The organism is Acidianus ambivalens (genome assembly GCF_009729015.1).
GTDB lineage: Archaea > Thermoproteota > Thermoprotei_A > Sulfolobales > Sulfolobaceae > Acidianus > Acidianus ambivalens.
In genome coordinates this window covers 1,733,985-1,791,305 of sequence record NZ_CP045482.1, presented here as the reverse complement: position 1 = coordinate 1,791,305, position 57,321 = coordinate 1,733,985, and the positions used below count along the sequence as shown (strand labels likewise).

Genomic DNA, 57,321 nt, shown 5'->3' with positions numbered 1-57,321 from the left:
GATTACCTTGACATGAAAGGCCTTAAAGTATATTCCTCAGTTGTAGGAAATCAAATAATTTTGTCAAATAGCCAGTGGAATTCAAAGATAAATCTTCATCCCTTTTTCTTTAGGTACCGAGACGTTAGGAAAATCTTATATAAACTTAATCCTTACTTCAGTGAGCAAGCATCTCATTTCCTTAAAATATTTTCCTCAAGTAAGGAAGCTAAGGAATGTAAAACTTTAGAGGAATTAATAGACTTACTGGACGATTCTGAGTTTGATAAGTTTAAATTACACAAGAGTACAAGGGAAAATATTCTAAGGGGATTATACTTACTTAGAGAAACCGAATTGTTTGACTTAAAAGCTCAAAGAGACCTTTTAGTTAATGTAGTGAAAAATTCTGGAAATTTAATAATTTTTGATATTTATAACGGAGAGCTTGATGATCTTTCTCAGAAAATACTGACTTACTACTTCCTAGATAGATTATTCGCATTTAGGGAAAGGCAAATGAGGGAAGGCAATATTAAAGGAAGATTTCTAATAATTATAGATGAAGCTCATAGATTCTTCCCATCGAGTAAAGGTGGTGAGGAAGATACTAATTACGTAAAGAGAGTTGCAGGAAAAATAGCCACAATGATGAGGTTAGGAAGAAGGAGGAAAATAGGATTCATATTTTCTACTCACAATCCTTCTGATTTAAGCGATATAATTGTTCAATTAGCTAATACAAAGTTTATTTTCCGTATAAGCAAAGAAATTGCAGAACAGCTGGGTTTAACGCCCACAGAGGCTAAAATGCTTAGTTGGGAAAGAAACGGTGTTGCTTATTTAATTTCACCTTGGTTGAGACAAGGGAAAGTAAAAATTAAAGTTCCTGTTCCACCACCTATAGGACATTATGACTTGTCAAAGACGTGATAAAAATGATTAAAGAAGAACTTCTTTCGTATATAAAAGAAGGTAGAAAGGAGGATTTTCTTAAGAAGGTATTATCAATATTGCCTCCATCGGACGACGTTAGTATTTCTTTAGGCAAAATGGGCCTTTATGAATACGTCATTGATAGGAATGGCTTTAGTTTAATTCAAACTGCTGAAGACGAATATTTGCCTTATCTTTCTTCAAATGAAAAAAGGATAGAATTTCGCCAAATACCTAAGACGTTAATAGAGAAAATGGATTACGTGAAAGTCCTAGAACAACTAAAATCTATTTTAGAGCAGTTTGGAGGAAGAGATAAAAAGTACTCTTCCTTAGCTAAGGAAGTAGGTGAATTAATTGAAGCTCTCAGAAACTAAGGTAAGGACTCAGAATATTGTACATTACGAGCAATCAAATTTCATGGGAAGACTACATGGAGGCGACATGTTGAAATTTCTAGTAGACACTGGAATGCTTTCTGCAATAAAAGTTGCAAAGGCTACTAGCGTAATAGCTTCTTTAGACAATGTAGTGTTTAAAAAAGGAGCTAATCTAGGTGATATAATTGAAGTAGAAGCTTACGTAGTATATGTTGGAAATACGTCAATGGAAGTTGAAATGTCAGCATATAGAGGGGATGAGAAAATAGTTACTGCAACTGGAGTTTACGTTAAAATAGACGAGAATTTTAGACCACAAAAAGTTGGTGAAGTAATAGAATACGATAATGAGGAAGAGAAGGCTATAATTGAGAGGGCAATGAAGAGAAGGCAGAATAGGATAAGAAGTATGAAAAGTAATGAAGATCAAACAAAAGGTTTAAGGTTTAGGATAACAAACGCTGTGTATATATCGCCTGACCTAACTTATGATGGTAAAATAATATCTGCAGGCAAACTTCTTAAAATGATGGATGACTTAGGTGGTTCTTTGGCTTTAAAATTCATAGGCTATAAAGGATATGACAAGTACTCTGACACCGTGGTTACTGTTGCAATATCTAATATGAGCTTTTATTCTCCAATAAAGCTCGGGGATATAATAGAAATTAACGCAGGTTTAACTTATGTAGGAAGGACGTCACTTGACGTTTTAATCAATGTTTTCAAAAACGGTAAAGAAAAAGTTACAGAGGCTTACTTCTCATATGTAAGGGTTGATAATGAGGGTAGACCCAAGGAAATGCCTAGATATTATCCAGAAACTGAAGTAGAGAAAAATCTGTGGCAGGAGGCTATAAAGAGGAGGAATTTGCAAATCAAGGAGAAAAATCTTTAATTTAACCTAAGTCTTTTCTCATGATGAATTATTTCTCCTTAGCAGTGATGATTATAACATATTCTTTAATAGCTACTAGAGGTCTTACTAAAATACCGCCATGGGCTTCAATGTTTTTTGGAGGAGTCTTAATGATAATACTAGGAGTATTAACTCCTGAAAAGGCTCTATCAGCAATTAACCTTGACGTAATCCTTTTCCTAATAACTATTTTTACGTTTGCCTCTGCTTTAGAAGTTTCTGGCTTTCTTAAATATGTTGCATATGCTATAATTTCCAAGTTTAAAAGACCAGATAAGGTGCTCTTTAGTGTCTTAGTTACTTCTGGTCTGCTCTCTAATTTGGTTACAAACGACGGATTATCAGCGAGTTGGACTCCAGTAATTTTGGAAATGAAAAAGGAAATGAAAATAGATGAAAAGCCTTTCCTTTATGCCTTAGCTTTTGGTGTAACCATAGGAAGCGTTATGTTTCCTACTGGGAATCCTCAAAATCTTTTAATAGCTCTAGATTCTGGGATAAAGAATCCGTTTCTCGTGTTTATAGAGTATTTATCAATTCCTACTCTACTTAATCTTGTATTAACTTACCCAATCTTAAGGCTGATGTTTAGAAAATATTTGCCTAATCTTACGTTTAATCCTGATAAAATAGAGATAGAAAATAAAAGGTTAGCTTATTTATCCTTTATTCTTCTTTTAGTAACTATAGTTCTATTCTTCACATTAAGCTACGTCGGTATAGATATACTTCTAGGCTCTCTTACTACATCTTCAATTTTACTTTTAATATCTCCAGAGAGAAGAGATATTGTAAGAAGAATTGATTGGAGTACCATAATTTTCTTCATAGGTTTATTTATATTTACGGAGGGAATACTCTGCGGAGGCGTAATTGCAGAAATGTCAAAATTTTTACCGCCTCCAACTTCAATTCTTCTCATATTTATATCTTCAATTCTTTTAAGCCAAATTTTATCTAACGTTCCCCTTGTTGCAATTTATATTCCAATATTGTTTGAGTATCATTCAACCTCAATTGCTGATTGGCTAGCGCTAGCTGCAGGGAGTACAATAGCTGGAAATCTTACTTTAATAGGTGCTGCAAGTAATATAATAATTTCAGAAGCGTCAGAAAATAGAGGAGGAAAAGGATTTGGATTTTTCGAATTTATAGCTTACTCATTACCAGTACTTTTATTGAATTCCTTCATCCTTTATTTATTTCTTTTGTTGGAAGCTCCTTGATACTGCAAGTAATTGCATTTCATTAGTTCCTTCGGCTATTTCCATTATTTTCGCATCTCTATATAATCTCTCGACTTTAGAACCCCTATTTAATCCGTGACCTCCGAAAATATGTAAAGCAGTCCTAGTAGTTTCAGCAGCAGTAACTGCAGCAAAGTATTTAGCCATTGATGCCTCAGTTAATGCCTCAACTCCTTTATCCAAGAGTGATGCAGCTCTCCAAGTTAAAAGTCTCGCGGCCTCAACTTTTATATAGGCATCGGCTAAGTTAAAGCCAATCCACTCTTGTTCTATTAGTGCTTTACCGAACTGTTTTCTGGTAGCTGCTCTATTAATGGCCTCTTCTACTGCACCTCTAGCAATTCCAACTGCTATTCCTGCATAACCATTTCTGCTTATCATCAACGCTTTTATAGCTCCTCTAAACGCATCTCCTTCCTTCCCTATTATTGAATCCTTGGGAATTCTAACGTTGTTGAATTTAACATAAGATACTCCTGCACCTCTAATACCCATTAAATCTAACTTATGAATTTCTATTCCAGGCAATTTGGAGTCTATTAGGAGTAATGAGATTCCGTTCTTATCTCCAGGGTTACCGCTAGTTCTGGCTAAAACAACCATTTTTGTGGAAAATGATGCAGCGCTTGTAAATATTTTCTCTCCGTTAAGCACTAATTCATCTCCATCTGGCTTTGCTGTAGTTTGAAGTGCTCCTAGATCTGAACCTGCAGCGGGTTCAGTTAAGGCTACAGCATAGATCTCTTTTGCTTTTACACCTCTTTCAATCCAATCTTTAGCAGAGTCTCCTCCTACTGACACAAGTAATTGCAACGCATTAAGCTGAGTATGAAGGCTGTGGGAAGCCCCTCCACTTTCGCTTCCTAATTCCTCAGTAGCAATTGCGAAAGCAATTTCTCCTAGACCTAAACCACCATATTTCGTTGGGATTTTCATACCTAGTAAGTCCATTTCTCCGAAGTCCTTGACTATTTTATCACCACCGTCATTAGTTTCGTCCATCTTCTTTGCGTAATCTTTTACAACTTTTTGCGTATAGTCCCTTACTTTATTTCTATACTCTTCTAATTCTTTTGAAAGTTCAAACATAAATCTCGTTATATAAAGAGTATAAGCAATATAAAATCTTATCTTATGGAAGTAATAATTCCTTATTACAATTTTTATTTAGGATAGCTCGAGGATAGATTTAAAATCTGCGATAGCATAAATGATCACAAGGGGTATCTAGCCCTAGACAGCCCCGCAGAGGGTAAGGATGAAGAGGGTTTCCTGCCGTGTTAATTTATTTTCTTCAAATTGTTTTAACATCAATAATGCTTATCCACGTTTCTATCTTGGATTTAAAATATAGAGAAGTGGACTTCAAAACGTGGTTAATTTACCTTCCTTTGGTAGTATTCTTTATTTTTTACGTGCACAAGATTGATCTATTCCTTTATTCCTATTCTCTAGGAGTTTCTGTTTTTGTCCTTTATATGTTTTATAAACTTTCCCTCATGGGAGGAGCTGATTTAATGGCTATTTTAATTATAGGTTTATCGAATCCATCAGTTTATCCATTATTTTTCCCAACTTTTTCAGAGTTAGGAATGGAGCCCCTAGTTGTTATTCTCTATTCTTCAATCTCCGTCTTCCTAGTTAGTTTATATAATTTAGCAAAATATTTTAAATACACGAAGGGAATGCCGTTTAGCAAGAGAATAATCTTGGCTTTAAGCGCTAAAAGAATAAAAGTTAAAGATTTTCTTAACTCTAGTTTTCTTTTTCCTCTAACTCAAGTTGATGATAACGGTAATGTAACTCTTAGGAGCACTTTCTCAATAGAAGAGGATGATAAGGAATGGAAGCAAAAGTTCAGAAAATTAGTTGAGGAAAGGAAGATTAGCGAAGATTCATACATTTGGGTTGCGTGGGGTGTTCCAGTTCTACCTTTCATGTTTATAGGCTATTTATTGAGTCTCGTCCTGGGTTTTCCATTTACATGAGAACTAATAAACCTCAAAACTAATTTTTACTTGGGTTGTATGTATCTAGAATAAAAATTATAGCAGAGAGTTCTAACGAGCTTGCAAAAAAGGTCAGGAACAGCTTAGATGAGTTAGGATATTTTATAGTAGATACTCATGAGGAAGTACAAGTCTATTTTTATCCAATAGAGGAAATTATTTATAGTGTAAAGAAGTTCTCCACTAAAACTCCAGTAATAATAGGTGTAACTGATGACGGAAGCTACGTTATTCCCTTGTTCAAAGAAAAATGTGGTGGTTCCTTTATAGCAGGAATGATAGCTGACCTTTTAGGCTCTCAGTTGATTTTAACTTCAAGAACTTCTCAACAAGGCGTCTATAGCATTCAAGAATTTGCCTGGATTAATGGTTTAGAAATAATAAATAGAGAGAAAATTGATGAACTAGAGAAAAAACTACTAAATTCAGGAAAACTTAAGGTCTATTCTAATATAGATATTCATACTGTTGAAGGATACGAATTGACAAGAAAAGAAGAAGATGCTGATATTGTGATTAAAACAGACACTGAGGAAGAAGATAAGGAAATTAACAGTAAAAAGATAATAATGAAGCCTTTATCTTTGGTAATAGCTTTATCATATTCTAAGGACACTCCTAAGGAAGCCATTTATTATTCAATAATTTCCACGTTGAAATCTATAAATATCCTTAGGAATACTGTAAACTTTATAATTACTTCAGAGTCTAAAAACGGAGATAAGAAAATCCAAGACATAGCAAAGTCCTTCAATTCTACGGTTATATACGTTAAGGAGAAGCAACCCTGCGAGCCATCTCTAGATTTTGTTAATGCTAGAGTGATATTAAAGAAAACTAGGAGAGCTTACGGAGTACTAACATGCTTAGGGGTAAAATAAAAAATAAATTAAATGGAAAAGAAAAAGAAGAAGAGAATATGAAAATTTATAATCCAGTACTTGACGATTACGTAGAAATTAAGAGGCCTTTAAAAAACATAGTAAGTCTCGATCCTGCTACTACTGAAACATTGTTTTTCTTAGGTTTAGGAGATAAAATTATAGCTACCGATGCTTTTAGTTACAGGCCTGAAGAGGCAAGAAAATTGCCTAAAATAGGCAGTTATACACACGTTAAGTTGGACTTTTTAGAGGAAAACAAGCCGGATTTAATATTCTCTACTATGGGTGCCCAGAAGGATCTAACTAAAAAATTGATCAACATGGGCTTTACAGTTTATCCTATGCAAGTAGCAACTAGCGTAAGTAAGATCATAGATAACGTAATAATTATAGCCGAAGTAGTGGACAGAAAAAATGAAGGAAGAGAGCTGGTAAATAAATTAAGGAAAAAAATTACAGAGAATTATAACCCTGGAAATACAAAAGTTTACGTAGAATTCGATTTAGGAGGACCTATAACTATGGGTTTTCCTAGCCACGTTAGTGATGCGATTTCTATAGTTGGAGGAAAAAACATTTTCGATGATAAAGACGAGGCGTATTTTATTCCTGACGATAAAGAAATCTTGAGTAGAAACCCTGACTTATTTATCTATGAACCAAAAAGGCTTACAGACTACGAGAAGGAAAGATTTCTAAAAAAGATGGAAGAAAGAGGCTTGCAAAAATTTAGGGATAGACTAGTATTCACTAAAGGCGATTATTTAGCTCACATGGGGCCCAGTTTTATTCTAGATTCAATACCTTGGTTAAGGTCACTTCTTACGTCTTCTAATAGATAATAGCTCGTAAATAAGAGAAATGAACGCTAAAGCTATTCCACCCACGGCTACTATTTCCATTATCGTAGTTATTATTCCAAGACCATTGTAAAAGCTGGTAATAAAATCTGCGTTGAAAATTCCGTAAGTATATGTAACATTCTGAGGAGTGTTTTCGTCATTTATAATTACCATTTCATAACATCCTGGCGATAAAATTAAGCTAACCATACCCTGTTTATTACAAACTATATGCAAAAAATTAGTACCATTACGTATTGATATATTTGCATTACCAGATTTTATAAAAGCTATAATGGAATTATTCTCTTTAGTAATGTTAAATGTTAAAACTATCTTACCTGCATTCCCGGGAACAGTAACCGTTGAATAATGTTTAACATACTGATTGTTGACTATTGAATAATTTGGGAAATATAATGGTAAGAGTAGTAATCCAGCTAATCCTATTAGAAAAATTATAACACCTACGAGGATTACCTTAAAATTCATAGCGTGTTATTCTATAATCAAGTTTTTATAACTATTCTAAACATTAAGCATATGGCTGATCAAGAAATTAGTTGAGGTATTGGACACAACATTAAGAGATGGAGCACAAACTACTTCTGTATCTTTCACGTTAAATGATAAAATAAGGATAGCACTAGCTTTAGATGACCTAGGAGTACATTATATTGAAGGAGGATGGCCTGGGTCAAACCCTAAAGATGAGGAATTCTTCAAGGAAATAAGTAAATATTCACTAAAGGCTAAAGTTGCGGCATTCGGTAGCACTAAGAAAAAAGGAGTAAAAGCTGAGGAGGATAAGAACTTAAATGCAATAATAGACTCCGGAGTAAGGGTTGCAGTACTTTTCGGCAAATCCTGGACACTCCACGTTACTCATGTTTTAAAGGTAAGTAAAGAAGAAAACCTAGAGTTAGTGTATGATAGTATAAGGTACTTAAGAGATCATGGATTGGAAGTAATTTTTGATGCAGAGCATTTCTACCAAGGTTATAAAGAAGATGAAGAGTATGCCCTTGAAGTAATAAAAACTGCCGAAGAAGCTGGAGCTTCTGTAATAGCCCTTGCAGATACTAACGGAGGTACATTACCTCATGAAATTTACGAAATTACGTCAAGGGTAGTAAAAGAGCTGAAGGTAAAAGTAGGGCTTCACATGCATAACGATTCTGGCTGTGCTGTTGCAAATACTTTAATGGGAGTTCTTGCAGGGGCTAGGCACGTACAAGGTACAATAAACGGCTTAGGAGAGAGGACTGGTAACGCTGATCTAATTCAAGTAATTCCGAATCTGCAACTTAAAATGGGTTTTAGAGTAATTCCAGATTTAACGAAATTAAAAGGAGTATCTAGATTGGTTTACGAACTTTCTGGACTGCATCCTAATCCATATCAACCATTCGTTGGAGATAATGCGTTCTCTCATAAGGCAGGAGTTCACGCTGACGCAGTAATAAAAGTTCCTAGAGCTTATGAACATATTGATCCTACGTTAGTAGGTAACCAAAGAAGGATAGTGATTTCTGAATTAGCAGGCTCTTCCAACTTACTAAACTATCTAGAAAAAATAGGAATAAAAGTAGATAAAAAAGACGAGAGATTAAGAAAAGCATTACAAAAAATTAAGGAAATGGAAAATAAGGGTTACAGCTTCGATTTAGCTCCGGCCTCAGCAGTACTTCAGATTTTGAAAGAACTCGGAATTTACACAAAGTTCATTGACTTACAATATTGGAAAGTTATAAACGAAAGCGGGAACTTATCACTTGCTGTAGTTAAAGTAAATTCCCAATTACAGGCATCAGAAGGCGTAGGGCCCGTTCACGCTTTGGACATGGCAGTAAGAAATGCCTTACAAAAGGTTTATCCAGAGCTTTCACGCGTGAAGTTAATAGATTATAGAGTAGTACTACCCGGAGAAATAAAGAACACTGAAAGCTTAGTTAGAGTAACTATAGAATTTACTGACGGTAAAGATAATTGGAGGACAGAAGGAGTTTCAACTAGCGTAATAGAGGCATCAGTTATAGCTTTAATAGACGGTCTAGATTACTATCTCCAGGTTAGCAAGAAGTTAAAAACCGAAATCCTCAATTAATAGTGTGAACTGGGATCCTGGAGCAGCTTCGGTAAATAAAGGAAAGTTTTACACTTTAATGAGGTTTCTTAGGATAGAGCAAACTCTATTTAGCTTACCAATGGCTTATTTAGGGGCTTTCGTGGCAATAAGAGGAATACCTCCAATCCAAACTCTTTTCCTCATTTTCTCAGCCCTCTTTTTCTTAAGGATTGCTGGGATGACTAATGATAATTTAGCTGATAGGGAAATTGACGCTAAAAACCCTAGGACTAGGACTAGGCCTTTAGTTACTGGAGCAATAAAGGTATGGGAAGCTAAAGCTCTGATAATAATAGGATTAGCGGGCTTTTTCATTTCAGCATACTTCGTTAATATTTGGGCTTTTGTTCTTTCTCCTATAGTAGCATTAATAGTAATGACTTATCCTTACATGAAAAGGTATACAGCCTTTGCTAATTATCATCTTGCTTCAATACAAGGCTTAGCAGTATTTAGCGGTGCAGTAGCAAGTGCTGGACTTTATTATCATTCATTATATTGCGTTCTAAAAGCTGTACCTTGGCCATTCGTAATTGCTACAATATTCTGGGCTTTAGGCTTTGATTTATATAACCACATTCCTGATGCAGAATTTGATAAACAAATGGGTTTGCACAGCTTCGCTGTTTTGCTTGGTGACTTTGCATTAAAGTTTGCAGGATTAAATCAGCTCGCTTCACTCATTTTGGACTTTTTAGCAGACTTTATGTATAATTTAGGCCCAATAGCTTATGCATCAACTATTGCTCACGGATTAATAATGGCATATGCCTACTTCTTAGCTAATAAAGGAAACTTTGGTTCTGCGTTCTATTATAATATTTACTCTTCAATAGTTCTCGGTTTAGGGATAGACATAGACGTCCTTTTAGGCATACCTAAATTTTTTTAGATTAACTATATAGATTAATCTTGGGTCGGGTAGGGTGGGGAGTCCCGCCGCCTCCTGTTCCCGCATGGCGTAAAGCGGGCACCAGTAACTCCTATTCCACGACACGTGGCAGTCTACGGGCCGAGCCGAACAATGAAGGCCGCCCAGTAGGGCTGGCGGCTATGGTCTCCTCCTCTGGAGGGAGGAGGGGAACCATACTTGCCGGGGGAATCTGCTAGATCCGGAAGGGGGCAGCAGTACCCGGACGTCAGCGCTTACTGGTCACCGGCTAGAGGTAGGCTCGGGGTAAACCCTAGGCTGTCGGCGGTCGTGGAATAGGGGGTCCGACCCATGAAGAGATGGAGGGCTACTGAAAAATGATGTTTTTGCTAGACACTGATATAGCCAAAATTTTACTATTGATTGGATTATAACTCAAAGTACTTCAAGTCAGCAGCGCAAGGATTCTTCACCGTTCATAAAAGCGCGGCGTCATCACTAAATACTTATAGATTAAGGTAAGATTTAAATGCTAATATCCTATGTTGGTACTCTTTAATTCTTGCAGTCTAGAATTGAAAGCTTTCATCTAAAGAGCCCAAGTCCATCATATATTACGATCTTATCTTCCAACATCTTTTCTACAATTTTATCTTTTAATTCATCCTTGGATAGAACTATTATATCTGCTGAAAATCCTCTCTTTAGTTTATAAATCTCGTAAGCCTCTTCCGTTTTATCCTCAACTCTTTCTAGGAAGATCATAAAATCATAATCGCTGGAAGGCCAGTAATCTCCTCTAGCCCTACTACCGAATAATACTATGGTAACTTTACCTGAATATTTTTCTTTTATCTTCTCCACAAAATTTTCAACTACTTTCTCCACAAGATATTAAAGCTCTTAAAGGAAAAAGGCGTTGTGGTAGAAAAGTTTTGGTTTAACAAGAGTGACGAATTTTATTCTATAGCTAAAGAAATGGCTGAGAGAGGATACTATTGGTTTTCATGCTTTGCTTCTCAACAAAGTGTGGAATTTCTATTAAAAGGAATAGAAATGAAATACACTGGATCTCATACTTTCACTCAAGACCTTAGTGAACTTTTGCAAAAAGTAGAGAAAATTCTAGGAGTAAAGGCAACAGAAGAAGTTTATCAAGCTTGTGATTTTTAACTCCACACTACACTATTTCTAGATATTCCATGGTGACAAGTTACGATAAAAGGAAAGCTTTAGAGTGCATCAAGATGAGCGAAATTGTAAGGAATTGGGTTAATTCTCAAATAAAGCCTTAATATGCACTCTTTGGAAAATTTCATATGGCTCAAGCAGAATTCGTATTTGAGGAGACTGTAAGAATTTACGACACCGATACTCAAGGAATAGCTCATTATGCTTCTTATTATCGGTTTTTCACTAATGCTATAGAAAAATATATGCAGGAAAAGTTGGGATAAAATATCCTATAGTGAACGACGACCTTTGGTTCGTAATAGTTGAATCTCACGCTGTATATAAGAGACCCCTAAGGTTGGGAGATAGGATTTCAGTAGTTCTTTCACCAAAGGCGATCTCTAAGAAGATTATACGCTTTGATATGAATATCTTTAAGGACGGAGAAAAGACTACAGAAGGTTACGTAGTTCAAGCCTCAATAAATCCTAAGACTTGGAAGGCTATAGAGTTGCCGGACGAATTAATTGCAAGGATAACTACAATTTAGAGAATTTAACATATTGAACATATTTTCTATAAAAATTTCCGTAATATAGTGAAATTTCTCCAACTTTCTTATTACCTTTCTTTACATCGTAAGTAAGCTTATTTAAGCCCTTATCGTAAGAGAGGGTAGGTCCTTCAACCTTATATCCTTCTGCAGAAGCCTTAGTAATAATTTCGTCTAATTCAGAAAAGAATTCTTCTCTTGTACAATCAATTTCCTTTCCTTGTTGAAGGAGTTCTGAAATTGAGGAATTATTTAGTATTTCCTTTAACATAAGAGTAAATAGCTCAGAAAATTAAAAAGAGAGTTATTTTCTACTCCATATCGTTCTCCCATTTCTCCTTATTTCAAGTACTCTGTGAATTGGTATTACCGTTTCTCCATCAGTCAAATAAATATAATAATTATCAACTCTTTCAATCTTATCAAAAGGAATTTCAGCATTAACGAGAAACCTATCAGAGATTACTAGAGTAAACTCTGAAACCTTGTCCTTGTATTTCCATAATACCATGTTTATTGCATCTTTAATTCTAGTCAATGAAACATAAGTTATAAGAATAGCAAATAAATGTTGTCTAGAGTTACGCATATGCTAGATGGCTATCTCTTAGTTAAGATTAAAAATTAATAATGTACATATAATAAAAACGGGTAACTAATATAGTCGTAGAATAATTATTAAAGGTTTCTCATATGATTAATTCTTAATGTATGAGATATTAGACTATAAGATAGATCCCAAATCTTACGTTTATGTAAAAGTAATGGAAGGGCTTATGGAGAGTAAGCTCGCTTTAGAGATGTTGAGAAAAGGAATGATTACTAATGCTTCCTCAAAAGCTTTCATAGCAGTTAAAGCAATAATCAGCGCTCTAGTAGTAAAAAATTTTGATAATATCTTAAAATCTAAATCTGAGAAGGAAAAAAGATTGGTATGAGAGAGTAGGCTAATCTGCTCCTACAACCGGTCTTATAGGAATTTCGTACGATCTAGCAAAGCTAGGTTATGATGTTCAGTTAATAGTTAAAACCGCATTACTTCTTCATTCATTTTCCTATAACGGTTTTGATCCTAATTTTGTAAATTATAAAGATAAGGACGAAGTAGAGAAGGATATAATTATGGTGATAGAATTTATAAAAAATAAAGTTAAGAAGTTTTTCGAAGATATTTGGGACGAGAAGTTAGAAAGTAGATTGAAAGAGATTAGCTAACCGGAGTATTTACTACTTGTTATGCAGTTAAGTCCTATAATAGAAAGATTGTTAGCTAACAAATGATTTGTACTTAAGATATTGATAGCTACATACAGATGAACCAAATCATAAATAATTCATAGAATAGAAAGACAAAATTAAGCTTTATTATTAAGTTGAGAAGTTTATTGGCTTTTTCTTAATGTATAGAAGAAATTGGTATCTAATTCGAAGTACTTATACTCATTACTTAACAATTTTTTGAGATTTAATAAGAATATATTCTATAAGCACATTATTATAATAGCCTCTGTGATAAGTTTATATGCATGAAGGCCGGGTTAGTTAAGGAAGACGGCAAGAGTTATGCTTATATCGAGTTTGAGAACGAGGGGGAGATAGATAAGTTCTTTGATGAGGTCGAAAAGAACGCTAATCTTTCCTTCTTATGAGACCCAATCTTCCAAATAAAAACTATACAATTTTTTAAATCTATGCTGTAAAGGATTCTTATATTCCTCGTAACTTCTATAGATACCATTTGATTCCCGAAGATATCTATACCTAATTTTTCTCTAGCGTAAGTTAAAGGATCCTTGATTAGAATTTTTAAAGTCTTTCTAATACTATTTCTAACTTTACGGTTAGGAAACCCTTTAGCTAATATAATTCCGAAAATCTTCAGTGCTCATTTTCTTGCTGGAACTTCTCATAATTCTTAAACTTCGCTTCTAGCAAATCACGACAAAAGATATAGAAAATGTATTTAAAAATCTTTCTCTTTTCGTATATTATCCCATTAGGAATAAGAGTTGTAATAATGATAATAGTGGTAGTAGTAATGATAACTATGTAGTTGTATTGCTGCAAACAGCATTATAACTCCCAACAATATTGCTAATCCGTTGACAATGGGATTATCATAAGAGAAGTGGGCTAAGGCGATCCTCCTCCACCTTCCGTTAACTTTGTGGTAAATTCCCCTCTCCGTGAATACGTCTAGGAGCATGTGAGAAGGGCCTACCATAACCCCGTCCAGGATGATTATTAAGATAAGTTCGGTAGGTGAATAAAATAGGAAATACGAAGCGAGGACTATCGGTAATGAAGTTAATAACCCCCAACCAATGCTTCTTGGTAGTGTGTGAGTTCTGGGCGTTCTTGAGATGTATTTTCCCCTTATTTCGTGGCCCAGATAATCAATAACGTTGTTCGCGGTTACGGAAATAATCCCGGAGATTATTATAACTTCAAGGACGTCACTCAGGAGAAGGGAGTCAAGCAATGATAGCAAGCCTAAAGAAAACACGTAATGTGTTCTTAACTTCATCACAATAATTATACTTATTAATATTTGAACTTTGCCAAGTAACATTTATAAGTAATAAAACTATATAGCATACCGTGACCTACTGGCTAATACCGATTCAAGAGGACATGTGGGATACTATTCGTTACGAAGGAGTTTACGGTTATAAGCAAGACTTAAGCCAATATATAGCCAAGGGAGATTATTTAATAATTTACGTAAGCAAATATTACGCTAAAGTTTACGGAGGAAAAATAGTAGGCATAGTAAAAGTTTTGACAGAATGGTACCACGATGAGACTCCAATTTTCCCAGAAGAGAAGGTGAGGAATAGAGCACTCTTTCCTTATAGAGTTAGGGTAGAGCCAGTAATAACTGGAGTCTGCGATTTCAAGTCAATACTTGATAAGATAGTTTTCATAGAGGATAAGGCACAACTAGCCAAGTATCTTAGGAATGCTCCAGCAAATTTAAAGAGACCTATACCAGAACAGGATGCAAAACTGATTGAAGAATGCCTTAATGGTCATATCTAGTAAGCCTTTAGAGTCCTAATAAATGTAATTATCATTTTTTGTTTTTATTAACTTTCTATTCATTCTCTAATATACATAATCTATATAGCACTATATAGTTTATCGTATGTATATAGGTAATATATATAACCTAGCTATCCTATAGTAGCTTGAGGTTTAATGAATCGATCGCCTTTCAGCAGCATTGACAGCTTGAAACTAACTTTCAATCACATAAAAATTTGGTATACTTCAGGAATGGGATTTTTTACAGATGCGTATGATTTATTTATTATAGGCGCAATAATAGATATTTTCGAGGCGTACAAGTTACCGGGCTTTCAATTAAATTCTTTTTATGAGGGAGTCTTAGCTTCTTCAGCAATAATAACTGCCGTATTAGGTCAAATAGTATTCGGAATTCTAGGAGATAAAATAGGCAGGAAAAAAGTTTACGGAGTAGAGGCAAGCTTACTATCAGCAGGAGCTTTCCTTAGCGCCTTTTCTCCTAATCTATTATGGTTAATAATATTTAGAATGATCATGGGCGTTGGAATTGGCGGGGATTATCCCATCTCCGCTACAATAATGAGCGAATACGCTAACGTTAAAGATAGAGGGAAACTTATTGCATTAGTCTTTGCTAACCAAGGAATAGGAACATTGGTTGCAGTAGCAGTAGGAGCAATCTCTGCCTACACTTTGCCTCCTGACATTGCATGGAGAGTTATGGCAGGAATTGGTGCAATTCCTGCAGCAACTGTAATATACTTAAGGAGGAAGGTTCCTGAAACTCCTAGGTACGCTGCCTTAGTAAAAGGAGATTTGAAAGAAGCTGAAAAGAGCGCTTCATTTTTGGGCGCGAAGTTAAATTTAAGTAAAATAGAAGTTAGAAAGATGTCCTTCTCTGAGTTTTTGAGCAAGTATTGGAAACTATTAATAGGAACTGCAGGGACGTGGTTAATACTCGATATGGCATATTACGGAACAGGAGTTTATTCTGGCCCTATAGTTTCATCAATTCTAGGTAAGCCCTCAAGCGTAGGTCAAGAAATAGTATTTGCAGGTATTCCTTTCATGGTAGGTTTCTTTGGGTACTTTACTGCAGTAGCTTTAATGGACAAGTTGGGTAGGAAAGTTATACAAACTCAAGGTTTCATAATGATGGCTTTAATTTACGTTGTAGTTAGCTCCATTATGATAGTAACTAACAATAAAGTTACAGGATTCCTAATTTCGTCAAGCGAGGCCTTAGCAATTTACGCAATGAGCTTCTTCTTCATTGATTTTGGGCCAAATACTACAACTTTCGTTATTCCTGCGGAGGTTTATCCCACATCTTATAGGACTACTGGTCACGGTATTTCTGCGGCAGCAGGTAAGGTTGGTGCAGCGGTATCCACTTACTTATTCCCTACTTTGCTAGCGACAATAGGTCTTAAGGAACTTTTGGTCATGCTGTCATTACTCAGTATACTTGGTGCAGCAATAACTATCGTGTTTATAAAGGAGCCTAAAATGAAGAGCTTGGAAGAAATAACTGAAGAATTAAAAGGAGAGAAAGAAGAAGTAAAGGCTTAATTTTTGCGTTCTATTTCTTATTTAAGGTGAAATTTTGCAATATCAAATTATAGGCGACGATATACAATACGTTAAGGTTTTCTTAAATCCTGGAGAGAAAATTTATGCCGACGCAGGGCATATAATGTCCAAGAGCTCTTCTGTAACTATTCAAGCAAAAATGAGAGGAGGAATTCTTTCTGCAATAAAAAGGGAATTAACAGGAGCAACGTTTTTCGTAACTGAGCTTATGGGTCCTGGGGAAGTAGATATTGCAGGCGTTTTTCCAGGGAAAATAGTGCCAATACAACTTAATGGCAAAGGAATTCTTGCAGAATCTCATTCATTTTTATTCGCAGAAGATTCTGTCAATTACGACGCTAAGCTTGCTCCTTTAGCTCCGGCAATTTTAGGAGGAGAAGGACTATTTCTTGCTTCATTTAACGGCGTAGGCCAAGTTTTCCTGCATGCTTATGGCGGATTGTATGAAATCAATTTAATGCCTGGGCAAAGCATAGACATAGAGGCATCTCATTTACTTGCGTTAGAAGAAGGTATGCAATTCACTGTTACTAGAGTTGGAGGATTTAAAACAATGCTATTTGGAGGAGAAGGTTTATATTTCGTTAGAGTTGTAGGACCAGGAAAGGTTTGGATTCACTCTATTACTGCACAGCAGATGGCTTCCGCGTTAATGCCCTTCCTCCCTGGAGGTCAGAAAGGAGGTCTACCGTTCTAAATAGAGCTATATAGCTAATAGTAGGATATATTTATTTTTCCGCTTTAGTATATAGCCACATGCCTTACGCAATATCAGTAGATTTGGGCGAAACGCTTGTAGGTTTTAGGCCTAGGTCTTATGAATATATGCTAGGAATACTTAAGGATTACGGGTACAAAATAGATGAAAGGGCTTTCTTTAGGGCTTTAGCCAAAGTCCTAGGGAAGAGCAACTTTGCCAATGAAGAAGGATTAAATCCCCTTAACCTCCACGAGCTATTTTATGAACTAGGTATCCATCCTTGTAGGAAAATAATGGAGGAAATTGCTAACAGGGATAAGTACCAAGATTATTTCCTTTACGAGGACGCTATTGACTTTCTTAAGGAAGTCAAAAAGAAGTATAAAATTGTTATAATTTTAAATTCTACTAAGAGAATATATAAAATTGTAAAAGAATTTGAACTAGATAAATACGTAGACAAAGTAATAGCTTCTTGTGATATTGGAATAGTTAAACCAAATCCTAGAATATTTGCTTATGCTAAAAGATATGTAGGAGATATTCTTTTGCATGTGGTGACATTTACGAACTTGACGTAATAGGAGCTAAGAGAGCGTTTATTGATGCCATACTTTTGGATAGGTTTAACTTTTATCCTGAGATAAAAATGAAGGCTAAGACCCTTTACGACGTGTTAAGATACATGGAAATTAAAGGTATGCTTTAAACGCCATAAATCTTTGCAGCATTGCCTTCCGCAATCATTTTTATTATCGTCAAGGAATCCTTCTCGTCAATAATTTCCTCATTTTCCATCTCTTCTATGATTGATATTATATATTTTCTAAATAATTTTGCAGAAACCCAAGCTATTTCTGGAATTTCAAAGGCATCAGAGCCATACATTACTTTATTCGCTGGAGCTATTTGTAATACCTCTCTTAAAACATCTCTTCCTGCAGTCGTAGCAAAGGGAAAGATTTGGGATACGTCTAAATATACTGAAGGAAATAAGTAACTCATCCATGCACTTTCTCTATGAAATGGAAATCCTGCGTGAACTAAAACTATTTTTCCTTCATATTTTCTAACCAAGTCTGTTAAGTACGAAGGTCTTGAAAGCTCAAGCTTAATATCCCTATCCCCTGCCCCTGTATGAACTTGAAACGGAACGTTCAATTCTTTCGCTATCTCCATGGTTTTACAGAATAAGTAATCTCTAAATCCCTTTGCTTTTCTTCCGAACCATTCTCTTTCTTCATCTAGAAAGTCTTTTCTTGCAAGGTTCTCGTCGCAGATAATCTTTAATCCAGTCCTGTAAGCAATTATTGACTTAAAGCCTGCGTAGTTTTCTTCCTTTATTTTGCTCCTCAAAGTTTCTTCAAAAACCTCTACAGCTTTTTCAAAGGGAAGTGAGAAGAGATTTTCGTTTATTATACTCTCTATTCTAAAAAGTAGTCTATACTTTACTGGTATTTCTTGTTCTTTTTTACCGAATCCCTCATCGATAACGAATGCTCTTATTTTAGCATCTTCCATTAAAAATTTTACATAATTGACTGGATCGTCTTTTATTCTTCTATTCCTCTCATCTATAAAATTCTCTCCAAGTAATTTTTTCATATAATTTCTTAGCATTAGATAAAAAGGCCTCCAAGAGTTCATTGAAATTATTCTTTCAGATAAGGAAGGTAGTTCTTCTTCCCTCCAGGATTCTGAAGAAGCCATCATGAATTGTTTTTCGTCCATAATCTTTGCTGAGAACCAATGAGAGTGAGAATCTACTATTTCAAAGTTTTCTATAGACTTCATATTCCCAGTCCGTTACATAGCTCTCATATTCTTCTACTTCTGCAGTCTTTACTTTTATGAATTCGTCGATTATCTTATTTCCTATTTTCTCCTTTAAGATTGAATCCTTATTTAACTCGTTTAGTGCTTCTCTTAAGTTTCTAGGTAAATCCTCTATATCTTTCCTATAGTAAGCATTCTCATTAACCGGAGAAGGAGGCTTTAATCCCCTTTCTATTCCGTCCATTCCTGCTTGTATTATAGCTGTCAATAGTAAATAAGGATTAGTAGAAGGATCTGGAACTCTATATTCAATTCTCCTGTCAATCATGGACATACCGGGGTATGGCATTGGAATTCTTAACATGGACGATTTGTTATTGTAACCATAGGCAATCTTCGTTGGAGCCCAAGACCCTGGAACTAACCTTTTATAAGAATTTATGGTCGGTGCGGCAATTGCAGTTAAGGCTTTGGCATGTTCAATGATTCCTGCTATAAAACTGTAAGCTATTTCACTTAAACCAAGCTTATCTTTATCATCAAAAAATAGGTTAGAATTTCCTTTCCAAATACTTAGATTTAAGTGAAGCCCAGAACCGGCAAGTTTGTTAAAAGGTTTAGGCATAAAGTTTGCTTCTATACCGTGTTTTGTAGCTACTTGCCTAGCTATTTCCTTAAAAATTATAACTTCGTCCGCACTTCTTAAAGAATCCTTATGAATTATGTCAAATTCGTATTGACCCGGACCGTATTCTTTAATTATCCTAAGAATATCTATTCCATTATCGTCAAGCAATTTTGCAATTTCTGAAATTACGGGATTATTGTAAAAAGCAGAGGGATCAAAACACCTCGCGTCATCATAAGGTTTTTTATCTTTTACCAAGTAAAATTCAATCTCAAAGGAGGATTTAAACTCGTATCCATACTCTTCTCTAATTTTATCAAGCGTGGATTTTAGAGCCGACCTTACGTCGTATTCCCAAGGTTTTCCATTAGAGTAAAGATTACAGATTACCATTGCAGAAGGTGGGAAAATTGATAATGTTGAGAGATCCGGAACTAAGAATACATCTTCATCCTCTGGACCGAAGGAACCGTAAGGGGATAAAGTATCCATAGGCGTAAAGCTGAACATTGCCTTAGTTAGTCCTATTCCTGATTTAACCATTTCGTCTACGTGATCTACGTAAGCCCCTTTTGCCCTTATATAACCGTCTAACCCAACCCAAGTAAATCTTAATATATCTATTCCTTTCTCTTTTAATTCCTGTCCTACTTGCATAAAATAATTTATTTCTACAAGGTAATATGCTTTCATTCATAGTTATCTGTTCTAGAAATTAACTTTTGCTGTTACATATTATTTAGAACGAATTTATTATATCACATTCATTAAAACCTCTCCACATGAATATAGAGGAAATTGCAGAAAAACTTTTGAAAGATAGCGAGAGTATAGAGAATGACGTAATAACGATTAGAAGAATATTACACGAGAATCCCGAATTGCCGTTTCAGGAGACTAATACGTCAAGGCTTATAGAAGAAAAGCTAAGGTCTTTAGGAATACAGACAAGGAGACTTTCTACTACAGTAATAGGTTTAATTGATAGTGGAAAACCTGGAAAAACTGTAGCATTAAGGGTTCAGATAAGTGCATTGCCTATAACTGAAAAGACAAATTTACAATTCTCTTCGAAAAGTCCCGGCATTATGCACGCTTGTGGCCACGACGCTAACGTTGCTATGCTTTTGGGAGCTGCACAACTGCTAGTAAAGAATAAGGATTTATTATCTGGGAAAGTTAAGCTCATTTTTCAAGCTGGGGAAGAGGAAGATTTAGGAGCTAAAGAGGTTATTTCTAATCACGAATTGGATGATGTAGATTACGTATTCGGTTTACACGTATCGCCTTTTATTCCTTCGGGATTTTTTGCTACTAGGAAAGGAGCTTTAATGCCCTCATCTTCAAATTTTAAAATAAGAGTTAAGGGATTAGGAGGTCACGTATCTTCTCCTCATACAACTTTAGACCCGATTTTTATTTCTGCACAAATAGTTAACCTTTTACACGGATTAACTTCCAGAATTGTTAACCCATTGGACGGGTTTACTCTTTCAATTACTTCTATACATTCTGGGACTAAAAGCAACATTATACCGGATGAAGCAGTAATGGAAGGTACAATAAGAGGTTTTGACGTTTTTACTATCGAGAAAGTTAAATCGAAAATAAAAAGCTTAGTAGACTCTCTCTGTAAAAGCTTTAATGCAGATTGTGAAGTTGTCTTCAGTGACAATTGTCCTCCTCTTATAAATTATCCAGAGATAACTTCTATGGCTATGGATATCCTTAACAACTTAAGAAGGCCAATAGTTGAAATTGAACCGGTTATGTTGGCTGACGATTTTTCACGTTATCTTCAACTAAAGCCTGGCTGTTATATCTTCATAGGTACTAGAAATCTGGAAAAAGGATGTATTTATCCTACGCATAGTCCAATGTTTAAACTAGATGAGAATATTCTAAAATATGGCTCTGCGGCTCTAGCTTTGTTGGCAATTTCATTCTCTAAAGAGGAAAATATAGCTAAAATGGTAGAGGAAAGAAATAAATATTATGGGAAAAATTAAACCTTTTATATCTACCGGCCTTTTAAGGTTATTTAGTAAAAGAAATCTTCCGGTGATTGCAGGGCATAAGTTGCTTTATTCGTGCAATCTAAAATGCAAAATGTGTCCTTTTTGGAGAAGAAAAGATTAGAAATTACTAACACTGGAAGAAGAGAAAATGATGTTAAGGAAGCTCTCGGAACTTGGAGTTATTTTTATGGGTTTTGAAGGAGGAGAACCACTTTTAAGAAAGGATTTACCAGAAATTCTGAAAGAATCTCATGAAAGGTTTCATACCTCGCTGGTTACTAACGGTTTACTACTGAAAGCAAGGTTTAACGAAATAAAGAAATACTTGGATTACCTTTTCGTATCTCTCGATGGAATTGGAGAAACTCATGACGAAATAAGAGGTGTTAAAGGCTCTTTCAATAAGGCTTTAGAAGGCATAAAAATTGCAAAAGATGAAGTACCTTTAGCAATTTCTACAACTTTAACTAGAGAAAATCTTGATGAAGCGGAAAAAATTGTTAATTTAGCTGAGGAATTAGATGTTTTAGTCAATTTCCAAGTTGCATATGATTATTCTACAGCGGATAAAATGAGTCCGGAGAAAGAGAAATTAAGGAAAGTCCTAGATAGGCTTCTTTATTTGAAGAAAGAAGGTAAACCAATAATGAATACGAAAGAGTATTTTGAAGCTATACTTAATTCATGGTATAAAGGTATTCCTTGGACCTGCAAACCTTGGCTTACCATTAACATAGATCCGCAAGGCAGGGTAGTTTTACCCTGCTATGTCCTTAACGAGTACACTGGTAGTAAAAGAATTTGGGAAATAGATATTAAATCACTCTGGGAAAGCTATGACTGGAAAAAAATACGAAAGTTGTAATAAATGTGCGCTATCTTGTTATTTAGAACCTTCAATATTTACGTGGAGTAATTTCTCGATAGTGAAGGAAAGAATAATAGATGGAATGATATCTATCATTTCAACTTCGCTAGGAATATAATTACTAAAGAAGTGTAGTCTTTGTTTTAAATATTAGTTAAAGGATTACCTCATCTATATAGATTCTATAACTAATGTATGCAAATATAGTCCTATTGATTTTATGTCGAGAATGTTTAAAAAATGACATAACTACATAGGCATATGAAGTTAAGTGATGTATTCAAACCGTTGGATGATAAAAAATTCGACATGTTCCACATAAAGAGCTTGCTAACGACAGGGATGGGAGTTTTTACTGACGGCTACGATTTATCCTCAATAGGAATTGTAATAGGTGCAGTGTTAGCTAGTTTCGGACTGCACAACAAAACGCCAGAATATAATTATTGGGAAGCATGGGTTTCCATCTTCAGCACTAATAGGTGCGGCTATAGGAGCAATAATATTCGGAATTTTAGCCAATAAAGGAAGAAAAACATTTTACGGAATAGATGTCGCATTATTAAGTATAGGTGCAGTTTTACAAGCTTTCGTTTCTTCTCCTCTTGAATTAGTTTTAGTTAGGGGCTTATTAGGTCTTGGAGTTGGTGCTGATTATGTATTATCTCCGATGATAATGGCTGAACACGCTAATGCTAAGGACAGAGGTAAAATTATAGCCTTAGGCTTTGGTTTAATGTGGGGCTTTGGTGCTACTGTTGCTGCAGGGACTTACCTTGTATTAACCAGCCTCGGATATTCATTAGATACTGTATGGAGAGTAGTACTAGCTGCAGGAGCAATTCCGGCAGCCTCAGTAATTTACTTAAGAAGGAAAATACCTGAGACCTCTAGGTACTTGGCGAGAATAAAAGGAGATATGAAAGCCTTTGAAAACGTGGTTAAACAAGTTGCAGGAAAAGAGGTTAGAGTTAATGAAAATTTAAAGGATACAAATTCATTTTCTGAATACTTTAAAAATCAATGGAAGATTTTCTTAGCCGCTTCTTCACTGTGGTTCTTGTTCGACCTCTCGGCATATACTGGAATATTATTTGGCCCAACGGCAATAGCCAAAAGCGTTGGGATAAACAATCCTGCAGTTTTCTCATTTATAACAGAGTTCGGCTTCACTGTACCGGGCGGATTATTAGCCTTAGCTACAATTGACAGAGTAGGAAGAAGGCCAATGCAAATAATCGGCTTTATTGGAATGGCTGGTTCGTTAATGTCATTCTCGTTCTTTAGACCCTTATTGTCTGCTTTTCTAGCATTAATAGTTTACGGAATGTATGATTTCTTCATGCAGGCAGGGCCGGGTTCAATCAGTGCTGCAGGAATGCTTGGAGTTGAATTAGCCCCTACTTATACCTTAACGTACTGATTCTCAATTGAGGATTCTTCTAGAGGTTTCCCTTTAGTTTCCGGTATGAAGAAGTACGTTATTGCTGCCGCAAGGAAAGTTAATAAGCTAAGTATTAATGTTAATCCATCTACTCTTACTGAAGGTAATATAATTGTTTGGAACAATAAGTCCAGCAGTTGTTGCGCCTATTCTACCTGACGCAACAGTAATTGATTGTACAGTACCTCTAACCTAAATTTTTTAAATGCCAAGTCTTCTTCTTCATATGGATTTCTACTTATCAAACATCTCTCAAGTTCCTAAGGAGAACGTTCCAATAAAAGGTACTAAAGGAGCTAAAATACAATGGTTAATAACAAAAAACGAGGGCGCGCATTACGCGGTAAGGAAATTCTCTTTAGAGAAGATGGGGGTAATACCAATGCATGCACACAAGTACCAAGAGACTGTTATAATAACTAAGGGAAAATGTAAAGTTTGCGTCGCAGATAAGGAATTTGAGCTGAAGGAAGGGGATTACATTTTTATCGATAGCCAAGTTAAGCATGCAATTATGGCTGAAGACGAATTAGAGTTTTTCTGCGTAATAGATTACGTTGATGATATGAGTATAAAGACCTTAAATGAGGACTGCCCTTAGCTCTTTGAGATTATGCTTAAATTCCTTGCTTGACAGTAAGTAATAATGATAACTTTAATAATTGTGAGGCATGGAGAAGCTGAGCCTCAGATAGATGGGAAAGACGATAAAGATAGAAAATTAATTAAGAAAGGCTTAAAGCAAATGAAAAGAGTAGCCAATTTCTTGGATGATCTTGATTATACTTTTGATAGAGTTTTGACTAGCCCTTACATCAGGGCTTATCAATCAGCTGAAGCTATACTTGACGAATTAGGGGTTGACGATAAAAAAATTGAAACTTTTAACGAGCTTTCACCAGAAAAAGAGCCTTCTGCGTTCATTGAGAAACTTAAGGAAATGGATAATACAACATTACTAGTCGTTGGGCATGAGCCTTATTTATCTTCATTAATTAGAGCAATGACTGGAGGTAATGTAGAACTTAAGAAGGGGGGAGTTGCAATCGTTGATTATAATCCAGTTGAAGGCAAAGGAGTTTTAAAAATGCTTTTAACTCAAAAGGTGTTAAAGCTGATTTGAATGCTTTCTGCGGTAATAGATGCAGGATACAACTCATTCAGACTTTCAATTTATGATGTTTTTCAGAATAATACTTTCAGACTTTTAGGTTCATTGAAGTATTTTGTAAGGATTGGCGAAGGTATTAAGGAAGGAAGTAAAATTTCTGACGATAAGATTAAGACTGCAGAACAAGCTTTTATTGCATTTAAAAACCTTATAAACGTTAAGGGCGTAAAGAACGTCAAAGCCGTAGGAACGAGCGCTTTCAGATATGCATTAAATGGGAAGGAAGTTTCTGATAAGTTATCTGAAATACTTGGTGAAGATTTAAGGATAATTTCTGGAGAAGAAGAAGGAAGATTTTCGGCAACAGGAGTTATTAATACTTTACCATTTATAGAGGATGCAATAATCTTTGAAATAGGCGGTGGTTCATTAGAAATAGCTAAGGTAGAGGCTGGAAATATTACTAAAGTATATCAATTACCTATAGGAGCACTAAAATTGGCTACTTACTCAGAAAAGGAAATAAGAAAGATAGTTTCAGATGAAATCTCAACAATTTCTATAACTCCTTCAAAACTTGTTATTGGTTCAGGAGGAAATATGAGGGCTTTAGCTAAATTAGATGAAAAAATTTCAGGTTTTCCTTCCGACTCTATTCATGGATACGTAGTACCTTCTTCGCAAATTAGTAAATACGCAAAAGTACTCTTTTCATTAGATATAGAAGAAAGATCCGCATTGCCCGGGATTAGTAAGGAGAGGGCTTATACTATTCATTCTGGCGCTGTGATTATTGACGAGCTTTTACAGCATTTTAATTCGGACAAAGTAATGGTTTCCGCTTTTGGAATGAGAGAAGGAGTATTGACAGATGGAGTAAAACTTGATAGAAACAAATGGTTAGAAGCAATAGCTTTTTATCATTATCTCGATCCTCCGTGGGATGTATTTTACGATGCAGAAAAAAAGGTAAAAGGAGAAATGGGATTTTACGTCGGTTCAGCGGCATTTATTTCTTCAGTGTTTAAAATGTCAGAATACCTTAATCCTTATGATGCCTGCTATAGAATGACTAGGACAGCTATAATACCAGGTTTTACTCAGAAGGAAATATTAACTATAGGATTGATATGTAAAGCTGCAAAGGGTAAAATTAAGAAGAAGAATATTAAATCAGTGGGTTTAGATTTTAAAAAGAAAGAGTTATATGAATATGGTAAAATAGTTAAAGAAATAGTAGAAACTTATCCTCTAGGTATTAGGTGGAGTGGTTGAAGGGTATATTAATAGCCTTTGAAGGTATAGACGGCTCAGGTAAATCGAGTCAAGCTAGTTTATTAAAGGATTGGATAGAAATGAAAAGAGACGCATATTTAACCGAATGGAACTCCTCAGAGTGGATTCACGACATTATAAAAGAGGCTAAGAAAAAGAACTTGTTAACTCCTATTACCTTCAGCCTAATTCATGCTACAGATTTTACTGATAGGTATGAAAGGTTCATATTACCAATGTTAAAAACTGGTTTTGTAGTAATAAGTGACAGATATATTTATACCGCCTACGCTAGAGACAGCGTTAGGGGAGTAGATATTGAATGGGTTAAGAAACTTTACTCCTTTGCAGTTAAACCAGACGTTACTTTCTATATAAGAGTTTCAGCAGAAGTTGCTTTAGAAAGGATAAAGAAGGCTAGGAGGAATATAAAACCCCAAGAGGCAGGCTATGACGTTTTCCCCAACTTACCTCCAGAAGAGGGATTCTTAAAATATCAAACAATGATCCTAAATGCTTATGATAAAATAGCTAAGGAGGAAAATTTTGTCATAATAGATGGTAATAAAACTCCCAGGGAAATTCAGATGGAAATTAGAAAAGTATTAGGTGAAATCCTTGATAATAGCCTTTGAAGGAATAGAAGGCTCAGGAAGGACAGCTCATTTAGATGCAGTAAAGAGATATCTAGAGAAGGAAGGTTATGGAGTACTCACTTTCGGAATACAAATGTCAAAGTTGATAGGAGAAAGAATAGCTCAAGTTAAAAAGGAAATAGTCTTCGAGAGAAGGACGCTCTTCATGGCTTACGTTACAGATTTGGCGGATCAAATAGAGAACGTGGTTAAGCCAGCAATAGACTCAGGATTCATTGCATTAGCAGACGGTTATGTTCTAACCTTGATGGCTTACGGACTTGCTAGGGGATTAGAAAAAGAGTGGATGACTGAAGTGCTAAGCATATTTCCTAAACCTTCGCTTTCCTTCTCTCTTATTTCAACTCCGGAAGAAATAATGAAGAGAATAATAAAGAAAAGGGGTTATTTAGATCCGTTAAGTGCAGGAATTGATATTTGCGTAAAAGAGGACGTTTTTAGCGCTTATAACGAATATATAGAGAGATTCCAAAAATATCTTGTAGAATTATCTATCACTTCTAAAGTAATAAATACTGCAAGGGATTTTAGTGAAGTAAATAAGGAGATAGTGAGTGAAATTGAAAAACTTGAGGCCTGAAGACTACGCTAATAAAAACTTAAGAGATGCCTTATCGATATCCGGAATTTCAAAAGAGGGCATTCACGATAGGAGGGTTAAACTAAGGAAATATTTTGATGTGCTATATTCGCTATATCCAGTTTATGAAAATCCAGATTGCCTAGTGAAAGCAAAGGATCTAATTCATAAGTTAGGAGTAATAAGAGATATGGACGTAATATGCTATCAACCTAATAGGGATAAACTAGCAGAGAGAGTTTCAAAGAAAATTCGCTTAATGGAGAACTGTTTTCTGCCCAAAGTTTATGGCAGTAGACTTTTAGTTTTTAACAGAATTCTCTCACTTCAGAAGAAAATAGAGAAAATAGAAGATTTTCATGAGCTGAGAAAAATAGTTAGAACTACTAGAAACCTTGTGGAATCCTTAGGATATAAAAATAAAGAACTATCTAGTTTAGCTAAGGAAATGGGAGACTTAAGGGATGAAATTCTTAAAATAGAGTGTGAAGGTAGAAAGGTTAGCATTGACGTTGAGAATTATAAGAAAAGGGCAAATGAAATTATTGTGACATTTATCATTTACCAGGACGAGTTTCATCATTTCTCACTACAGCAATAGCTCTGATAGGCGATCCGTCAACTCCTTTAATAGGTAAAGGTAATGAGATAAAGTCCACTACCTTTCCTTTTATCTTTTCAAGATTTGAAGAGAGATTTTCGACTATGAGAATTTCGTTAGATAATAATATTCTATGAACCTTGGAATTTCCTATGCTTGGGGAATCTATCCCGACAAGCTTGTAACCCTTCCTTACAATGAGCTTAGCAAACTCCTCGTTAATAGTTGCGTAATTATCCATTGTCCATCCATTTTTCCAGAGTTTACTACTTCCCGTGTATATAAGTAGGATATCTACTGAAGAGGGCAATTCTAAAGAATGAATATCTTTACCTTCAGCGTCAAGGACGTAAGCCTTTCCGGAGAACCTTGTTAAATCTATTTCATCCAGTTTTTTACCATCTCTTATGAAATGAAAAGGAACATCAACGTGAGTTCCAGTATGAGTTGAAAGAAGCAAGGAATGTATAACATAATCTTCTTTTTCAATCTTCTCTATTTTAGGTTGAGGATCTCCTGGGAAATATGGCATCCCGTTTTCTATTGGCACGGATAAGTCAATTATCACGATGAAATAAAACATGGAGAAAATTTAAAGTCATATTTTCATTTTCCATGTATCACTCTTTGTATAAGCTAAGGCAACTCCAGCTATTGTAATAACTCCTATAATAGGCACGGCAAAAAACTCAGTAGCATATAAAGTTCCGGCAAGGCTTCCATATCCAAGCCTAAAGCCTGCAGTAATGAATTCGTCTATTCCTAGAACGCTGGCCATTAATTCTTGCCTCGCCATCCTCATCGCTTTTATCCAGATTATTTCAGTTAAAGAGTCTCCAATTCCTACGCTTCCAGTACTTAAGCCTATTAACCAAGGATTCTTTAATGCCAACACTATAAATACAAGGAAATACATGGCAAAACTCGTTACGACTAATTTTGTTACATTGTTAAATTTTGTCATCATCCAAGGTCCTATGAGCCAGGATAAGTAAAACCCTAGTTGTGCTAGAGTGTATTGAATTGTGTTACCGTGAAGTATTTGAATTATGGCAGCAGAATACAAATAAACCATTCCTAAAGCCCCTTGGCTAATTGCAGTAGTCATTGATATAAAGAAAATTTCCTTTCTTCTGTATTCTTTTAATGCTTCTCTAAACTTAACCTTTTTACCTCCTTTGCCTCCTAGAGGCAATGTAGAAATTAGTTCAAAACCTATTGTTGCTAAAATTATTCCCGGGATAACTGTCCACCCGCTGTAAAATGCATAAAGCAAAGGCCAAATTACTATTGATAATATAGTTGAGCTCTCCTTAACTGCTCTATTATAAAACATTACCTTCTTCATTTTATCTTCTGGTAAATTTTGAATGAAACTAGGTGTTATCGTATTAGTAGTTACTATCGTAAGACCGGTTCTAACAACGTATAAAATTACTGCAAGGACAGGGTTAAACGATATTATTATGAAATATACTATAAAAATTGGTAAAATTCTGTGTATAGTTCCAGAAATTACGAATAATTTCTTCCTATCATATTTATCTGCTATATATCCAGTAAAACTAGAGAGCAATAAAGTACCTATAGGCTTTGCAGAGGCTACGGGGATATAAAGTACTGGATTCTTTAATGCTAAGTAAAGAATCCATAATAGTGTCATGTCTATTAAATTTAAACCGAAAGCTGAGAATCCATTATTTATTATAAAAATCTTATTAAATCTATCCACAAGAAGACAAAACTCGAGGTTTTTTATAAGGAATCTTGCGAAATTGCAGAAAATTGTTTAATTATGCTAGGCATAAATTTTACAGTTAACTATTCATGGACAAAGTTTACTTTACATGTTCAAAATATTTTACCGTAAATTTTGCTGTATTATAGACTCCCATAAATAAGAATAAAAACGGAGTATCAGAAAAGGGTCTGCCTTTTTGCACTAAAAATATTTTTAAGATTTTCTACTAGGTAATACTGTGATAGAGGAAAAACTAAAGGAAGTTTACGGCATAGATAAATATGGTAAAAACGTTCCAGAATGGGCTGAGAAGATAAAATATGAATTTGTGGACGAAGTAATGCAGGATAAACTAAGAGAAGCTAAAATTTGGATAAATGAACTGTACAAAGTCTTTGAAGAATTACAGGAGAGGCTAAAAGTAAAGGGAATGTTGTTCAGCAGGGAAATGAAGAGCTTCCTAGACGATCCTAGAAGGCATTTAGTCAAGAAGCTATTTATTTATTACCACGATTTAATTAGAGGAAAACTTTCGGTAGAGGATTTTATAGTAAAAGGGAAACAAGCTATAGTCAGTTCTTTCAATTCTAACATGAGGTCTATATATCAATCGTGGGGCTTGGCTTCAATAGTTCTACTTCTGGCAGAAAAAGGTAATTACGAATTAATTTATCCAGAGCACGGATATTTGGACTTTGATAGGAGTGGAAAGCAGAAATCAGGAACAATTCCTCCTAATATAGTTGTAGGTAATGTCGTGACGTCTTTTAGTTTCTTTCTTGAAGCTCCTAGGCCAATAACCTGGGAAGACGGAGGAGATCTAGAGAAAGTATGGAAATTCTATTCATTGGTTAGGCCTGATATGTTAATATATGAAGGAACTGAAATAAATATAGTAGACCCTCAAGGAGATATTCCTATTAAGAGACCGGACTACATTGTTGAGTACAAGGAATTACCTAATTGGTGGAAGAGGTGGAGATATTTAAAGGACTATAAGCCTCTTGACGGTAATGAATGGAGAGCAAGATGGTTGAAAGGCCTTTATGAAGGGTTTGCAGAAATATTGGGAGTTGAGGCAAAGGACTTGCCTTCATTCTCTGAGGGTAAATCTAAGAGGATAAAGGAATATAAGGTAATAGAGCTTTATGAAGCTATATATAAGCCTAGAAAAGGAGGAGTAGTAATAAGTAGAGTTCCAGTAGAAGACGAAATAAAGAGGGAAATTATAAATGATAACGTTACTTTAATAGATGATGTCGGATTTAATCAGGGAAGATTAGAGATACTTATAGAGAAAATGACTAAAGGAATAAAGTCTACTTACGATTTAAAAGAACTAGCTTACAAATTTGCTATGAGTAGGAAAGAAGAATTTATTGAATGGATGAGGTCACAAGGATTATATTAAGTATTGTATTTCTGAAGTAGAAATCGAAATTAATATCTATGCCAAACTATTAAAATAATCACATTATCTTCCTCTTAACAGATTAATAATTCATTTCAATTTCATAAACATAAAATATTAACTCCTTAATTTTCTATCAATTTGGTCTCCAATTTCTGCAGACCTTTTATACGCAGCTTCAATCGTTTTTATCAAAGCGGATTTTATTCCCTCACTCTCCATTGTCATAAGTCCTCTTATTGTTGTACCTGCGGGAGTAGTAACTTGATCCCTTAATAAGGCAGGATGCTTACATTTCCTTAAGAGTTCTACAGTACCTTCTATCATATCTAGAATAGCGTTATAAGAAAGATCTCTTGGCATTCCGCATTCAACTGCTCCTAAAGAAAGCGCATCAATTATTTCAGCTATAAATGCGGGACCACTGCCTATTAAAGCAGTCCATGCGTCCATCAATTCCTCTGGAACCCAATAAACCTTACCTATTTGCAAAAAGATTTTCTCTACAGTTTCATCCCTTTCCTCTGCAAGTGCGGTAGTAGATTTTCCAATTATGGCGTTAATATTTGGCATCGCTCTATATACCTTACTTCCTTTTAGGAGTGAAGAAAGAGTTGAAATCCTTATCCCGGCCATTACTGATACAACTTTCTTACCTTCCCAGCTTTTTACCGATTTTAATACTGAAGGAAAGTGTTGTGGTTTTACGCTAAGTATAATATAATCAGAAGAGGAAACTGCATAATTATTATCTGTAGTAGCTTCAACTCCTATTGATTTAATTTTTTCTAACGTGGAGTTACTCCTTCCAGTGGCTATTAACTCGACGTTACTCATTTTATTAAGTGCTGATAATATTGTAAAGCCTATTTTTCCTGCACCTATTATAGCAATTCTCATAAATGGATAAGCGAAAACGCTCAATTTAAGCGTAATTAATTTTTACCTTCAGTTCTAATTATAACTGATGATAAGAGTTTTAACAGTTCCAGACGTGCTAGTGCTTGATGCGGATGAGCTTCTTTCTAGGGGCAACGTTGTTCAAGCTAGTGAGAAGTATTATAAGGCTGTTGAGGAAGGGATAAAACTCCTAGTAATAAAAAAGGGATTAAATTGTATTATAAATGAAGTAATAAGAAAACGTGGTTAGAAGAGTGAAATATTGTATAAAGCGTCTAGAAGACTTTCAACCATTTTGTGTGAGAACATTTTGAAATGTTGGAGGGATGCATATTATTTTCATACGTTAGGCTTTCATGAGATGGTATTAAATGTTGAAAAGATGAAAGCTAAGCTCAAGGATTTCAAATACGAGTTAGAATACTTGTTATCGCAGATTTAAAACTTATAATTTAACAATCAATAAAAATTTTATGGAAGAGAGAAATTTAGACGAAGAAGGTATTATCAAAGAATTAGAGAATAAACTAAATAATGCCGAGGAAGATGCAAAAAGGAACGGAAAGTTAATAGGCAGAGTTACAAGGTATAGGACTGTTAGGTTAGAGGAAGAGGAGTTAATTGGCGTCGATATATCATTTGAAGATTACATGAGAAGTAACGTAAGTAGAGGCCAATATTTAGCTATAAGAACCATCCTTCGTCCAGTAATTATAGTAGGTCAAGTAGTTTCAATTTCACGTTCCGATGTTTTAGCGGAGATGGGCATAAGGGAAGTTACTTCTAGAAAGGATCCTGCATCAATAATTACTGATACCTTTTTAGGTATATATCCGATATCCGAATTTGATGAAGAGAAAAACATAGTTAGGCCAGCAGTTACTCCTATAGATCCTCAGAGCCCTGTTTTCATACCTAATCCATCACTTCTGGAGAAAGTTCTAAGAATCCCAGAAGAAGGAATAACAATAGGTAAAATATTCTCAGGCGGTGAAGAAATTGAAGCAAAGGTAAGGCTAGATGAGGAAGCTTTAGTTCATCATACTCTAGTTTTAGGAACTACCGGATCTGGAAAAACAACGCTCTTAAAGTCCATCCTCTATAGAAAAGATTTAGATAAGCAAACTATAGTCTTTGATAGGCAAGGAGATTTTGTAAATTTCTTGATCTCCAAGAGAGAAAAATTTACCGTATTAATGCCAGTAACTTCAAAGATGGGCAATTCAGCAAAGGACTTTCTAGATACATTCGCCTCAACATATGGATGCAAAGTACTAGAGTATGAAAGCGGAGCATTAATTTGTAACGATACCGAAGTCGACGTAATACCTTATTCAATAAACTTCTTTGATAACATTAAGAACTTCCATAAATTGACACCGTATTTTACTCCAAAGGCTTCAATGTATTGGGAATCTTTAGTTGACAAAACTCTTGAATTACTAAAGATCACTTTACACGAGATTTTTAACGTCTATATTAACGATAACATTCTTGATGAAATTTTAAGGGATAAGGTAACTCCTGCCTCTCTAGCAGAGGAAGGTAATAGAATAAGTATTTCGCCTACCTTACTTGATGAGTTGAATTTAAGACCAAAAAGTCAGAATATCTCAAAATCTTTTGTCTCATTTTCTCAGGGAAATCTAACAATATCCTTGAGCAAAGCATTTCAGGAGGCAATGAAGGCTTTAGATATAGCTACATCTACTAAGGAGGCAATAATTAGGACTTTAAAAGCCTACGACGGTTACGGTATTTTTACAGTAAAAGGTACAGTGGACTTTGATCCAGAAAAGGCTTTCAAATTAAACGATAAGATAATAGTTGACTTAAGCTTCGTAATGAACTATTCTGCATCCATAGAGGCAGTAGCTACTATAGCTTATAAAATCCTTGAGGAACTATTTAACTGGAAAACAGAGCTTTACAGCAAAAGGAGTTTGGAAAATAAGTTAACCTTAATAATAATGGATGAAGCCCACGAATACTTCCCTCAAGGAAGTAGTGAAGCTGTTGCTAAGGATATAATTGAGGAGTTAATAAATAAAATAATGAGGCTAGGTAGAGTGAGGAGAATTGGAGTAATTTTAGCTACTCATATGCCGGACGATCTTAATCCTCTCGTGCTTCAACTAACAAATACTAAGATAGTTATGAGGAACGACATAAACGTTATTAAAAAGATGGGAATGGAAAATTACGAGGACTTCCTGCTTCACGCTACTCCAGGATTAGCTATAATAAATTCGTTAAATTTTGCTGGGATACCGATAAAAACTCTGATACCGTAGTATCGTAAGCCAATTTATCATCGTGAATTATACTTAAATATGATGATGCGATTTCGTAGGCTGTAATAAACAATCCTGCAGAAATCCTTTTTGCCCTATTGTCTACAAGTTCGATAAATGTGGGAATAAGTCTATCAGAAAGGCGAGAAAGAGCAGTTCTCATTCCCTTTTCCAGAAAGCTCTCGTCAAGTCCTTCTATTCTGAAGTAAGTTGTTGGTACATAAGGTTTCCTTAAAATTATGTAATATGCATACTTTGCGGGCACATTGCTTAAGTAAGTTGAGTTACCATCGCCTTTACAACAATTTTTTGGTCCTTCTACATGCAGGTTGTAGTCTATTTTGAAAGGCCCAATTATACAAGCATAAGAATGCCTTCCAGATTTTCTGCAGAATTCATAATCTATCAATTCGAGAATTGTAGGATCTTTAAGTCCCCTTATGTTCTTTCCACGTTTCTTAAACTCCTCCGTGATCTGGTTATCCTTCCAAAGCTTTCCGGAATTTTCCAACCTTTTAACTACTCCAATAACATTTCCTTTTAGTAAGGAAATTCTCTTATTAACCAATGATGCGTAAGCTAATTGATGACATAATCTAGAAGGGCTACTTAAATCTAATTCTTCGGTTAATTCAAGTGGGGTAGGATATATAGGCCCATCCAAGATTACCAAATCGTGATTATTAACAACTTCGCTAAGTCCAATGTTTTCAGCCTCAGTCCTCATTTCATCTGCTACATCATCTAATTTGTAATTTTCATCAAGGGGATAATTTATTTCGTTTTTCACTTTTATAAATTTCATTTCAGCTGAAATTTTATCTAATATCTTCCTATAAGTATTTACTCCAATATAAGGGATTTCCTTAACCAATGGAAAGTCAATAAATCCTTTCCTATTACTGTATATTGACATTCCTAAAATAACTAAGTTAACGCTTATGTCTCTTAAGTATCTTGTTGATGAGTCTAAAGACGCAATACTTTCGAATTCTTGGTTGAAATTTAATGGCTCAACTACTGGTTTAAAATCGTTAAGTAATTCAATTTCTATCTTGTTTTCGCCTTCCTTTTCTTCTTCTGTAACCTCGTGAGAAATTACATAATCCTCTGGTAAGTACTTCTTAGCCTCAGAGAGTTGTACAATCATTTTCTGTAGCTCACTTTTTATTTTCCAATTCACATGAATTTTTGGTACACAGAAATTTTATCTTTTGTGATGAAACCGCCAGTGCCTGAAGAGTGATGAACGCCCGATTGCCTGACTATACTCTGATATACTCCTTATAATGAATTATATTTATGGAAATATACGTAGGAACTTCAGGCTGGATGTACGACTGGAATCCTAAGAAGAACTTATCTTGGTACGTTGAAAATTCTGGGTTCAATGCGGTAGAGCTTAATGCAAGCTTCTATCGTTTTCCTACTAAGAAGCAAGTAGAATCTTGGAAGAAATATAAAATTAGATGGGCAGTAAAGGTTAATAGAATCATAACTCACGTTAAAAGGCTAAAAGACATTGAGATTTGGAAAAAATTTGAGGAAATATTTCATGATTTGAACCCAGACTTTTACCTTTTTCAGTTACCCCCAAATTTCAAATATTCAGAAGATAATCTGAGGAGAGTCAGAGAGTTTGAAAAGGAAGTTGGAAAGAAAATGGCTGTAGAATTCAGAGACGTGAGTTGGTTTAATAAAGATATAAAGTTAAAGGAAGCGACCATTGTTTCAATAGATTCTCCAATAGGCGTTTACATTATAAATAATTCAGGCACAGTGTATCTAAGAATGCATGGAAGGGATAATTGGTATTTTTACGATTATAGTGAAGAGGAATTAAGGGAAGATGCTAAGAGAGTAATTTCATTGAACCCGGAAAAGCTTTACGTATTCTTTAATAATGATCTTTGGATGTTAGATAATGGGAGAAAAATGTTGAAGATTCTCCATGAGTTGTCTATATAAAATTAACTATAGTTAACTTTTACTTTTTAAAAACGATAAATCTTAAACAAAAACAAAGGTATAATCATTAAGAATTAAATAATGATAAATTCTTTCGATAAAATAAAGAGACGAAGATGAATAGTTTTAATGAATTATGTGAGTGAGATAGTTAAGTGAGAAAAGTAACAAGAAATAATGATGAATAGTTCAAAAAGTACATTAAAAGTTAAGGAATGGTCTTTTAGTGAAAAAATAGATAAGGTGATGAGCCTTGTACTAGGCTAGAGTAAAAGGGAAGTATTTTATTGCATATTAATTTAATTCTTATGGTGTATGTGATTAATTCCTTCAAATAGAAATTCTTCTTTATAAAATATAAAAGAAATTATGTTTAGTATATCTATTAGAAAATTTAAAATGTACTATTAGTATGCTATATTTATATCTAAAAATTCTTTATTGTCATCTAATATTATAAACCTGGAAGTATTTATTGCATGTTAAATTTTCTTAACTTGTGCAGCCTTATTTTCCTCTACCTTCTTTTTAACTTCTCTATACGCTTGAATTATGCTTGCTATACCTATTGTGCCTACCGTACCTACCACCAGTAGAAAGCCTATATTTATAGCATCAAGGTTGGGTATAGGATTTCCAGTAGGAATTGCCCAACAGTCTATTATTGGTATAGCTATTATTAGCAAACCAACTATTGAGAATACGATTCCACCATAATATAGCACTCTGCCTGCAGTTTTTATTCCTATATATCTTACATCTTCTTCGCTTAACCCCTTAAACTTTATTATATTTCCAAATATTGCGCCTAATATTATTTGCATCGTCATAGTTCCTAGTCCGAACATTGCTCCGGGTAGTGGTGCAAATATTAATCCTGGAACTTGCGGAGCTAAGAAGAAAGTTATTATAGTAGCATAAGCTCCAAATCCAAAGCCTGCGATAAGTCCGTGTACTATTGTCATCTTTAATGGTACATCACGTAAATTTTCTCCTTCCCTTCTCTTATGTATTAATTCGTCAAACGGAAGGTGAACATATTTTCCCTTTAATATATATGAACCAGCTATTGCCATTACAATACCTACTACAAAGTATACTGGTCCGTCTAAGTTGTATTCCTTATAAATAGCAGCAAGCCCTAGAAATCCTAAAGTAGTTAGGAAAGCTCTTTGGATAGTGAACCCTAAAGAGAATAGGAATCCAGCTTTCATTCCTCCTTTAGTTGAATATTTACCTACTGCATAAGAGAACGTTATAGGCCAAGTGTGCTCATCTGGAGTTATTCCGTGGAGTAAACCGAGTATGTATGAAAAAATAAGTATTTCACTGAGCGTTAAACCTTGTGGAGGGTTTAACAACGTTTGTATACTTATCATGCTCTCTAAGTTTTAGGGTACCCCTTAAATTTATAAAATTTTCTAGAAATATAGTTTTTACCAAGATACCTAGTGTAATTGAGCATCAATTAAGATAAAAATAGGAGTATTTTGCAAATTTTTCCATTTTAATTTTCTCACAGAATAGTAATTAAGCTAATGCTATTCGAATCTGGAACGTCGACTTATAAAGTTCATACAAATCTTGTATCATTTAATCTAACGGCGTTATAAAATAAAACCAAATGTAAAGTTTAAACTTTTAAGCTGATTACTTATGCATGCTTAATTGTGTCTCTTAGAAAAGTCCTTACAAAAAGAGAATTAACTTTCCTTTCCTTAGGTGGAATTATAGGTTCAGGTTGGTTATTTTCACCATTAGCTGCAGCAGCGTATGCTGGTCCTCTTTCAATAGTATCCTGGATAATAGGAGGTTTAATGATGATAGTAATAGCATTAGCATATGCAGAAATTTCTTCAGCTTTTCCAGAATCTGGAGGAATCATTAGATATCCTCATTACACCCACGGTTCAACACTTGGATTTATAATGGCCTGGAGTTACATAATTTCCGCAATATCTACTGTGGCAATAGAGGCAGTGGCTACTACAACCTACATTTCACACTTTTTCCCATCTTTATACTCTGGAAACCAACTTACTACTGAGGGAATAATGTTAACTTACGTCCTCTTAGTAATCTTTTTCCTTATTAATTATTATGGGGTTAAATTCCTGGGCAGAGTAAGTCACGGCATAGGTTGGTGGAAGATTATAATACCTACCACAACTGCCGTTCTACTCTTAGCGTATTTTAATCCTGCAAACGTAGTTTTCGGTAAAACAGCATGTTATCAAGGGTTAAATGGTATGCTTTATGCTATTCCTGCATCCGGAATAGTTTTCTCATACTTAGGATTTAGGCAAGCAATAGAATACGGTGGTGAAGGAAAGAATCCTCAGAAAGATATTCCGTTTGCGGTGATTTCATCCTTATTAATTTCCATGAGCATTTTCGTTGCTCTACAGTTAGGATTCCTAGGAGTAGTTAAGACTAATGGCAATTGGGCTGGACTTTTAAATTCCCCATTAGCTAACGCTCCGTTAATTTCTGTAATAGACATGCTACCGGTGGTTTTCTCATTTTGGGTAGGAATATTATTGTTTGATGCAATAATTTCTCCTGTAGGTACTGGAATAATATATCTAGGCACTACTGCTAGAAGTATTTATGCCTCAGCAAAGAATGGTTATTTTCCTAAGTTGCTAACTAGGATAAACGATAGAGGAATCCCTCTCCTTGCTCTTGTTGTATCATTAATATCATCTGCGTTATTCCTCTTGCCAATTCCTTCTTGGTATCAAATAGTTGGAATATCTTCCTCTGCAACAGTGCTTACGTATATAATGGGAGGAATAGGAGTAGAAAGCATGAGAAAAATTGCTCCTGATGTTAAGAGGACATACGTTTTAAGTTACATAAAGGTATTAGCGCCATTAGCAACAATATTTGCAGGATTACTAGTTTATTGGTCTGGATTCTCAACATTATTTTATATAGTTACGTTAGTAATCCTAGGATTATCTTTATATAGAAGAGGATTGCAAGGCATAATAAGCGGTATTATAGCATTATTAAACTCTTATGCACTTTACGTAGAGACTTCGGCATTAACTTCGCCAAGTTGGTACTTTATTCCGTTCATTATAATAGATACTGCGATAATATCATACTTGATTCTAACTTCAGCAGAAGGCAAGTTCTCTGCTTGGGCAATACCATTACTTTCTGGGACTTTAATATTATCATACATTAGTCCATTCGGCCTTTACGATCTAATGCCATTTCCTTATGATATAATAGTTGCGTCAGTTTTCTTCTTCATTATCCATAAGATCGCTGTCAGATCCTCTCTCCCAGCGCTGAAGATAGAGTCCTCTATAAATTCTTAGCTTTTTCATTGAGAGCTCTAAGTGTTTACAATATCCCCTTAGCGCAAAACCTTTACAACTACATGAAGCTCTAATTTTTTCTTTTCCTACTTCTATCTTAACTATGTAAGATTCGAACGGGCTTTCCTCACTATCAACTACAAAAATATACACATCCTTACTTTTCTCATGTCTTTCAGTTACTGCATAACTATACATATAAGGAAGGAAAATTTTAAAAAAGAAAAGGAGTAGGCTGAAAGTTTTCTATCTTCTAATTATGGGTTCTCTTAATCTAGGCTTTATTAACTCTATTAACCTAAGTCGTTTTTCTCTGCTTACGTTTTGTATAGCACCTTGAGTGGATATTACGCAGTCGTGCTCTCTCATTTCTTGGAAAGTTATACAATTTTTTAGTAAATAATATATTTCTCTAATTAAGAAATCTGTACCCTTTTTAGCCTTTATAGGAAATTTTTCTGTAGAAATCTTTTCATATTCTCCAAACCACCAAATTTCCTTAAAGACTATCCTTAAAGGCCTTAGATTCTTATCCTCAAAGTAAGCTTCCTCGTCAATGCCTATTTTCTTTTCTCCAACAACTCCGACACCTATGATTCCGGTAGGAAGAAAATCTGCTGATATATACTCTGGCTTCATTGAGTGGAAAATAAATATATCTCCGGGCTGAATTTTATCCAATTCTCTTTTTAATCTTTCCTTCTCTCTGAAACCCCACTCCATTGAAGTGAAAGTTTTTAGCCAATCCTCAGGAGGTCCAGTCAATTTCTTAAAGCCTTTTTTCCGCATTTCCTCGAGTATCATAGAAAGCCCTAAAATGATAAAGTAAAAGAACTTTTCTTTCTTGGGACTTTTATTAAATATAGCAAGGAATGGGATAATGACGTTTTCTTATGCAGAAATATTTAGCGATAAGGAGAGATTTATTCCAGAGTTACTTTATGGTAGACAGAATGATCTTAAGAAACTCGTAAATCTTGTTTCTAAACAAGATCTCACTCTTTTCTTTATTAAGGGGCCTAGAAGGAGCGGGAAATCTAGCTTACTACTCACTTTACTAAAGATTTTAAGTAATGGGGAATACAAGGAAAAATTTGGAGTCAAAGACTATTGGATTCCGATAATGGTAAAGCTGGACGCTGTAAGTAGTCCTATTTCATTATCAAATCTGTTGTTAAGAAGAGGAATAACTAATTATACTCTAAAAAAGTTGAATGTGAGGAAAATCCCTACTTATGCTAAAGCTTTTAGCGAAAAAATAGAGGAACAATTATCTACTGCCAAATCACTAGGCGGTGGAGTCAACTTAGGTAGTGTAGGTGCATCTTTTAATAAAGGAAAAAGTTTTGCATTTCCATTCTCCTTAGATCTATCCTTAGTTGCGGATATCTTATATGAGGCCTCAGAGAACTCTAAGATAATCATCATGTTTGATGAACTGCAATATGTGTATGAGAATTGGAAAGGTGATAGGTCACTTTTCTTACAATTTCTGAAAAAGATTTCTGACGAGTATTATGATAAAATAAAGGTAGTTATGACGGGGTCAATAATTAGACCTGCAGAGTTATTATTAAGTAAGGACTATACAGAAGAGCTCCACGGTAGGCATATAGAGGAATATGATATAAGAGAAATATCATTTGAGGATGCAGAGAAAATGCTTATAGATGGTTTTAATTCTGCTAAAATAAGTTACGACGATTATATAATTTCGTCTGCACTTAATTTAACTTTTAGAATTCCTGGATGGTTGGCTTATTTTGGAAAATATTATGTTGAAACTAAAAAATTCGATAATGCAATTAGTAAGAGCTATGAAGAGATGGGATCCCAAATTAAAGAGGAAGTTAGGAAGTTAAAGAAAATAAAAAAGAAGGAGTATTATGATAAGGCAATAGACGTCTTAGTTAAGAAAGGAAAATTATCTCCTACCGAACTTTCTAAAGAGCTTAATATTAGTACTCATGAAGCAGAAATTATATTAAATAATCTAAATTATATCGATTTTATTGATGAAAAGGGAGAATTATCTGACTATACAGTAATTTCTCTAAAAAGAGATTTTAAGGAAATGCAATGCCCAGTCTGTAACAAAGGTAAGGCCTTGATAGTAGAAGGTTTGCATTATTTTGTGCAATTTTCTTGTAAACATATTGTTAAACTGTAACTTTTTAACGTAGTTCTTTAAGGGCTTTAAGTATCAAAAGAATTTAACTGCGTAAAATACACTCGATAAAAAACTAGAATTTTAGTTTTCCTATAATTATCTTATTCTAATGAATCTCTTTAACACGTTATGAGATCTTATAAACTTTTATTTCCATTTTTAACTATAACAGCTACTATTTCCTCGTTTTTATTCTTAGTCAATATCCGACTTCCCTTTTAATTGATACTTACATGTAAATAGGAATTTTAACAGACCTTGAATATTTTCTCTACAGGAGCTAGTAATCCCTTCCTTTCCTCTTCCACAGTAAAGTAAGCTATCCACAAGGCCAATAGCCAACCCCCTAATATATCAGCAGGCCAATGAACTCCGACGTAAACTCTAGAATATGAAACTAGCAATGCCTCTATTAAAAGAGGGATCCACAACCATTTTGGTGAAGACAACGCTAAAACTGCTGCTCCATCTCCTACAATTAATGCGTGGCCAGAAGGATAGCTATAATCGTGAGGTTTAGGTATTAGTAAATTTGAGTGAATAAAATAAAATGGTCTAGGTTCAGCCATTATGTATTTACTTACCTCACCTAGTATTATTGCTAAGATAAATGACGCAGCTAATGTTATTCCAGTTCTCCTAGTTTTTTTGAAGATTAAAAGTAACGCATTAAGAGGAATCCATACGTAGCATCTGCCGTATTTAGATAAATCAACCATGAAAGCATTTAGATAACTAACCTGATGATAATTAATAAGCTCAAAAAGGTAAACGTTTATTGGATTATCTTCGCCAAATATTTTTATTAAAATCGATAATAACACAAAAAATACGAGGAATAACCAATATTTACGCATAATGTATGGAGAGTTATATAGTTTATAAAGTTTATAGAAAGTATGAAGAAAAAGTAAGTAGCAAAAAGATTATTTGAAAAAGTGAAAACTAGAAAGAAAAAAGAGAGAGGAGAAGAAAGAAAAATACCTTATTCTCTTGCTATTTCCTTTTCCTCCTTTTGTAGGACTAATTCCCTTCCTTTCCTCAGTTGAGAAACTGGAGTTTCTCCAAACATTTTAACTACTTGCTCCAATGATAAGCCCTTAGTTTCCGGTAGCAAGAAGTAAACTATTGCTAAGGCTATCGCGTCTAATGCACTGAATATGAACATTGAACCTGCAAGTCCAACGCTAGATAGCATTACTGGGAAAACTTCAATTATTGCAAAATTAGCTAACCAATCTAGTAGAGCGATTATTGCAGCCATTCTCCCTCTCACAGCAGTCTTAAAGTATTCAGCTTGAATTAACCATCCAGTACCGCCAACTCCGTATGCGAAGAATATTATAAAACCAGCAAATGCGAATAGTGCACCTACCAGAATTCCGTTCATTACTAGTATTCCTCCAATGAGGTCTGAGGCAAACATTCCAATATAAGCGGAGATTGCTAATGTCCTTCTTCCTATGCGGTCTATGTATTTGAAAGCAATGTATGTTGCAGTAGTATTAATTACTGCTAAAATCGATGCAGCTAATACAGAATATATTTCGGAATAAACCGGGTTAGAGGTACTTCCAAACAAGTGCAATTGAAGAATTATAGCGGGACCGTAATAGAATGGTACATTTATTCCGGTAATTTGCTGGAATATTATCCATAAGGCTACAACTAGGAATGCCCTCTTGGTTGCAGTATCAAATTTCTGGCTTTCCTCATATCTAACTTCGCTAATTGCCCTATTAATTAAATCGTCGCTTACGATAACTCCGAACCTCCTCAGAGAAGCCTTTAATTTATCAACCTGGCCAGAAAGTAGTAACCATCTTGGAGATTCTGGCATCATGAACCTAAAGACTAAGCCTATTATTGCTGGAATTGCAGCTAATCCTAATATTAACCTCCAATCAACAGTATAAGCTAAACTGGGAGCTATGAAAAGTACTGTACTACCTACGAAATAGGAACCTAATATACCAATAGTTATCATCCATTGTTGTATTATTGCTAACGAACCTCTCTTATCCTTTGGAGCGTATTCTGTAATGTAAGCAGTTGCTACAGCTGAGTCTGCACCAATTGCTATTCCTATTATTGTTCTCATCACTAGTAACATTATTCCGTTAATTGTTAATGCGAAAAGTATTGCGGCAGCAGTATATATTGCGGCGTCCACAATCAGCAACGATTTCCTACCAAATCTATCAGTGTAGAAATAGGGGTCGGACTTTCATTGAGGTTTCATGAATTTGTATTCAACCTCTCGTCCTCATACCCCTTGTCCGGCTCCCCGTGCCGTCTACGGGAGCGGTAGTTAAACCACTCCCTTCGAGGACATGGAGAGCCTCATTGAACCCATCCTCCTCACATTGCTCCTCGAGTTCATTGTAGGGTTCTCTTCTACATGATAATATTAACTACAAAAATTATAAACTTTCGTTAAGGGATAGTTAGGAATGTTGAATGACAACAAATGACATAAATTTCACGGTTTATCTGAAACTATTGACAACGGCAATTATTGCACCTATTGCTGCACCTAAAGATGCACTTGCTATTTCATAACCGTAAACTAGCCCAGTAAAATGATAAGGCACGAAGACAGAAGCAATTGCAATAACCGAAGTATCATAGCCAAATAGGAAGCCTCCTATTGCCGCTAATATAGTTATTATCAAATAAAATTAATTCAATTTTCTTATATCTATCTGGTCCAATATTTGTTGGACTGCAGATTGGGACGCCATCAAGTATAATATAATGAGATACTCTTTTTTAAATTTTATTAAATAGTTTAAACTAGATAAAGTAAGCACATACAAGTATATTCATGTTTATACGAAATGATATTAATAAAACTCTTTCTAAAAAATGCCAATCTAAAAAGGAAGATTTTAATTTGGGAAGAGATACTATTATTGGTTCACATGTTTATAGACCTGCACGAGGATTTTGCTTATGCAAACCAAATGGGCAGGGACATAATTCACGGTAAAGATCAATCAAGTATCGAAATGCTAAAAAGCGTAGATAGTAACGTGATAATATTTTCATCAATTTTCCCTCATATTGACGTAATAAATGAGAGAAGTGCAGAATTATCATCAAAATATGGTTTTCCTATAAAGTCTTCAAATTTTTCATTTGATATTTTATTATCTCAATTAAAAGTTTACTATTATCTAGAAAGAGCAGGTTATGTAAGCATTGTGAGAAGTAAGGAAGATTTAAAGAAGCCTGGAATAAAGTTTTTGCTTTCCCTTGAAGGAACAGACGCTCTAAAGGAGTACGAAGATATTTATATTCTTAAAGAGCTTAACGTGTTTAATTTAGGTTTAACTTGGAATTATGATACAAAATTTGCTTCATCTTGCTTCTCTAAAAAGGACTACGGCTTAACAGCTGAAGGAGAAGAGTTGGTTAAACTAGCTAATAAACTAGGGATAATAATTGACTTAGCGCATGCAGGCAAGAGGACAGTGTTAGACGTATGCTCTATTACGTCTAAACCAGTAATAATTTCTCATGGTAATGCTAAGAGACTAAAAGATCATGAAAGAAATTACGATGACGAAGAGTTAGAATGCGTAGTAAAAACCGGAGGAGTAATAGGAATTACAGCAATTACCTCAACGTTACCTGAGAAGACCTTGAAGGGAATTATAGAAAATATAAAATACATAGGAGAATCTTTTGGTTGGGATTACGTTGCCATAGGCACTGATTTTCTGGGAATTTCGGAAGTTCCGCAAGGTTTTGAAAACGTGACTAAGATAAAGGAATTATTAATTGAAGATCATGAAGATCAAATACTTTGGAGGAACGCTTATAGAGTTATTGAAGAGAACCTTAGCTAGTTTTTTAATTTTCCTATGTAAATTCCTCCTATGCCTATTGAAGAACTTTCAAAAGTTTTAGAAGAAATAAGAAAGAAAGCTTATGATACAAAAGATGCAGTGTTAAAAGATACCACGAGATTTTACACAACTCTTCACAATACAATAAATTCAGAAATTGCAAAGGCTAAGAAAGAAGGTAAGAAAATAGACGATATTCAGAAAGAGTTTGAAGACTTACTAAATAAAATTGACGGATTAAAAGAAAAACAGAAGAATATGAGTATTAAAGACTTAAGGAATGCTTTAGTTAGTTATACGCAGAAAGCAGAGAAGCTTATAAAGAAAATAAAAGGTTAACTGGAGAATTTTTCGTCCAGATATTTTATTTTCTCATCTAATTTCTCTATTCCTTCATCAATTTCCTCCTTCTTTATGATTAAAGGTGGAGAAATAACTAGCCATGAAGGCCCGTTAAATACGTAAACACCTTCGTCTAGCAATTTCTTTGCTAGAATATCAACTTCAGTGACTCTTCCTTCGTACTTATCTTCATATGTGCCAAAAGGAGTCTGTTTTTCGTCCTTAACAAATTCTATAGCCCAAAATAACCCAACTCCTCTTACGTCGCCAATACTCTTATGCCTCTCCTTAAGTTCTTTTAATCTCTCGCCAAGGTAACTACCCATAGCCTTTACGTGAGCTAATAAATTCATTCTTTTATATTCTTCAATAACTGCGGGTATTGCCGATAACGATACAGGGTGGGCTTCAAAAGTATGACCATGTGCAAACATCTTATCCTCAAAAAAGTCTGCAATCTCCTTACTTACAGCAGTTATACCTATAGGTACGTAAGATGCTGAAGCTCCCTTTGCTGTAGTTAGAATATCCGGTTGAACTCCCCATAGGTTAACTGCAAACCATTCTCCAACTCTTCCCCAACCAGTCATCACTTCATCAGTTATTAAGAGTACGTCGTTTTCTCTCGTTATTTTCCTCAAAGTAGGTAAGTATTCTTTTGGAGGGACAATTACGCCGTTAGTTCCAGTTATTGGCTCTACTATAACTCCAGCAACATTTCCTTCATTTTTTATTACATAATCTACGTAATTAACGCAGGCAAGATTACATTCCGGGTATTTTAACTTGAAGGGACATCTATAGCAATAAGGCTCTGGGATTTTAACTACACCGGGAGCAACGTTGGGCTCGGCATACCATCTTCTATAATCTCCAGTTAAAGCTAACGAACCTAAAGTTGAACCGTGATATGATCTATACCTCGAGAGTATTTTATATGAAGGAGATTTGTAAAACCTAGCAATTTTTATTGCAGCCTCATTTGCTTCTGTTCCGGAGGTGGAAAAGAAAAACTTAGTTAAATTGCTCGGCATCACTTCCAGAAGGGATTTTACTGCTCTAGCTCTAACTTCTGTGGCAAATGCAGGCGAAATATATTGGAGGTTTTCCAGTTGATCTTCTATACTCTTTATTACCTCTTTATTTCCGTAGCCTAAATTTACATTAACTAACTGAGAAGAGAAGTCAAGGATCTTTTTACCGTTAGCGTAAAAATATACTCCTTCGGCTTTATCAACGTTTAAAGGATTCCAAGTTTTTTGAACTTTCCAAGTTCCGAAAGTATGTTCTTTAACCAATTTAACGAGATCTTCATCCATGCGATACTAGTAGTTTAGACGGAATTTAAGTATTTTAGGACAGCTATTGTAAAAAGTACAATAGTTTAAATCTTGCTTCAGAATGTCTCTGTATAATTTCCAAGATAATCCCTTTTTATTTAGTTGTATATTCAACTTATTCGTCGATAAAATGTATAAGGTTTAAATTACCTCTTCTAATTATATATTATGGAGCTAGACGAGGTAGACTTAAAGATACTCAAAATAATTCAAAATGACGCAAAATATCCTTTAGAAAAAATAGCAGAGGAAGTAAAAGTTCCTAAATCAACAGTAGCCTATAGGATAAAGAAAATGGAAAAGATGGGCGTAATAAAAGGCTATTTTACTTACGTTGACCCAGCCAGCTTAAACTTAGATTACCTAGTTATCACTTTAGTTAGGGCAAGATACGGAAAAGACTATCACGATAGTTTAGGCAAGAAACTTTCCCAACTTCCAGGAGTATGGGGAGTTTATTTTGTATTAGGAGATATGGACTTTGTAGTGTTAGCAAGGTTCAAAAACAGAGAAGATTTTATGAAGAATTTTCTAGAGAAATTGATAAATATGCCTGAAATTGAAAGAACGAGCACTCACGTTGTTGCTAAAGTGTATAAAGAAACTCCTTATGTGACTATAGATGAAGAAAAAGTTAATATTGAAGAGATAAAAAATGGAAAATAGAATGCCGTTAGAGGAAGTAATAAGAAAACTAGAGGAAAAAGGGATTGACGTTACTGAGGCTTTACTTGATATTTTAAGTAGGGAAGACCCTGAAGATAGTAGTAAGGAAAGAATAAGTTTAGCTGAAAAATATATGCAGGAAAGCAAAGAGTGTGCTGAAAAAGGTGACGTAGTTCAAGCCTCAGAGAAAGCTTATAAAGTTGCCGAAGAAGTTGTTAAGGCATTGGCGGAAAAATTTAAGACGGAGGAATACGAGGAGTTTTTGAAAGAAGGTAGGTGGTACACTTACTTATTAGGTAAAGCTAGCAAGACTCTTTCTAAAAAACTTGGTTATTGGGTTTTAGACGGATGGAATGCTGGTTACGATTTACATGTATGGGGATTTCACGAGAGAAAATACTCTGTGGAGGACGTTAAAGTCTCCTTAAAAAGGATAGAAGAAATGCTCATTGAGGCAAAGAAGTTATTTACTTGACGTACATTCCTCAATGAAGGCTAAAACGTATGAGTATTCCCTAGCCTCAGACTCAGGATCGGCTATTGCGTGCCCAGAATCGTTAACAAAGAGCATGACATCATTTCCTAGTTTTTCAGACTTAGCAACGTACTTTAATGCATGAGCAGGATGAACTCTATCGTCGTTAATTCCAGTGTATACGAAAGTCTTTGGTAGCCCTTTCTTCAGATTATGATAAGGACTGTAAGAAAGTAAGTAATCTCTGTACTTAGGATCGTTTGGATCTCCGTACTCCTCAACCCAGTATTTCCCTACGTAAAGTTTATCATATCTCAACATGTCCAGCACTGGGTGTCCAATTACTGCACAGTCAATGACGTTAGGATATTCATTCTCTGTAGCACCTACCAAAAGCCCACCGTTACTTCCTCCCATAGCAATCGTCTTACCGCCCAAGCTCTTCACTAATCTAAGGAATTCTGAAAAGTCCTTGAACACGTTTTTCTTATTAAGCAACATTCCTGCCTTATGCCATTCTTCTCCGTTTTCGTAACCTCCCCTCAAGTTTGTGATTAAAACAGAGTACCCTTCGTCAAGCAATAGTCTTGTAGACATAGGAAATGAAGGGAGTAAAGAAATTCTGAACCCTCCATAACCATAAACTATAACTCCCTTGGGATTATTAGTCTTAGTTAGGAGAAACCCGTGAAGTAATACGTCTCCTTTAACATATATGTCCGTAACTTTTACGTCATAATTACCGTACTGCATTATTGTTTCTTCGCTCTTTTCCTTAACTCTCCTTAAGACCTTGAATTTATAATTGAACGAGGTTTCTACAATAAATAATGAATGTCCTTCACTATCCATAAACTGGATATTATCGTGAATTTCCTCTCCTATCTTGTCACCATTAATGCTGTAAAACAATAAAGGGGTTCTATAATCCTTTATAACCTCAACGGCCAAGGTTTCTTTAAGAGAAGAGACTCCTAAAATCGGGTAATCGGATTTTATTATCTTCTTTTTATCTAGGTACACTGAGTCATTCTTCTGATAGATTAAACTTCCTTGAACGTAATCAATTACGTCTATTACTTCTCCCTCATCAATCTTTTTAAGAGAATCAAAACCTTCGCCAGCATAAAGTTCGCTATACCTCCAGCCTTTACTTCTGATCAGCGTTATAAAATCTCCGAAAGTTCTAATTGATACGAACTCGCCAGGCTTTAAATCTTTGCCGTAAACTATTTCATTACCGCAAAATACTCTGTCAGCAGGATATTCTCCACCATCAGGTGGAGGAGAATAACGGTAACTCTTTATATAACATAACTCATTTTTGAAATAAAAAGGAGATTCAACCATTTCTCCTAATTCCGTGGTTTTACCGTCGGGGGAAATTAGGAAAGTTGTAATCTTATCGCTTCCCTTCTTTTCTATACTAACTCCTATTTCCTTAGAATTGTAAACTTTCCATACTGAGGAAGCTACGTAATCCTTTGGTGAAGTATAAATTACTTTATTCCCTAAGAGTACTTGGTTTTTCTCCCCGTAGAGTAGGATAACCGGGTTATTTTCGTCATAAGCAAACATGCTTAGAACGTAAGGTTCTTTGTAAATTTCTAAAAGCTTTGGATAAAGTTCCTTTGCTCTTTTACCTAGTTTTTCTTCTGTTTTCTTATTTTCATTCTCTATAAAAGACTTAGTTCTTTCGTTGTTTAAATCTTCTAAGTACTCAAACTCGTCCATAATATGTAAAAGATGAATAATATTATAAACTTGAAGACGAGAAGTAGGTACGCTTTAGAGCTAATTTGAGTTTTATGATTAATATAGAAAAAGAGAATAAACAATTTAGTTATTCATATTACTAGTATCCCTTATTGCGAAAAGTAGATGTAAAGAATAAATTATTTTATTTTTAGTACAAGTTACTTTTATATCGAGAATAAAAATATAAATGCGTTGATTAATTTATTATATAAAGTCTCTATTTGTTAAATTCTATGAAGTTTTCAGCATCTGGATCAGGATGTGCAGTGACAAGTATTAATTCGTTATCCTTTCTGGCTATAATATACCTTATCTTAGCACAAGGGGTTTGGGCTTCATAGGATTTCATAATATTTAATATCAACCCTTAGCCCTTGGGCTTCACCAGAGTCACGGGTAAACCCGTTACCCCTCCGCCCCTTTAGCGGGATAACCCCAACCCACACCCGCGGAATATAACGGATGTGGGGAAACCCGCACATTTTGAGGTAAATATTTAGTGACGCGTTCAATTGCCTATCTAGAGTGAACCCACACCTCTCACAATGAAAAGTCCTGCCAACATTTCGGGAAACCCATCCACATCTGGGGCAGGACTTTGAAGTGAGGTATGGGTTTACCTCCTTAACAAAGGAACCGTAAAGCGGTGCCTTATACTTTAGCACACGGTGTATAGTCCTCCACACAGTCTTAGAAATCTTTTTAGAAAGGGAGTCGTTAGCATCTTCAAACATCTCTTGCTTATTCAACTTCTCAACTGCAAATGTCGTCATAGGGTACATCTCCAGCAAACTGTTAACGAACTTGTGAATATAATCCAACACGCGGTTCTTCTCACGGTGGGAATATTTTCTCAACAATTCTTTCCCCTTCCTACCGTGCTTTGAAGCGAAAGACTGTATTCTACCCCTCTTCAACTCCATACCGTACTTCATACTGTAAAGCCCCTTCAAGGAAAACGCGATAAACTTCTCTCCATCGTATGCGTCTAGAGTGTAGAGGTTACTATCAATAGAGAGAAAGTCAAGGGGAGTAAACCAAGGTAATCTGTAACGAAATGGCAGGTACACCTTATCCTCCTTTATCACGGGCTCACCTAGTTCTAGCCCCTTAACCCTTCGTGAAAACCATTTGTGAGACCAAGAGAAGCTTCTGCTAATAAATCGTCTGGTGAAAGAGGAATATCAATTAGTGGTTGCTTATTGTTCTTCAGATAGTTAGCATAATCCTCAAGGAACTTGGCAAATTCCTCTTCCATAAGTCCTTATAATCTCTTAAGCCTTATATTCGTTTACGCCTTATATATCAATTATATGAAACTATTACTGTAGAAGTTAGTAATTCTTATCATGTAACAAGTAAGTCAGTTCTTATTTTTAAATATTTGTGGAGTTAGAGTAAACAATATTTTTAAACTCTTGTGGAGTCTGAATACACAGATGATAGAAGAATATAATCCTTGGTGGATTTCTAAAGAGAGGATAACTGAGATTGAGATATATAGAAAGTATGAAGAGTCGGAAGTTAAGTGGGTTCCTGACGTTATTGGAAAAGTGAGCTTATCTCCTTACTCGTTAAACTTCATTTTCGGCCCTAGACAAGTAGGAAAGTCCACTGCGTTAATATTACTTATAAAGAAATTATTAGATGAAGGAAAAAATAAATCCTAAGTCAATTTTCTATTTCTCCTGTGATAAATTAGCGGACTATAAGGAATTGGATGATGTTTTAGAGGAATATATAAAGTTTAGAAAGGCTAATAACATTTCATCATCTTTCATTTTTCTAGACGAGATAACTTATCCTAAGGAATGGTATAGGGCTTTAAAGAGTAGGATAGATAAAGGAGATTTTAGAAATGACGTTCTAGTTGTTACTGGGTCTTTATCAATGTCTGCAAAGAGGGAAATCGAGACTTTTCCTGGAAGGAGAGGTAAAGGCAAGAATTTATTAATGCTTCCTTTACCTTTTTCAAAATATATAGAATTATTTAACGTTAAGGTACAGAAAGGAGATTTAAGCTTCGTTCTTTCAAACTATATGCGAAATATTCAGTTCTTGCATGAATTAAATGAGCTTCTTGAAAAATATTTGATCACAGGAGGATTTCCTAACGCCATAAGGGACTATATAAAATATGGGAAAGTAAGCGAGGAAACGATAAGTGATTTCATATCTAGTATAGTTAGTGAAGTAAATAAGTTAAAGAGAAGTGAAACTTTCTTTAAACTCACAATAAAAGGCATAATAGAAAGGACTTCCAGCGATTTCAGTTATCATACTCTCTCAAGGTCGTTTGGAGTTGGCACAGTGAAGACTGCGATAAGCTATGTAGAGCTTCTAGAGAAACTATACTTACTTAAAGTTTTAGAGCAGGTAGACCTACAAGGTAATGTACTAACTAGGAAAGAAAAGAAGTTCTATTTTATAGATCCATTCATATATAGGGCGTTCGCCTTTTGGACGTTAACTAACTTGCCTGAAGAGAGTAGATTAGTTGAAAGTATAGTAATTTCCCATCTGTCTAGAATCTACGATACGTTTTATACCAAAGCAAAAGGAGAGATAGATGCTGTAATAAAAAGTGGGGAAGAAATGTTAGGGTTTGAAGTGAAGTTTGGTAACGTTAAGGCTGAGAAGAAAATTTTGGGAAGAATGAAAAAGATATATATCTTAAGTAAGGATAAAGTGGAAGATAATGTAGTGCCGGTTTCGATTCTCTTAGGGATGCTCGACATTCCTCAAGCTATTGAATTGAAAGTATTGGTTTAACTTCCAAAAATTAATTCTAATTTTTAATTTATATTCACATTATTATACCGTTCTTATCATTATGATCTCAAAAAGAATAAATATGAATTAAAGCAAGGGGAAATATTTACAATCTGTTATTTAAACATGACTGTATAAAACAAGCCTTCCCCTTCATCTGCCCCGGTTTTTCACCAGAGCTCCGAGGTTCAATTTAATATTTTCACATTAGGATAAAAGCTTTATCTCAATTTCTATAAGAATTCATGGACGAAAATACCTGCAGAGACATATGTATTTAATCTGATACTCAATTTTTAATTAATCAGCCTATTTTTATGACCTATGCGTATAATGTTTTTAGACGAGCATGTCGATGATAACAGTACTCTTATTGGAGGTATTTATCTAGACGTGGATGGGATAAGGCTAATAATAGATGCTATAAACAGTGCTTGGGATAAGTTAGGAACAGAATGGGATTTTCATTATGTTAAAGATAAAAAATCGTTAGAAATGATATGCCAGTTTCAGAGATTTTTCTTAACAGTTTACATTCCTATTTTGAAAGAAGGCATACTTTAAATAGTAGTTCATAAAGACGTAGAGGCTCTTAAAAAGCATAATGATGAATTTTATCCAACAGTTATATTTAATCTATACTCTTTTCCAGCGTTTTTATCCAGGTCGGACTACGCTTTAATAGATAAGAATCCTCAAGTTACTGTAATGAAGAATATAATAGAGAAAATAGGTTATCCCATGATCTTTTACGAAGTGGATTTATTAGTCAATACTATGGATATAGATATTAAAAATCATATTCTAAAGATTATAAAAATATTATAAAATCTAAGAAGGGTATTGCTATACAATCCTTAGATAGAGCTTATAATCCAAGGAAAGAGGAAGCAATAAAACGGGTTATGTTATGAAATGGGGGTTATTTTGCGCAGATTACGTAGTATCCTCAATGGATAAAGAGCGGAGAAAAGTGGACATTTACGGCAGAGAGATTCAAATGCAGGGTAAAAACTAGATTAGCTTGAAAGTTAATCTATTGGTTGATATTATCGCCTACGATGATTATATTTTCTTTTCTATATAATATATTCCTGCTGCTATTAAACTACCTATAACTTGATATGGGAAATAATACCCTATTATTCCATAGATATTATAATAGTTTAGTAAAAATCCTATGGTCAGTGCTATAAGTGCCTTGACCTTTAATCCGTTATTATAGTAAAAAGATAGGATATCGGAGTTTCTTAACCCTGTATACCAATCTATTATCAATATAAAAGTGAAAGGAAGTATAAGATCTCCTACTAATAATAGGAAATTTTCGACATAATTTAATATTCCTAGGATCGCTAGAATTATTGAAACCGAACCTAAAACTATTGCAGACAATGGTTGGGAAAGCCTATAAGTTTTCATTCTCTTCATAAAGGTCTCCATGGACACTAGTAAATCAGCCACTGCCGGGTATAAATTCATTGAATTTGTGTGGATTATAGCTATCGAAGCTCCCACTGCTGCAACTAATACCCATATTGGATCCCCTGGCTTATAGACAGCTGCTAAGTTCCAATTTCCAGTGGCAGCTTGAGAAATATAACCAAGTAAACCCATTAGGAAAACTGGTAGCATTATTCCTAGAGTTGGAGATAAGAAATATGAAATAGAAGGTCTATCGTAAGGTTTTGCAAACCTTGTTATTGTAGTTATTTTATAAGCCCAAGAAAGTATTGAAAACGTTAGTATAAGGTTGATATCTAACCCCCAGTTTATTGGAATAGACGGAATCATCATTGTGGAAAGGGCAGGGTGATAGCAATAAAACAAGAAGAAAGCTAGAACTCCGTAGCTAATTATTAGAAGCGGAGAAGTAAACTTGTAAAAGTAATTTAACCATTTTGCTCCAAATATTACAAGTACTATCTGAATTATACCTAGAATAACAGACCAAATAGCGAAAGAAATACCACTAACAGATGATAAAATTTCTGCCCCTACCGCTAAATTTAATCCAAACCACCCCATGTTTACGAATGTGTAAAGTAAGGATAACGCGTTTGCAGGAAAATACCCGAAAGTTCCTCTGGCTTGAATTAAAGCGACTATAGGCTTTTGTCTCCCTATTTCGGAGAAAAGGCCTGCAGGTATTAATCCAATAATAGTTGCCAAAGAAACTATTATTAAAAAGTTAGGAATCCCTACGCCATAAAGTAAGTAACCTGCAAGAGGTGTAGCAGCAGAAGCGCTGGCCATTGCCCAAAATATAAAGACGTCTAATGAAGATATTTTACGCATACTATCAGGAACTGGCAGTACACCTATAGTTTCAATTTCTCTTCCTATTTTTCCTAGCTCAGGGATTCCAGAAGATGCTTCTATAACTTTTCTTTTAATTTCATCTTCTTCCATGGGAGAAATCACCTCTGTATTATTAAATAAAAATTTCTCACGTTAGAGGCTTTCAATATATATTGACGAAATTTCCGTATAATTTTCGGGTTTTCTATCCCTTAAGAATGGAGCCTTTTTCCTTCTTTCTCTAATGAAATTAAGGTCTACGTCAACTATTTCATACCCTTCTTGACTATCCATTTCCTTTAATATTCTCCCCATAGGGTCTGCAACTAAGCTCTTGCCAAAATAATCTATTTCTCTTCCTTGGAAAACTTCTGGAGTCCTATTAACGCCAACAACATAAATTGTATTAAATGCTGCGTGAGCTCTTAACTCTAGTTCCCACGTCTCTGGATAGAAGTTAGTTGTAGTAGGTATTGTAACTATGTCAGCTCCTTTAAGTGTTAATATTCTAACTCCTTCAGGGAAGTGGCGGTCATAACATATTACTCCTCCTACTTTATACTCACCGAAATCAAACACTGGATAATCCTTCCCAGGCTTAAAGTAGAATTTCTCATAATAACCTGGAACTTGAGGTATGTGAGTTTTCCTATATTTACCAAGCACATTTCCATCTTTTATGAAAACTGATGTATCATAATACATTCCTCTAATTTTCTTATCTTCTTCAAAGAACGTTATTACCATACCTACTTTATATTGTTTTGAGAATTCTGCGAAAGTCCTAACTGTAGGTCCGTCGTCTGGTTCTGCTAAGTCAAAGAACTTTGGATCCTCAGTTGCGGCAAAATATTGAGTTGTAAATAGTTCGTTATAAACAATTAATTCTGCTCCATCCTTTATTGCGGACTTTGCATAGTCTAAAGCCTTCTTTATATTTGCTTCCTTTGATTCAACTCCTCCCATTTGTATCATTGCAATTTTAACCATAGATTTCACCTCTTACAATATTCATTTCCTCATCAACGTTGGTTCTCCTTTTAGTGACTTTCTCTAAGAATTCATACGGTCTTATTTTCTTCGCAGCTAAACCTACCATATCCTCAATAGCCTTATAGCCTTTCCTTTCCATGAATAATTCAAGTTCCTTCTTCCACTCGCTTATGAATTCAAATCCTTTAATCATAGTGTAAGTAACTGACTGAACTGTAGTAGAACCCATCATTATGTATTCTACTGCGTCTTTCCAATCAAAAATTCCTCCTACTCCACTTATTTGTAAGGAGGTCGATGAGTAAATCTTTGATACTGCTGCTAAGCCTATTGGTTTTATTGCAGGTCCGGAAATTCCACCGTAACCGGAATAACCGTTAACGTCTGGTAATGGTTGCGCTCTCTCTATATCAACACCTATTATACCATTAACTGTATTTATTGCAGTTACTCCTTTAGCTCCAGCGTTTTCTGCCTCTTTTGCTATCTCACTAATTTCTGTAACATTTGGAGTAAGTTTAACTATTACTGGAATACCTACTGAGGATACGACCTCCTTAGTGTACTTGTATACAAGATCTGCATGTTGTCCAATAAATGCTCCAGTCTTTCTTTCAGGCTCTCCGTGTGGACAACCAAAGTTTAATTCTAACATATCAGCTCCTCTGTCTTCTGCCCATCTTGCTAACTTAACCCACTCTGAATAATCAGGTCCTCCCATTATACTTACTATAATAGGACTACTTTTACCTATTTCAGATTTTATTATTCTCATATATTTATCCCATACATCTAAAGGATCC

At 34.9% G+C, this 57,321-nt stretch carries 61 protein-coding genes, 1 other RNA gene and 6 pseudogenes (2 of these 68 running past the window's edge); 41 read left to right on the top strand and 27 right to left on the bottom strand.

What is annotated here, in order from left to right:
• The 4 genes in view from D1866_RS10105 to D1866_RS10090 are tightly spaced (at most 23 nt apart) and all read left to right on the top strand, a layout consistent with a single transcriptional unit that may run on beyond the window.
• Positions 1-912: the 3' portion of an ATP-binding protein gene (locus D1866_RS10105; protein ID WP_152939580.1), read on the top strand. The gene continues 900 nt to the left of window position 1, outside the view; only the last 912 of its 1,812 coding nucleotides appear in the window; its start codon lies off the left edge, out of view; the stop codon is at positions 910-912.
• Between the two features lie 5 nt (positions 913-917).
• Positions 918-1,292, top strand: coding sequence for a hypothetical protein (locus D1866_RS10100; protein WP_152939578.1), 375 nt, complete (start codon positions 918-920; stop codon positions 1,290-1,292).
• The gene (locus D1866_RS10095; RefSeq protein ID WP_152939576.1) at positions 1,273-2,193 is read left to right on the top strand and encodes an acyl-CoA thioesterase; all 921 of its coding nucleotides are present in this window, start codon (positions 1,273-1,275) and stop codon (positions 2,191-2,193) included. Before D1866_RS10100 ends, D1866_RS10095 begins: the two co-directional genes overlap by 20 nt.
• A 23-nt stretch (positions 2,194-2,216) precedes the next feature.
• Positions 2,217-3,440: an ArsB/NhaD family transporter gene (locus D1866_RS10090; RefSeq protein WP_152939572.1), complete on the top strand. Its 1,224-nt coding sequence runs from the start codon at positions 2,217-2,219 to the stop codon at positions 3,438-3,440.
• On the opposite strand, the gene D1866_RS10085 is transcribed toward D1866_RS10090, so the two are convergent.
• Entirely contained in the window at positions 3,414-4,550 is a 1,137-nt protein-coding gene (locus D1866_RS10085) for an acyl-CoA dehydrogenase family protein (RefSeq protein ID WP_152939570.1), read from the bottom strand. The genes D1866_RS10090 and D1866_RS10085 overlap by 27 nt on opposite strands.
• Before the next feature lie 227 nt (positions 4,551-4,777).
• On the opposite strand from D1866_RS10085, the gene D1866_RS10080 reads away from it, so the two are divergent.
• From D1866_RS10080 to D1866_RS10070, 3 genes are read left to right on the top strand one after another with little or no spacing between them, the layout of a single operon-like run.
• Positions 4,778-5,449 (top strand): A24 family peptidase C-terminal domain-containing protein, encoded by a 672-nt coding sequence (locus tag D1866_RS10080; RefSeq protein WP_152939568.1) that lies wholly within the window; start codon positions 4,778-4,780, stop codon positions 5,447-5,449.
• A gap of 35 nt (positions 5,450-5,484) precedes the next feature.
• Entirely contained in the window at positions 5,485-6,351 is an 867-nt protein-coding gene (locus D1866_RS10075) for a cobalamin biosynthesis protein CbiG (RefSeq protein WP_152939566.1), read from the top strand.
• Positions 6,333-7,196, top strand: a complete 864-nt coding sequence (locus tag D1866_RS10070) for an ABC transporter substrate-binding protein (protein WP_231136321.1) — start codon at positions 6,333-6,335, stop codon at positions 7,194-7,196. The genes D1866_RS10075 and D1866_RS10070 overlap by 19 nt, the downstream gene beginning before the upstream one ends.
• Here the strand turns inward: D1866_RS10070 and D1866_RS10065 are convergent.
• Positions 7,170-7,688, bottom strand: coding sequence for a hypothetical protein (locus D1866_RS10065; RefSeq protein WP_152939564.1), 519 nt, complete (start codon positions 7,686-7,688; stop codon positions 7,170-7,172). The two genes, D1866_RS10070 and D1866_RS10065, sit on opposite strands and share 27 nt — an antisense overlap.
• Positions 7,689-7,743: 55 nt before the next feature.
• On the opposite strand from D1866_RS10065, the gene cimA reads away from it, so the two are divergent.
• From cimA to ffs, 3 genes are all read left to right on the top strand, one after another.
• Entirely contained in the window at positions 7,744-9,303 is a 1,560-nt protein-coding gene (cimA, locus tag D1866_RS10060) for a citramalate synthase (protein ID WP_152939561.1), read from the top strand.
• A gap of 4 nt (positions 9,304-9,307) precedes the next feature.
• On the top strand, positions 9,308-10,216 hold the full coding sequence (locus D1866_RS10055; RefSeq protein WP_155861149.1) for a 4-hydroxybenzoate octaprenyltransferase: 909 nt from the start codon (positions 9,308-9,310) through the stop codon (positions 10,214-10,216).
• Positions 10,217-10,238: 22 nt separating this feature from the next.
• Positions 10,239-10,546: signal recognition particle sRNA (gene ffs, locus D1866_RS10050), an RNA gene on the top strand.
• Between the two features lie 234 nt (positions 10,547-10,780).
• Here ffs and D1866_RS10045 read toward each other — a convergent pair.
• Positions 10,781-11,083 carry a nucleotidyltransferase domain-containing protein gene (locus D1866_RS10045; RefSeq protein WP_155861148.1) on the bottom strand — a complete coding sequence of 101 codons (303 nt, stop codon included), beginning with the start codon at positions 11,081-11,083 and terminating at the stop codon, positions 10,781-10,783.
• A 33-nt stretch (positions 11,084-11,116) separates the two neighbouring features.
• On the opposite strand from D1866_RS10045, the gene D1866_RS13705 reads away from it, so the two are divergent.
• From D1866_RS13705 to D1866_RS10035, 3 genes and pseudogenes are all read left to right on the top strand, one after another.
• Positions 11,117-11,368, top strand: coding sequence for a HEPN domain-containing protein (locus D1866_RS13705; RefSeq protein WP_269199632.1), 252 nt, complete (start codon positions 11,117-11,119; stop codon positions 11,366-11,368).
• Positions 11,369-11,397: 29 nt separating this feature from the next.
• Positions 11,398-11,490, top strand: a complete 93-nt coding sequence (locus tag D1866_RS13855; protein ID WP_420809225.1) for a hypothetical protein — start codon at positions 11,398-11,400, stop codon at positions 11,488-11,490.
• A 24-nt stretch (positions 11,491-11,514) separates the two neighbouring features.
• Positions 11,515-11,918: pseudogene (locus D1866_RS10035) on the top strand (acyl-CoA thioesterase).
• On the opposite strand, the gene D1866_RS10030 reads toward D1866_RS10035, so the two are convergent.
• Both D1866_RS10030 and D1866_RS10025 read right to left on the bottom strand, forming a co-directional pair.
• Positions 11,908-12,192 carry a hypothetical protein gene (locus tag D1866_RS10030; protein WP_152939559.1) on the bottom strand — a complete coding sequence of 95 codons (285 nt, stop codon included), beginning with the start codon at positions 12,190-12,192 and terminating at the stop codon, positions 11,908-11,910. The pseudogene D1866_RS10035 and the gene D1866_RS10030 sit on opposite strands and share 11 nt — an antisense overlap.
• Positions 12,193-12,225: 33 nt before the next feature.
• A complete protein-coding gene (locus tag D1866_RS10025) occupies positions 12,226-12,459 on the bottom strand; it encodes a DUF504 domain-containing protein (protein WP_231136320.1) in 234 nt (77 codons plus the stop codon).
• Between the two features lie 169 nt (positions 12,460-12,628).
• Between D1866_RS10025 and D1866_RS10020 the strand changes: the two are divergent.
• Positions 12,629-13,136: pseudogene (locus D1866_RS10020) on the top strand (PaREP1 family protein).
• A gap of 352 nt (positions 13,137-13,488) precedes the next feature.
• On the opposite strand, the pseudogene D1866_RS13850 reads toward D1866_RS10020, so the two are convergent.
• Together D1866_RS13850 and D1866_RS10015 are read right to left on the bottom strand one after the other, a co-directional pair.
• Positions 13,489-13,704 (bottom strand): annotated as a pseudogene (locus D1866_RS13850) (hypothetical protein); the annotation flags it as partial.
• A gap of 213 nt (positions 13,705-13,917) precedes the next feature.
• Entirely contained in the window at positions 13,918-14,448 is a 531-nt protein-coding gene (locus D1866_RS10015; RefSeq protein WP_152939557.1) for a DUF1286 domain-containing protein, read from the bottom strand.
• 74 nt (positions 14,449-14,522) lie between these two features.
• Between D1866_RS10015 and D1866_RS10010 the strand changes: the two genes are divergently transcribed.
• The 4 genes from D1866_RS10010 to D1866_RS09995 all read left to right on the top strand — a co-directional run bounded on the left by D1866_RS10010 (position 14,523) and on the right by D1866_RS09995 (position 17,825).
• Positions 14,523-14,963 (top strand): EVE domain-containing protein, encoded by a 441-nt coding sequence (locus D1866_RS10010; protein ID WP_013775269.1) that lies wholly within the window; start codon positions 14,523-14,525, stop codon positions 14,961-14,963.
• A gap of 159 nt (positions 14,964-15,122) precedes the next feature.
• On the top strand, positions 15,123-16,523 hold the full coding sequence (locus D1866_RS10005; protein ID WP_152939555.1) for an MFS transporter: 1,401 nt from the start codon (positions 15,123-15,125) through the stop codon (positions 16,521-16,523).
• A 31-nt stretch (positions 16,524-16,554) separates the two neighbouring features.
• Positions 16,555-17,241 carry a TIGR00266 family protein gene (locus D1866_RS10000; protein WP_155861147.1) on the top strand — a complete coding sequence of 229 codons (687 nt, stop codon included), beginning with the start codon at positions 16,555-16,557 and terminating at the stop codon, positions 17,239-17,241.
• A 59-nt stretch (positions 17,242-17,300) separates the two neighbouring features.
• Entirely contained in the window at positions 17,301-17,825 is a 525-nt protein-coding gene (locus D1866_RS09995; protein WP_231136319.1) for an HAD family hydrolase, read from the top strand.
• A gap of 124 nt (positions 17,826-17,949) precedes the next feature.
• On the opposite strand, the gene D1866_RS09990 is transcribed toward D1866_RS09995, so the two are convergent.
• Together D1866_RS09990 and D1866_RS09985 are read right to left on the bottom strand one after the other, a co-directional pair.
• Positions 17,950-19,038, bottom strand: a complete 1,089-nt coding sequence (locus D1866_RS09990; protein ID WP_338025385.1) for an amidohydrolase family protein — start codon at positions 19,036-19,038, stop codon at positions 17,950-17,952.
• The gene (locus D1866_RS09985) at positions 19,016-20,305 is read right to left on the bottom strand and encodes a glutamine synthetase family protein (RefSeq protein WP_152939550.1); all 1,290 of its coding nucleotides are present in this window, start codon (positions 20,303-20,305) and stop codon (positions 19,016-19,018) included. Before D1866_RS09985 ends, D1866_RS09990 begins: the two co-directional genes overlap by 23 nt.
• A 125-nt stretch (positions 20,306-20,430) precedes the next feature.
• Here D1866_RS09985 and cpsA point away from each other — a divergent pair, with 125 nt between their 5' ends.
• The 3 genes and pseudogenes from cpsA to D1866_RS09970 all read left to right on the top strand — a co-directional run.
• The gene (gene cpsA, locus D1866_RS09980) at positions 20,431-21,657 is read left to right on the top strand and encodes a carboxypeptidase CpsA (RefSeq protein ID WP_152939548.1); all 1,227 of its coding nucleotides are present in this window, start codon (positions 20,431-20,433) and stop codon (positions 21,655-21,657) included.
• Between the two features lie 157 nt (positions 21,658-21,814).
• On the top strand, positions 21,815-22,531 hold the full coding sequence (locus D1866_RS09975; protein WP_231136318.1) for a PTO1314 family radical SAM protein: 717 nt from the start codon (positions 21,815-21,817) through the stop codon (positions 22,529-22,531).
• A gap of 264 nt (positions 22,532-22,795) precedes the next feature.
• Positions 22,796-23,939: pseudogene (locus D1866_RS09970) on the top strand (MFS transporter); the annotation flags it as partial.
• Here D1866_RS09970 and D1866_RS09965 read toward each other — a convergent pair.
• Entirely contained in the window at positions 23,939-24,103 is a 165-nt protein-coding gene (locus tag D1866_RS09965) for a hypothetical protein (RefSeq protein ID WP_152939546.1), read from the bottom strand. The pseudogene D1866_RS09970 and the gene D1866_RS09965 sit on opposite strands and share 1 nt — an antisense overlap.
• A gap of 101 nt (positions 24,104-24,204) precedes the next feature.
• Here D1866_RS09965 and D1866_RS09960 point away from each other — a divergent pair, with 101 nt between their 5' ends.
• The 6 genes from D1866_RS09960 to D1866_RS09935 are packed head-to-tail and all read left to right on the top strand — an operon-like array spanning position 24,205 to position 28,201.
• Positions 24,205-24,579, top strand: a complete 375-nt coding sequence (locus tag D1866_RS09960; protein ID WP_152939544.1) for a cupin domain-containing protein — start codon at positions 24,205-24,207, stop codon at positions 24,577-24,579.
• A gap of 45 nt (positions 24,580-24,624) precedes the next feature.
• Complete coding sequence (gene sixA / locus D1866_RS09955; RefSeq protein ID WP_152939542.1) at positions 24,625-25,101, top strand: phosphohistidine phosphatase SixA; 477 nt, start codon at positions 24,625-24,627, stop codon at positions 25,099-25,101.
• Positions 25,102-26,364, top strand: a complete 1,263-nt coding sequence (locus tag D1866_RS09950; RefSeq protein WP_152939540.1) for a Ppx/GppA phosphatase family protein — start codon at positions 25,102-25,104, stop codon at positions 26,362-26,364.
• The gene (gene tmk / locus D1866_RS09945) at positions 26,361-26,999 is read left to right on the top strand and encodes a dTMP kinase (RefSeq protein WP_152939538.1); all 639 of its coding nucleotides are present in this window, start codon (positions 26,361-26,363) and stop codon (positions 26,997-26,999) included. The genes D1866_RS09950 and tmk overlap by 4 nt, the downstream gene beginning before the upstream one ends.
• Positions 26,983-27,600: a dTMP kinase gene (locus D1866_RS09940; RefSeq protein WP_152939536.1), complete on the top strand. Its 618-nt coding sequence runs from the start codon at positions 26,983-26,985 to the stop codon at positions 27,598-27,600. The genes tmk and D1866_RS09940 overlap by 17 nt, the downstream gene beginning before the upstream one ends.
• Positions 27,575-28,201 carry a CHAD domain-containing protein gene (locus D1866_RS09935; protein WP_231136317.1) on the top strand — a complete coding sequence of 209 codons (627 nt, stop codon included), beginning with the start codon at positions 27,575-27,577 and terminating at the stop codon, positions 28,199-28,201. The genes D1866_RS09940 and D1866_RS09935 overlap by 26 nt, the downstream gene beginning before the upstream one ends.
• On the opposite strand, the gene D1866_RS09930 is transcribed toward D1866_RS09935, so the two are convergent.
• Entirely contained in the window at positions 28,158-28,769 is a 612-nt protein-coding gene (locus tag D1866_RS09930) for a cyclase family protein (protein ID WP_170254110.1), read from the bottom strand. The two genes, D1866_RS09935 and D1866_RS09930, sit on opposite strands and share 44 nt — an antisense overlap.
• A gap of 30 nt (positions 28,770-28,799) precedes the next feature.
• Positions 28,800-29,933 (bottom strand): MFS transporter, encoded by a 1,134-nt coding sequence (locus D1866_RS09925; RefSeq protein WP_152939530.1) that lies wholly within the window; start codon positions 29,931-29,933, stop codon positions 28,800-28,802.
• A 247-nt stretch (positions 29,934-30,180) separates the two neighbouring features.
• Here D1866_RS09925 and D1866_RS09920 point away from each other — a divergent pair, with 247 nt between their 5' ends.
• Entirely contained in the window at positions 30,181-31,353 is a 1,173-nt protein-coding gene (locus D1866_RS09920; protein ID WP_155861146.1) for a hypothetical protein, read from the top strand.
• A gap of 117 nt (positions 31,354-31,470) precedes the next feature.
• Here D1866_RS09920 and proC read toward each other — a convergent pair whose 3' ends face one another.
• Entirely contained in the window at positions 31,471-32,253 is a 783-nt protein-coding gene (gene proC, locus D1866_RS09915; protein WP_152939527.1) for a pyrroline-5-carboxylate reductase, read from the bottom strand.
• A gap of 67 nt (positions 32,254-32,320) precedes the next feature.
• Here proC and D1866_RS13785 point away from each other — a divergent pair, with 67 nt between their 5' ends.
• The 3 genes from D1866_RS13785 to D1866_RS09905 are packed head-to-tail and all read left to right on the top strand — an operon-like array spanning position 32,321 to position 34,547.
• Positions 32,321-32,503: a PaREP1 family protein gene (locus D1866_RS13785; protein WP_338025384.1), complete on the top strand. Its 183-nt coding sequence runs from the start codon at positions 32,321-32,323 to the stop codon at positions 32,501-32,503.
• Positions 32,504-32,515: 12 nt separating this feature from the next.
• Positions 32,516-32,695 (top strand): PaREP1 family protein, encoded by a 180-nt coding sequence (locus D1866_RS13780; protein WP_338025383.1) that lies wholly within the window; start codon positions 32,516-32,518, stop codon positions 32,693-32,695.
• A 31-nt stretch (positions 32,696-32,726) separates the two neighbouring features.
• On the top strand, positions 32,727-34,547 hold the full coding sequence (locus D1866_RS09905) for an ATP-binding protein (RefSeq protein ID WP_152939525.1): 1,821 nt from the start codon (positions 32,727-32,729) through the stop codon (positions 34,545-34,547).
• Here the strand turns inward: D1866_RS09905 and D1866_RS09900 are convergent.
• A complete protein-coding gene (locus D1866_RS09900; protein WP_196773426.1) occupies positions 34,492-35,730 on the bottom strand; it encodes a DNA double-strand break repair nuclease NurA in 1,239 nt (412 codons plus the stop codon). The two genes, D1866_RS09905 and D1866_RS09900, sit on opposite strands and share 56 nt — an antisense overlap.
• A 119-nt stretch (positions 35,731-35,849) precedes the next feature.
• Between D1866_RS09900 and D1866_RS09895 the strand changes: the two genes are divergently transcribed.
• Positions 35,850-36,515 (top strand): DUF72 domain-containing protein, encoded by a 666-nt coding sequence (locus D1866_RS09895; protein ID WP_152939523.1) that lies wholly within the window; start codon positions 35,850-35,852, stop codon positions 36,513-36,515.
• 482 nt (positions 36,516-36,997) lie between these two features.
• Here D1866_RS09895 and D1866_RS09890 read toward each other — a convergent pair whose 3' ends face one another.
• Complete coding sequence (locus tag D1866_RS09890) at positions 36,998-37,894, bottom strand: hypothetical protein (RefSeq protein WP_152939521.1); 897 nt, start codon at positions 37,892-37,894, stop codon at positions 36,998-37,000.
• A 291-nt stretch (positions 37,895-38,185) separates the two neighbouring features.
• Here D1866_RS09890 and D1866_RS09885 point away from each other — a divergent pair, with 291 nt between their 5' ends.
• Positions 38,186-39,847 carry an APC family permease gene (locus D1866_RS09885; RefSeq protein ID WP_170254109.1) on the top strand — a complete coding sequence of 554 codons (1,662 nt, stop codon included), beginning with the start codon at positions 38,186-38,188 and terminating at the stop codon, positions 39,845-39,847.
• Here the strand turns inward: D1866_RS09885 and D1866_RS13845 are convergent.
• Positions 39,764-40,045, bottom strand: a complete 282-nt coding sequence (locus D1866_RS13845; RefSeq protein WP_420809224.1) for an SWIM zinc finger family protein — start codon at positions 40,043-40,045, stop codon at positions 39,764-39,766. The genes D1866_RS09885 and D1866_RS13845 overlap by 84 nt on opposite strands.
• 48 nt (positions 40,046-40,093) lie before the next feature.
• A complete protein-coding gene (locus tag D1866_RS09880) occupies positions 40,094-40,651 on the bottom strand; it encodes a hypothetical protein (protein ID WP_152939517.1) in 558 nt (185 codons plus the stop codon).
• Positions 40,652-40,727: 76 nt separating this feature from the next.
• On the opposite strand from D1866_RS09880, the gene D1866_RS09875 reads away from it, so the two are divergent.
• Positions 40,728-42,017, top strand: coding sequence for an ATP-binding protein (locus tag D1866_RS09875; protein ID WP_152939515.1), 1,290 nt, complete (start codon positions 40,728-40,730; stop codon positions 42,015-42,017).
• A gap of 248 nt (positions 42,018-42,265) precedes the next feature.
• Here D1866_RS09875 and sepP read toward each other — a convergent pair whose 3' ends face one another.
• The 3 genes and pseudogenes from sepP to D1866_RS09860 form a co-directional block, all read right to left on the bottom strand.
• Positions 42,266-42,874, bottom strand: coding sequence for an undecaprenyl-diphosphatase SepP (gene sepP, locus D1866_RS09870; RefSeq protein ID WP_152939513.1), 609 nt, complete (start codon positions 42,872-42,874; stop codon positions 42,266-42,268).
• A gap of 128 nt (positions 42,875-43,002) precedes the next feature.
• Positions 43,003-44,217 (bottom strand): annotated as a pseudogene (locus tag D1866_RS09865) (MFS transporter); the annotation flags it as partial.
• Between the two features lie 289 nt (positions 44,218-44,506).
• Positions 44,507-44,692 (bottom strand): hypothetical protein, encoded by a 186-nt coding sequence (locus D1866_RS09860; RefSeq protein ID WP_231136315.1) that lies wholly within the window; start codon positions 44,690-44,692, stop codon positions 44,507-44,509.
• Positions 44,693-44,941: 249 nt separating this feature from the next.
• Here D1866_RS09860 and D1866_RS09855 point away from each other — a divergent pair, with 249 nt between their 5' ends.
• Complete coding sequence (locus D1866_RS09855) at positions 44,942-45,871, top strand: dipeptidase (RefSeq protein WP_152939511.1); 930 nt, start codon at positions 44,942-44,944, stop codon at positions 45,869-45,871.
• A gap of 30 nt (positions 45,872-45,901) precedes the next feature.
• Positions 45,902-46,210 (top strand): hypothetical protein, encoded by a 309-nt coding sequence (locus D1866_RS09850; RefSeq protein ID WP_152939509.1) that lies wholly within the window; start codon positions 45,902-45,904, stop codon positions 46,208-46,210.
• On the opposite strand, the gene D1866_RS09845 is transcribed toward D1866_RS09850, so the two are convergent.
• On the bottom strand, positions 46,207-47,532 hold the full coding sequence (locus D1866_RS09845; RefSeq protein ID WP_152939507.1) for an aminotransferase family protein: 1,326 nt from the start codon (positions 47,530-47,532) through the stop codon (positions 46,207-46,209). The genes D1866_RS09850 and D1866_RS09845 overlap by 4 nt on opposite strands.
• A 189-nt stretch (positions 47,533-47,721) precedes the next feature.
• Here D1866_RS09845 and D1866_RS09840 point away from each other — a divergent pair, with 189 nt between their 5' ends.
• Together D1866_RS09840 and D1866_RS09835 are read left to right on the top strand one after the other, a co-directional pair.
• Positions 47,722-48,219 (top strand): Lrp/AsnC family transcriptional regulator, encoded by a 498-nt coding sequence (locus D1866_RS09840; protein ID WP_152939505.1) that lies wholly within the window; start codon positions 47,722-47,724, stop codon positions 48,217-48,219.
• Positions 48,209-48,694, top strand: a complete 486-nt coding sequence (locus tag D1866_RS09835) for a PaREP1 family protein (protein ID WP_152939502.1) — start codon at positions 48,209-48,211, stop codon at positions 48,692-48,694. Before D1866_RS09840 ends, D1866_RS09835 begins: the two co-directional genes overlap by 11 nt.
• On the opposite strand, the gene D1866_RS09830 is transcribed toward D1866_RS09835, so the two are convergent.
• The 3 genes and pseudogenes from D1866_RS09830 to D1866_RS09820 form a co-directional block, all read right to left on the bottom strand.
• The gene (locus tag D1866_RS09830) at positions 48,683-50,428 is read right to left on the bottom strand and encodes a prolyl oligopeptidase family serine peptidase (protein ID WP_152939500.1); all 1,746 of its coding nucleotides are present in this window, start codon (positions 50,426-50,428) and stop codon (positions 48,683-48,685) included. The genes D1866_RS09835 and D1866_RS09830 overlap by 12 nt on opposite strands.
• 359 nt (positions 50,429-50,787) lie before the next feature.
• Positions 50,788-51,603, bottom strand: a pseudogene (locus tag D1866_RS09825) (RNA-guided endonuclease InsQ/TnpB family protein); the annotation flags it as partial.
• On the bottom strand, positions 51,555-51,710 hold the full coding sequence (locus D1866_RS09820) for a hypothetical protein (protein ID WP_152939498.1): 156 nt from the start codon (positions 51,708-51,710) through the stop codon (positions 51,555-51,557). The gene D1866_RS09820 and the pseudogene D1866_RS09825, both read right to left, overlap by 49 nt.
• Before the next feature lie 181 nt (positions 51,711-51,891).
• On the opposite strand from D1866_RS09820, the gene D1866_RS13545 reads away from it, so the two are divergent.
• The 3 genes from D1866_RS13545 (at position 51,892) to D1866_RS09810 (ending at position 53,788) form a co-directional block, all read left to right on the top strand.
• Entirely contained in the window at positions 51,892-52,122 is a 231-nt protein-coding gene (locus D1866_RS13545) for a hypothetical protein (protein ID WP_231136314.1), read from the top strand.
• On the top strand, positions 52,100-53,224 hold the full coding sequence (locus D1866_RS09815; protein WP_231136313.1) for an ATP-binding protein: 1,125 nt from the start codon (positions 52,100-52,102) through the stop codon (positions 53,222-53,224). Before D1866_RS13545 ends, D1866_RS09815 begins: the two co-directional genes overlap by 23 nt.
• A gap of 324 nt (positions 53,225-53,548) precedes the next feature.
• Positions 53,549-53,788 carry a hypothetical protein gene (locus tag D1866_RS09810; RefSeq protein WP_152939496.1) on the top strand — a complete coding sequence of 80 codons (240 nt, stop codon included), beginning with the start codon at positions 53,549-53,551 and terminating at the stop codon, positions 53,786-53,788.
• A gap of 501 nt (positions 53,789-54,289) precedes the next feature.
• Here the strand turns inward: D1866_RS09810 and D1866_RS09805 are convergent.
• The 3 genes in view from D1866_RS09805 to preA are tightly spaced (at most 42 nt apart) and all read right to left on the bottom strand, a layout consistent with a single transcriptional unit that may run on beyond the window.
• On the bottom strand, positions 54,290-55,636 hold the full coding sequence (locus tag D1866_RS09805; protein ID WP_152939494.1) for a purine-cytosine permease family protein: 1,347 nt from the start codon (positions 55,634-55,636) through the stop codon (positions 54,290-54,292).
• Positions 55,637-55,678: 42 nt separating this feature from the next.
• Positions 55,679-56,515, bottom strand: coding sequence for a carbon-nitrogen hydrolase family protein (locus D1866_RS09800; RefSeq protein WP_152939492.1), 837 nt, complete (start codon positions 56,513-56,515; stop codon positions 55,679-55,681).
• Positions 56,508-57,321: the 3' portion of an NAD-dependent dihydropyrimidine dehydrogenase subunit PreA gene (gene preA / locus D1866_RS09795; RefSeq protein WP_152939490.1), read on the bottom strand. Its footprint extends 239 nt past the window's final position; 814 of the gene's 1,053 nt are visible here — the last part of the coding sequence; the start codon falls outside the window, past its right edge; the stop codon is at positions 56,508-56,510. Before preA ends, D1866_RS09800 begins: the two co-directional genes overlap by 8 nt.

Bases quoted from the DNA above. Each gene is read 5' to 3' on its own strand.
- D1866_RS09890 (WP_152939521.1), bottom strand. From the start codon at position 37,894: ATGATAAGTATACAAACGTTGTTAAACCCTCCACAAGGTTTAACGCTC.
- sixA (WP_152939542.1), top strand. From the start codon at position 24,625: ATGATAACTTTAATAATTGTGAGGCATGGAGAAGCTGAGCCTCAGATA.
- D1866_RS09830 (WP_152939500.1), bottom strand. From the start codon at position 50,428: ATGGACGAGTTTGAGTACTTAGAAGATTTAAACAACGAAAGAACTAAG.
- D1866_RS09805 (WP_152939494.1), bottom strand. From the start codon at position 55,636: ATGGAAGAAGATGAAATTAAAAGAAAAGTTATAGAAGCATCTTCTGGA.
- D1866_RS09880 (WP_152939517.1), bottom strand. From the start codon at position 40,651: ATGATACTCGAGGAAATGCGGAAAAAAGGCTTTAAGAAATTGACTGGA.
- cpsA (WP_152939548.1), top strand. From the start codon at position 20,431: ATGAATATAGAGGAAATTGCAGAAAAACTTTTGAAAGATAGCGAGAGT.
- D1866_RS09850 (WP_152939509.1), top strand. From the start codon at position 45,902: ATGCCTATTGAAGAACTTTCAAAAGTTTTAGAAGAAATAAGAAAGAAA.
- D1866_RS09975 (WP_231136318.1), top strand. From the start codon at position 21,815: ATGATGTTAAGGAAGCTCTCGGAACTTGGAGTTATTTTTATGGGTTTT.
- D1866_RS10015 (WP_152939557.1), bottom strand. From the start codon at position 14,448: ATGAAGTTAAGAACACATTACGTGTTTTCTTTAGGCTTGCTATCATTG.
- D1866_RS09875 (WP_152939515.1), top strand. From the start codon at position 40,728: ATGACGTTTTCTTATGCAGAAATATTTAGCGATAAGGAGAGATTTATT.
- D1866_RS09845 (WP_152939507.1), bottom strand. From the start codon at position 47,532: ATGGATGAAGATCTCGTTAAATTGGTTAAAGAACATACTTTCGGAACT.
- D1866_RS09895 (WP_152939523.1), top strand. From the start codon at position 35,850: ATGGAAATATACGTAGGAACTTCAGGCTGGATGTACGACTGGAATCCT.
- D1866_RS09840 (WP_152939505.1), top strand. From the start codon at position 47,722: ATGGAGCTAGACGAGGTAGACTTAAAGATACTCAAAATAATTCAAAAT.
- D1866_RS10070 (WP_231136321.1), top strand. From the start codon at position 6,333: ATGCTTAGGGGTAAAATAAAAAATAAATTAAATGGAAAAGAAAAAGAA.
- D1866_RS10085 (WP_152939570.1), bottom strand. From the start codon at position 4,550: ATGTTTGAACTTTCAAAAGAATTAGAAGAGTATAGAAATAAAGTAAGG.
- D1866_RS09990 (WP_338025385.1), bottom strand. From the start codon at position 19,038: ATGAAGTCTATAGAAAACTTTGAAATAGTAGATTCTCACTCTCATTGG.
- D1866_RS10100 (WP_152939578.1), top strand. From the start codon at position 918: ATGATTAAAGAAGAACTTCTTTCGTATATAAAAGAAGGTAGAAAGGAG.
- D1866_RS13855 (WP_420809225.1), top strand. From the start codon at position 11,398: ATGGTGACAAGTTACGATAAAAGGAAAGCTTTAGAGTGCATCAAGATG.
- D1866_RS09835 (WP_152939502.1), top strand. From the start codon at position 48,209: ATGGAAAATAGAATGCCGTTAGAGGAAGTAATAAGAAAACTAGAGGAA.
- D1866_RS09800 (WP_152939492.1), bottom strand. From the start codon at position 56,515: ATGGTTAAAATTGCAATGATACAAATGGGAGGAGTTGAATCAAAGGAA.
- proC (WP_152939527.1), bottom strand. From the start codon at position 32,253: ATGAGAATTGCTATAATAGGTGCAGGAAAAATAGGCTTTACAATATTA.
- D1866_RS13785 (WP_338025384.1), top strand. From the start codon at position 32,321: ATGATAAGAGTTTTAACAGTTCCAGACGTGCTAGTGCTTGATGCGGAT.
- D1866_RS09905 (WP_152939525.1), top strand. From the start codon at position 32,727: ATGGAAGAGAGAAATTTAGACGAAGAAGGTATTATCAAAGAATTAGAG.
- D1866_RS09960 (WP_152939544.1), top strand. From the start codon at position 24,205: ATGGATTTCTACTTATCAAACATCTCTCAAGTTCCTAAGGAGAACGTT.
- D1866_RS10090 (WP_152939572.1), top strand. From the start codon at position 2,217: ATGAATTATTTCTCCTTAGCAGTGATGATTATAACATATTCTTTAATA.
- D1866_RS09950 (WP_152939540.1), top strand. From the start codon at position 25,102: ATGCTTTCTGCGGTAATAGATGCAGGATACAACTCATTCAGACTTTCA.
- D1866_RS10080 (WP_152939568.1), top strand. From the start codon at position 4,778: ATGCTTATCCACGTTTCTATCTTGGATTTAAAATATAGAGAAGTGGAC.
- D1866_RS13545 (WP_231136314.1), top strand. From the start codon at position 51,892: ATGATAGAAGAATATAATCCTTGGTGGATTTCTAAAGAGAGGATAACT.
- D1866_RS10030 (WP_152939559.1), bottom strand. From the start codon at position 12,192: ATGTTAAAGGAAATACTAAATAATTCCTCAATTTCAGAACTCCTTCAA.
- D1866_RS10065 (WP_152939564.1), bottom strand. From the start codon at position 7,688: ATGAATTTTAAGGTAATCCTCGTAGGTGTTATAATTTTTCTAATAGGA.
- D1866_RS09995 (WP_231136319.1), top strand. From the start codon at position 17,301: ATGCCTTACGCAATATCAGTAGATTTGGGCGAAACGCTTGTAGGTTTT.
- D1866_RS09815 (WP_231136313.1), top strand. From the start codon at position 52,100: ATGAAGGAAAAAATAAATCCTAAGTCAATTTTCTATTTCTCCTGTGAT.
- sepP (WP_152939513.1), bottom strand. From the start codon at position 42,874: ATGCGTAAATATTGGTTATTCCTCGTATTTTTTGTGTTATTATCGATT.
- D1866_RS09810 (WP_152939496.1), top strand. From the start codon at position 53,549: ATGCGTATAATGTTTTTAGACGAGCATGTCGATGATAACAGTACTCTT.
- D1866_RS10005 (WP_152939555.1), top strand. From the start codon at position 15,123: ATGAATCGATCGCCTTTCAGCAGCATTGACAGCTTGAAACTAACTTTC.
- D1866_RS09855 (WP_152939511.1), top strand. From the start codon at position 44,942: ATGTTTATAGACCTGCACGAGGATTTTGCTTATGCAAACCAAATGGGC.
- D1866_RS09820 (WP_152939498.1), bottom strand. From the start codon at position 51,710: ATGGAAGAGGAATTTGCCAAGTTCCTTGAGGATTATGCTAACTATCTG.
- D1866_RS13845 (WP_420809224.1), bottom strand. From the start codon at position 40,045: ATGTATAGTTATGCAGTAACTGAAAGACATGAGAAAAGTAAGGATGTG.
- D1866_RS09985 (WP_152939550.1), bottom strand. From the start codon at position 20,305: ATGCAAGTAGGACAGGAATTAAAAGAGAAAGGAATAGATATATTAAGA.